At 58.1% G+C, this 56587-nt stretch carries 56 protein-coding genes and 2 tRNA genes (1 of these 58 cut by a window edge); 45 read left to right on the top strand and 13 right to left on the bottom strand.

Annotated features, from left to right (window positions below):
- Positions 1-640, top strand: the end of a protein-coding gene (locus tag C7J97_RS11570) for an ATP-binding protein (RefSeq protein ID WP_242983505.1). The gene continues 1553 nt to the left of window position 1, outside the view; only the last 640 of its 2193 coding nucleotides appear in the window; the start codon falls outside the window, past its left edge; its stop codon occupies positions 638-640.
- A gap of 154 nt (positions 641-794) precedes the next feature.
- Positions 795-2216, top strand: a complete 1422-nt coding sequence (locus C7J97_RS11565) for a glycine--tRNA ligase (protein WP_112090499.1) — start codon at positions 795-797, stop codon at positions 2214-2216.
- Positions 2217-2358: 142 nt separating this feature from the next.
- Here C7J97_RS11565 and hisS read toward each other — a convergent pair whose 3' ends face one another.
- Positions 2359-3600 carry a histidine--tRNA ligase gene (gene hisS / locus C7J97_RS11560; RefSeq protein WP_113992715.1) on the bottom strand — a complete coding sequence of 414 codons (1242 nt, stop codon included), beginning with the start codon at positions 3598-3600 and terminating at the stop codon, positions 2359-2361.
- A 162-nt stretch (positions 3601-3762) separates the two neighbouring features.
- On the opposite strand from hisS, the gene C7J97_RS11555 reads away from it, so the two are divergent.
- From C7J97_RS11555 to C7J97_RS11505, 11 genes are all read left to right on the top strand, one after another.
- A complete protein-coding gene (locus C7J97_RS11555; RefSeq protein ID WP_113992714.1) occupies positions 3763-4956 on the top strand; it encodes an MFS transporter in 1194 nt (397 codons plus the stop codon).
- A gap of 330 nt (positions 4957-5286) precedes the next feature.
- The gene (locus tag C7J97_RS11550; RefSeq protein ID WP_015537775.1) at positions 5287-5988 is read left to right on the top strand and encodes an iron-sulfur cluster assembly scaffold protein; all 702 of its coding nucleotides are present in this window, start codon (positions 5287-5289) and stop codon (positions 5986-5988) included.
- A gap of 18 nt (positions 5989-6006) precedes the next feature.
- Positions 6007-7005, top strand: a complete 999-nt coding sequence (locus tag C7J97_RS11545; RefSeq protein WP_005935035.1) for a GGGtGRT protein — start codon at positions 6007-6009, stop codon at positions 7003-7005.
- 109 nt (positions 7006-7114) lie between these two features.
- Positions 7115-9031, top strand: coding sequence for a flavocytochrome c (locus C7J97_RS11540; RefSeq protein ID WP_044959967.1), 1917 nt, complete (start codon positions 7115-7117; stop codon positions 9029-9031).
- Positions 9028-9429: a NusG domain II-containing protein gene (locus C7J97_RS11535; RefSeq protein WP_113992713.1), complete on the top strand. Its 402-nt coding sequence runs from the start codon at positions 9028-9030 to the stop codon at positions 9427-9429. The genes C7J97_RS11540 and C7J97_RS11535 overlap by 4 nt, the downstream gene beginning before the upstream one ends.
- Before the next feature lie 399 nt (positions 9430-9828).
- Positions 9829-11622: an RND family efflux transporter gene (locus C7J97_RS11530; protein ID WP_113992712.1), complete on the top strand. Its 1794-nt coding sequence runs from the start codon at positions 9829-9831 to the stop codon at positions 11620-11622.
- A gap of 14 nt (positions 11623-11636) precedes the next feature.
- The gene (locus C7J97_RS11525) at positions 11637-12386 is read left to right on the top strand and encodes an ABC transporter ATP-binding protein (RefSeq protein WP_113992711.1); all 750 of its coding nucleotides are present in this window, start codon (positions 11637-11639) and stop codon (positions 12384-12386) included.
- Positions 12383-13594 (top strand): ABC transporter permease, encoded by a 1212-nt coding sequence (locus C7J97_RS11520; protein ID WP_113992710.1) that lies wholly within the window; start codon positions 12383-12385, stop codon positions 13592-13594. The genes C7J97_RS11525 and C7J97_RS11520 overlap by 4 nt, the downstream gene beginning before the upstream one ends.
- 40 nt (positions 13595-13634) lie before the next feature.
- The gene (locus tag C7J97_RS11515; protein WP_113992709.1) at positions 13635-15776 is read left to right on the top strand and encodes an S-layer homology domain-containing protein; all 2142 of its coding nucleotides are present in this window, start codon (positions 13635-13637) and stop codon (positions 15774-15776) included.
- Positions 15776-16570, top strand: a complete 795-nt coding sequence (locus C7J97_RS11510) for a ComF family protein (protein WP_113992708.1) — start codon at positions 15776-15778, stop codon at positions 16568-16570. The genes C7J97_RS11515 and C7J97_RS11510 overlap by 1 nt, the downstream gene beginning before the upstream one ends.
- A gap of 150 nt (positions 16571-16720) precedes the next feature.
- Positions 16721-16798: transfer RNA gene (locus tag C7J97_RS11505), tRNA-Pro, on the top strand.
- Positions 16799-16932: 134 nt separating this feature from the next.
- On the opposite strand, the gene C7J97_RS11500 is transcribed toward C7J97_RS11505, so the two are convergent.
- Entirely contained in the window at positions 16933-17076 is a 144-nt protein-coding gene (locus C7J97_RS11500; RefSeq protein ID WP_015537780.1) for a tyrosine-type recombinase/integrase, read from the bottom strand.
- A gap of 247 nt (positions 17077-17323) precedes the next feature.
- Between C7J97_RS11500 and C7J97_RS11495 the strand changes: the two genes are divergently transcribed.
- The 12 genes from C7J97_RS11495 (at position 17324) to C7J97_RS11440 (ending at position 29039) form a co-directional block, all read left to right on the top strand.
- Positions 17324-17992: a tetratricopeptide repeat protein gene (locus C7J97_RS11495; protein WP_112121922.1), complete on the top strand. Its 669-nt coding sequence runs from the start codon at positions 17324-17326 to the stop codon at positions 17990-17992.
- A gap of 288 nt (positions 17993-18280) precedes the next feature.
- Positions 18281-18910, top strand: coding sequence for a transglutaminase domain-containing protein (locus tag C7J97_RS11490; RefSeq protein ID WP_113992707.1), 630 nt, complete (start codon positions 18281-18283; stop codon positions 18908-18910).
- Between the two features lie 43 nt (positions 18911-18953).
- A complete protein-coding gene (locus C7J97_RS11485) occupies positions 18954-20360 on the top strand; it encodes an MBOAT family O-acyltransferase (RefSeq protein WP_341458711.1) in 1407 nt (468 codons plus the stop codon).
- A 15-nt stretch (positions 20361-20375) separates the two neighbouring features.
- The gene (locus C7J97_RS11480; protein WP_170126668.1) at positions 20376-21725 is read left to right on the top strand and encodes an alginate O-acetyltransferase AlgX-related protein; all 1350 of its coding nucleotides are present in this window, start codon (positions 20376-20378) and stop codon (positions 21723-21725) included.
- A gap of 28 nt (positions 21726-21753) precedes the next feature.
- Positions 21754-22320, top strand: coding sequence for a hypothetical protein (locus C7J97_RS11475; protein WP_113992704.1), 567 nt, complete (start codon positions 21754-21756; stop codon positions 22318-22320).
- 60 nt (positions 22321-22380) lie between these two features.
- Positions 22381-23523 carry an N-acetylmuramoyl-L-alanine amidase family protein gene (locus C7J97_RS11470; protein ID WP_147232759.1) on the top strand — a complete coding sequence of 381 codons (1143 nt, stop codon included), beginning with the start codon at positions 22381-22383 and terminating at the stop codon, positions 23521-23523.
- Positions 23524-23558: 35 nt separating this feature from the next.
- Entirely contained in the window at positions 23559-24704 is a 1146-nt protein-coding gene (locus C7J97_RS11465; RefSeq protein ID WP_242983504.1) for a M15 family metallopeptidase, read from the top strand.
- Between the two features lie 154 nt (positions 24705-24858).
- The gene (locus tag C7J97_RS11460; protein WP_113992701.1) at positions 24859-25086 is read left to right on the top strand and encodes a hypothetical protein; all 228 of its coding nucleotides are present in this window, start codon (positions 24859-24861) and stop codon (positions 25084-25086) included.
- 77 nt (positions 25087-25163) lie between these two features.
- Positions 25164-26414, top strand: a complete 1251-nt coding sequence (locus C7J97_RS11455) for a glycerate kinase type-2 family protein (RefSeq protein ID WP_113992700.1) — start codon at positions 25164-25166, stop codon at positions 26412-26414.
- A gap of 169 nt (positions 26415-26583) precedes the next feature.
- A complete protein-coding gene (locus C7J97_RS11450; RefSeq protein WP_097783523.1) occupies positions 26584-27621 on the top strand; it encodes an SPFH domain-containing protein in 1038 nt (345 codons plus the stop codon).
- 1 nt (position 27622) lies between these two features.
- Positions 27623-27823, top strand: a complete 201-nt coding sequence (locus C7J97_RS11445) for a type II toxin-antitoxin system antitoxin (RefSeq protein ID WP_015537787.1) — start codon at positions 27623-27625, stop codon at positions 27821-27823.
- 370 nt (positions 27824-28193) lie between these two features.
- Positions 28194-29039 carry a response regulator gene (locus tag C7J97_RS11440; RefSeq protein ID WP_112121931.1) on the top strand — a complete coding sequence of 282 codons (846 nt, stop codon included), beginning with the start codon at positions 28194-28196 and terminating at the stop codon, positions 29037-29039.
- 60 nt (positions 29040-29099) lie between these two features.
- Here the strand turns inward: C7J97_RS11440 and C7J97_RS11435 are convergent, their stop codons facing one another.
- Entirely contained in the window at positions 29100-29570 is a 471-nt protein-coding gene (locus C7J97_RS11435) for a methylated-DNA--[protein]-cysteine S-methyltransferase (RefSeq protein WP_005922054.1), read from the bottom strand.
- Between the two features lie 87 nt (positions 29571-29657).
- On the opposite strand from C7J97_RS11435, the gene C7J97_RS11430 reads away from it, so the two are divergent.
- The 4 genes from C7J97_RS11430 to bilS all read left to right on the top strand — a co-directional run bounded on the left by C7J97_RS11430 (position 29658) and on the right by bilS (position 32708).
- On the top strand, positions 29658-30380 hold the full coding sequence (locus C7J97_RS11430) for an NAD-dependent protein deacylase (RefSeq protein WP_112121932.1): 723 nt from the start codon (positions 29658-29660) through the stop codon (positions 30378-30380).
- Between the two features lie 91 nt (positions 30381-30471).
- On the top strand, positions 30472-31101 hold the full coding sequence (locus C7J97_RS11425; protein ID WP_113992699.1) for a hypothetical protein: 630 nt from the start codon (positions 30472-30474) through the stop codon (positions 31099-31101).
- Between the two features lie 27 nt (positions 31102-31128).
- On the top strand, positions 31129-32091 hold the full coding sequence (locus C7J97_RS11420) for a D-2-hydroxyacid dehydrogenase (protein ID WP_113992698.1): 963 nt from the start codon (positions 31129-31131) through the stop codon (positions 32089-32091).
- Positions 32092-32216: 125 nt separating this feature from the next.
- Entirely contained in the window at positions 32217-32708 is a 492-nt protein-coding gene (bilS, locus tag C7J97_RS11415; RefSeq protein WP_113992697.1) for a flavodoxin family protein BilS, read from the top strand.
- Between the two features lie 67 nt (positions 32709-32775).
- Here bilS and C7J97_RS11410 read toward each other — a convergent pair whose 3' ends face one another.
- The 5 genes from C7J97_RS11410 to C7J97_RS11390 form a co-directional block, all read right to left on the bottom strand.
- Positions 32776-33468, bottom strand: a complete 693-nt coding sequence (locus C7J97_RS11410; protein ID WP_113992696.1) for a peptidoglycan-binding domain-containing protein — start codon at positions 33466-33468, stop codon at positions 32776-32778.
- 3 nt (positions 33469-33471) lie between these two features.
- Entirely contained in the window at positions 33472-36084 is a 2613-nt protein-coding gene (locus C7J97_RS11405) for a peptidoglycan-binding domain-containing protein (RefSeq protein WP_113992695.1), read from the bottom strand.
- 125 nt (positions 36085-36209) lie between these two features.
- Positions 36210-37085 (bottom strand): TlpA family protein disulfide reductase, encoded by an 876-nt coding sequence (locus C7J97_RS11400; protein WP_113621189.1) that lies wholly within the window; start codon positions 37083-37085, stop codon positions 36210-36212.
- Positions 37086-37089: 4 nt separating this feature from the next.
- The gene (locus C7J97_RS11395) at positions 37090-37974 is read right to left on the bottom strand and encodes a 4Fe-4S binding protein (RefSeq protein WP_005922043.1); all 885 of its coding nucleotides are present in this window, start codon (positions 37972-37974) and stop codon (positions 37090-37092) included.
- Positions 37967-38110 carry a CD1871A family CXXC motif-containing protein gene (locus tag C7J97_RS11390; RefSeq protein WP_333490614.1) on the bottom strand — a complete coding sequence of 48 codons (144 nt, stop codon included), beginning with the start codon at positions 38108-38110 and terminating at the stop codon, positions 37967-37969. The genes C7J97_RS11395 and C7J97_RS11390 overlap by 8 nt, the downstream gene beginning before the upstream one ends.
- A gap of 148 nt (positions 38111-38258) precedes the next feature.
- On the opposite strand from C7J97_RS11390, the gene C7J97_RS11385 reads away from it, so the two are divergent.
- The 3 genes from C7J97_RS11385 to C7J97_RS11375 all read left to right on the top strand — a co-directional run bounded on the left by C7J97_RS11385 (position 38259) and on the right by C7J97_RS11375 (position 41138).
- Positions 38259-38936 (top strand): response regulator transcription factor, encoded by a 678-nt coding sequence (locus C7J97_RS11385; RefSeq protein ID WP_055185824.1) that lies wholly within the window; start codon positions 38259-38261, stop codon positions 38934-38936.
- On the top strand, positions 38933-40081 hold the full coding sequence (locus C7J97_RS11380) for a sensor histidine kinase (RefSeq protein WP_113992694.1): 1149 nt from the start codon (positions 38933-38935) through the stop codon (positions 40079-40081). The genes C7J97_RS11385 and C7J97_RS11380 overlap by 4 nt, the downstream gene beginning before the upstream one ends.
- Before the next feature lie 175 nt (positions 40082-40256).
- Positions 40257-41138 carry an aldose 1-epimerase family protein gene (locus C7J97_RS11375; RefSeq protein WP_113992693.1) on the top strand — a complete coding sequence of 294 codons (882 nt, stop codon included), beginning with the start codon at positions 40257-40259 and terminating at the stop codon, positions 41136-41138.
- Between the two features lie 368 nt (positions 41139-41506).
- On the opposite strand, the gene proS is transcribed toward C7J97_RS11375, so the two are convergent.
- Entirely contained in the window at positions 41507-42946 is a 1440-nt protein-coding gene (proS, locus tag C7J97_RS11365) for a proline--tRNA ligase (RefSeq protein WP_005922033.1), read from the bottom strand.
- A 122-nt stretch (positions 42947-43068) separates the two neighbouring features.
- Positions 43069-43305 carry an acyl carrier protein gene (acpP, locus tag C7J97_RS11360; protein WP_015537798.1) on the bottom strand — a complete coding sequence of 79 codons (237 nt, stop codon included), beginning with the start codon at positions 43303-43305 and terminating at the stop codon, positions 43069-43071.
- A 277-nt stretch (positions 43306-43582) separates the two neighbouring features.
- On the opposite strand from acpP, the gene dapF reads away from it, so the two are divergent.
- The 6 genes from dapF (at position 43583) to C7J97_RS15055 (ending at position 47876) form a co-directional block, all read left to right on the top strand.
- The gene (dapF, locus tag C7J97_RS11355; protein ID WP_113992691.1) at positions 43583-44422 is read left to right on the top strand and encodes a diaminopimelate epimerase; all 840 of its coding nucleotides are present in this window, start codon (positions 43583-43585) and stop codon (positions 44420-44422) included.
- Positions 44423-44536: 114 nt separating this feature from the next.
- Positions 44537-45724 carry an LL-diaminopimelate aminotransferase gene (locus tag C7J97_RS11350; RefSeq protein ID WP_113992690.1) on the top strand — a complete coding sequence of 396 codons (1188 nt, stop codon included), beginning with the start codon at positions 44537-44539 and terminating at the stop codon, positions 45722-45724.
- A gap of 86 nt (positions 45725-45810) precedes the next feature.
- The gene (locus tag C7J97_RS11345; protein ID WP_341458544.1) at positions 45811-46230 is read left to right on the top strand and encodes a GntR family transcriptional regulator; all 420 of its coding nucleotides are present in this window, start codon (positions 45811-45813) and stop codon (positions 46228-46230) included.
- Between the two features lie 2 nt (positions 46231-46232).
- On the top strand, positions 46233-47078 hold the full coding sequence (locus C7J97_RS11340) for an ABC transporter ATP-binding protein (protein ID WP_113992689.1): 846 nt from the start codon (positions 46233-46235) through the stop codon (positions 47076-47078).
- The gene (locus C7J97_RS11335; protein ID WP_113992688.1) at positions 47075-47716 is read left to right on the top strand and encodes an ABC-2 transporter permease; all 642 of its coding nucleotides are present in this window, start codon (positions 47075-47077) and stop codon (positions 47714-47716) included. Before C7J97_RS11340 ends, C7J97_RS11335 begins: the two co-directional genes overlap by 4 nt.
- Position 47717: 1 nt before the next feature.
- The gene (locus tag C7J97_RS15055) at positions 47718-47876 is read left to right on the top strand and encodes a hypothetical protein (RefSeq protein WP_170126667.1); all 159 of its coding nucleotides are present in this window, start codon (positions 47718-47720) and stop codon (positions 47874-47876) included.
- Between the two features lie 76 nt (positions 47877-47952).
- Here C7J97_RS15055 and C7J97_RS11330 read toward each other — a convergent pair whose 3' ends face one another.
- Positions 47953-48969 (bottom strand): GDSL-type esterase/lipase family protein, encoded by a 1017-nt coding sequence (locus tag C7J97_RS11330; protein WP_242983503.1) that lies wholly within the window; start codon positions 48967-48969, stop codon positions 47953-47955.
- Between the two features lie 341 nt (positions 48970-49310).
- On the opposite strand from C7J97_RS11330, the gene C7J97_RS11325 reads away from it, so the two are divergent.
- The 4 genes from C7J97_RS11325 (at position 49311) to C7J97_RS11310 (ending at position 52536) form a co-directional block, all read left to right on the top strand.
- Complete coding sequence (locus C7J97_RS11325; RefSeq protein WP_044959951.1) at positions 49311-50534, top strand: 6-phosphofructokinase; 1224 nt, start codon at positions 49311-49313, stop codon at positions 50532-50534.
- Positions 50535-50618: 84 nt separating this feature from the next.
- Complete coding sequence (locus tag C7J97_RS11320; protein WP_005922005.1) at positions 50619-51851, top strand: 6-phosphofructokinase; 1233 nt, start codon at positions 50619-50621, stop codon at positions 51849-51851.
- A gap of 196 nt (positions 51852-52047) precedes the next feature.
- Positions 52048-52132, top strand: a tRNA-Tyr gene (locus C7J97_RS11315).
- Between the two features lie 152 nt (positions 52133-52284).
- A complete protein-coding gene (locus C7J97_RS11310; protein ID WP_113992686.1) occupies positions 52285-52536 on the top strand; it encodes a DUF6061 family protein in 252 nt (83 codons plus the stop codon).
- A gap of 98 nt (positions 52537-52634) precedes the next feature.
- Here C7J97_RS11310 and C7J97_RS11305 read toward each other — a convergent pair whose 3' ends face one another.
- Both C7J97_RS11305 and C7J97_RS11300 read right to left on the bottom strand, forming a co-directional pair.
- Positions 52635-52811 carry a hypothetical protein gene (locus tag C7J97_RS11305; RefSeq protein ID WP_223387700.1) on the bottom strand — a complete coding sequence of 59 codons (177 nt, stop codon included), beginning with the start codon at positions 52809-52811 and terminating at the stop codon, positions 52635-52637.
- A gap of 17 nt (positions 52812-52828) precedes the next feature.
- Positions 52829-54094: a plasmid recombination protein gene (locus tag C7J97_RS11300; RefSeq protein ID WP_113992685.1), complete on the bottom strand. Its 1266-nt coding sequence runs from the start codon at positions 54092-54094 to the stop codon at positions 52829-52831.
- A gap of 776 nt (positions 54095-54870) precedes the next feature.
- Here C7J97_RS11300 and C7J97_RS11290 point away from each other — a divergent pair.
- The 3 genes from C7J97_RS11290 to C7J97_RS15525 form a co-directional block, all read left to right on the top strand.
- Positions 54871-55701 carry a helix-turn-helix domain-containing protein gene (locus C7J97_RS11290; RefSeq protein WP_113992683.1) on the top strand — a complete coding sequence of 277 codons (831 nt, stop codon included), beginning with the start codon at positions 54871-54873 and terminating at the stop codon, positions 55699-55701.
- Positions 55685-56350 carry a sigma-70 family RNA polymerase sigma factor gene (locus C7J97_RS11285; RefSeq protein WP_113992682.1) on the top strand — a complete coding sequence of 222 codons (666 nt, stop codon included), beginning with the start codon at positions 55685-55687 and terminating at the stop codon, positions 56348-56350. The genes C7J97_RS11290 and C7J97_RS11285 overlap by 17 nt, the downstream gene beginning before the upstream one ends.
- Positions 56351-56414: 64 nt before the next feature.
- On the top strand, positions 56415-56587 hold a 173-nt coding region (locus tag C7J97_RS15525; RefSeq protein ID WP_341458543.1), incomplete at its 3' end, for an RNA polymerase sigma factor.

Here is a 56587-nt window from a genome sequence, read left to right as displayed (position 1 = left end):
CATGAGCGAAGAGTTCCAGAAGCGGATGTTTGAACCCTTCACGCAGGAGAATGCCGGGGCGCGTTCGGTATACGGCGGCACCGGCCTTGGTATGTCCATTACCAAAAGCCTTGTGGATAAAATGGGCGGCACCATCGGGGTGGAAAGCCGGCAGGGCGTGGGCACCACCTACACCATCACCCTGCCCTTTGTCATCGACAGCACCGAAGCCGCAGAGCCGGAGCAGCAGCAGACAGACCTTGCTGTGCTGCAGGGTCAGCGGGTGCTGCTGGCCGAGGACAATGCCCTGAACATGGAGATCATGGAGTTTTTGCTGAACGAGGTGGGCATAAAGGTGACCAAAGCCGCCGATGGACAGCAGGCGGTGGAAGCCTTTGCAGCCTCGCCGGTGGGCGGCTTTGACGCCATCCTGATGGACGTGATGATGCCGGTGCGGGACGGCCACGAGGCTACCCGCGCCATCCGCGCCATGGACCGCCCGGACGCAAAGACCATCCCCATTTTTGCCATGACGGCAAACGCCTTTACAGAGGATCGCCGCAAGGCACTGGAGTCCGGCATGAACGAGCACCTGCCCAAGCCCATCGACCCGGATGCCCTGTACCGCCTGCTGGTAAAATACCTGACAGAGCGCAGCTGAACTGTCTGCCGGGCTTTACAAGCGGGGCAAAACATGGTACAGTAAATATACTGTGCTTGTGCAAGCCGCAAGCACGCCCGGCGGTGGGAAAGCCGCCGGAACACAACACGATACGACACGGCAAACCAGCCGCGGACGGAAAGGATGTACTACAATGGAACAGAGCGAAAAGACCCTTGACATGATCGTCAATCTCTGCAAGAACCGTGGTTATGTGTTCCCCGGTTCCGAGATCTACGGCGGTCTGGCCAACAGCTGGGACTACGGCCCCCTTGGCGTGGAGTTCAAGAACAACGTCAAAAAGGCATGGCTGAAAAAGTTTGTGCAGGAAAGCCCCTATAACGTGGGCTTGGATGCTGCCATCATCATGAACCCCCAGACATGGGTGACCACCGGCCATGTGTCCAGCTTCTCGGACCCCCTGCTGGACTGCCGCGCCTGCAAGGCACGCCACCGCGCCGACAAGCTGATCGGGGAGGAGCACCCCGAGGTGAACGTTGATGCCATGAGCTTTGACGAGATGGACGCTTTCATCGCAGAGCACGAGGATATCGTCTGCCCCGTGTGCGGCAAGCACGATTTTACCCCCATCCGCAAGTTCAACCTGATGTTCAAGACCGCTATCGGCGTGACCGAGGATAGCTCCTCTACCTGCTATCTGCGTCCCGAGACCGCACAGGGCATCTTTGTCAACTTTGCCAACATCCAGCGCACCACCCGCCGCAAGCTGCCCTTCGGTGTGTGTCAGGTGGGCAAGGCCTTCCGCAACGAGATCACCCCGGGCAACTTCACCTTCCGCACCCGCGAGTTCGAGCAGATGGAGTGCGAGTTCTTCTGCAAGCCCGGCACCGATCTGGACTGGTTCGCTTACTGGAAGGACTACTGCGAGAACTGGCTGCTGAGCCTTGGCATCAAGAAGGAGCACCTGCGCCTGCGTGACCACGAGCCTGCAGAGCTGGCCTTCTACAGCCGCGCTACCACTGATATCGAGTATGCCTTCCCGTTCACCGACTGGGGCGAGCTGTGGGGCATTGCAGACCGTACCAACTACGACCTGACCCGCCATCAGGAGGCTTCCGGCAAGAGTCTGGAGTACTTCGACAGCGAGACCAACGAGCACTACATCCCCTACGTCATCGAGCCTTCTCTGGGCTGCGACCGCGTGGCGCTGGCCTTCCTGTGCGAGGCCTACGACGAGGAGCACCTGACCGACAGCAAGGGCAAGGAGGATGTCCGCACCGTGCTGCGTCTGCATCCTGCTCTGGCTCCCTACAAGTGCGCCGTGCTGCCCCTGAGCAAGAAACTGGGCGAGAAGGCCATGGAGATCCGCAACGAGCTGAGCAAGTACTTCATGGTGGACTACGACGATACCGGTTCTATCGGCAAGCGTTACCGCCGCGAGGACGAGATCGGCACTCCGTTCTGCGTCACTGTGGACTTTGACACTGTGGGCGACGAGGCCAAGGGCATTGCTGCCGACAACTGCGTCACCGTCCGTGACCGCGACACCATGGAGCAGGTGCGTATGCCCATCAGCGAGCTGAAGAGCTACATCGAGAGCAAGATCGAGTTCTAAAAAATACACTGTTACGCAAAAAGCAGCCCCGCCAGAGCACCGGCGGGGCTGCTTTTTTGCGTTGTGACGCCTGAAAAAAGTGGCCCGGAAACATCCGCAGACGTTTCTGAGCCACAAAATTTAAAATCGTCAGGCGGGCAGGTTACTGCTGGGCGAAGATCTTTACCTCGTCCTTGTCCATAAAGGCTGCGCCTGCAAAGCCTGCGGCTTCCAGCTGACCCAGCTGCTTGCCCAGCTTTTTGCCCTGCGGCAGTACGGTGACGTTGTACTGCTCGCGCAGCGCGGCAGCCTTGCGCAGCACGGCAGGGAAGTCGGTGTCCTTGCCGTACAGCAGGGCGATCTTCTGCTTTGCGCCGGGGATCTGGTAGCCCTGCTCCAGCAGAATGCCGCACACCCGCTCAAAGCCGATGGAGAAGCCAACGGCGGGCACCTGTACGCCAAGGAACTTGCCCACCATGTTATCGTAGCGTCCGCCGCCGGCCACAGCACCGCTGAACTGCGGGCAGGTCACCTCGAACACCATGCCGGTGTAGTAGCCCTGACCGCGCACCAGACTGGGGCAGTAGGCTACCTGATAACGGCCTGCAGCCAGCGTGTTGGCGGTGGCCAGCACATACTTCAGGTCATCGGCGATGGCGGGGTCGGCGCAGCGGGCAGCTACGGCGTCCAGCGTCACGTCCCCGGCGGCAATAAAGTTTGCCAGTGCTTGGATGGCGCTTTCCGGCAGCTGCTTCTCGGTCAGCTCAGCTTTCACGCCCTCGGCACCGATCTTGTCCATCTTGTCAAAGGTAATGCAGACGGAGTCCAGCGTGTCGGCGGCAAAGCCCATGCTTTCCAGCATCCCGCGCAGGATGCGGCGGTCGTTGATGTTGACGGTAAAGCCGGTAAAGCCGATGTTCAGCAGTGCGCGGGTGGTCACGTCGATCAGCTCCACCTCGGCGTTGGGGGAAGCGTCGCCCAGAATGTCGATATCGCACTGCACGAACTCGCGCAGACGGCCCTTTTGCGGGCGCTCAGCGCGGAACACCCGGTCGGTCTGGATCACCTTGAAGGGGTTGGGCAGCTTGTCCTTGTTGGCGGCGTAGTAGCGGCTCAGCGGCAGGGTGAGGTCGTAGCGCAGACCCATATCGGACAGCTGCTTGGGATCGCCGGTGTTCAGGGCAGCGGTCAGCTTATCGCCGCGCTTGAGCACCTTGAAGATCAGGTTCAGGTTGTCGCCGCCCTCGGATTTGTCCAGATTTTCCATATCCTCCAGCATGGGGGTGGAGATGCGCTCAAAACCGGCAGAGCGGTAGGTCTCCAGAATCTTGCCCTGAATGTAGTCGCGCAGGGTCTGTTCGGCGGGCAGCAGGTCGCGCATGCCCTTCAAAGCCTGTGTTTTCATAATAGTAATTCCTCTCTATCTGTAAATTGTACCCGCCCTCGATGCCTGAAAAGGGGCGGGAGCGTTTTTAACTCAGTACTTTACCATTATAAAGGATAATGCCGGATTGTCAATCCAAATGGGCACACTATCGCAAATTGCACAAATCTTTGAGGTGAAGGTATGAAACAGCAGTTTGCAGCAAAACACCCGTGGACGATTCTGGCTGCGGGGGCAGCCATTCAGGTGCTTACCGGCTTACCGGCGGCTTGGGGCGTTTTTCAGCAGCCGGTCATGGAGGAATACGGCCTTTCTGAGCAGGGGGCGGGTTACGCCTTTGCCCTGCTTATTGCCTCCTTTGGGGTGGGGTGTGTGCTGGGCGGCTTTTTGCAGGACAAAAAGGGCCCGCGCTGTGCGGCGCTGTGGGGCACCGCCCTGCTCTGCGGCGGCTTTTTTGCAGCGGCCTTTCTGCCGGGCTGGGCAGGGTGGGGGTTCTTTCTGGCCTTCAGCATCCCGGCGGGGCTGGGCACAGCCTTTTTGTACCCCTCTATCCAGTCCTGCGCTCAAAAGTGGTATGCAGGCCGCAAGGGATTGGCGACCGGGGTCATCGGCGGAGCGGTGGGACTTTCCGGCGCGTTCCTTACCCTGTTCGTCCGGGCGGCGCTGCGGGGCTTTGGCCCGGTGCAGGGAATCCGGGGCGCGTTCTGGGCGCTTGGTGCGCTCACCCTGCCAGTGTGCCTTGCGGGCAGTGCGGTACTCAGCGACCCGCCGCAGAAAAAACAGCAGCCAAGCGGCAAAAACACCCTCGATCTCTCCCCGGGGCAGATGCTGCGCACAAAGCAGTACTGGCTGTGCGCGGGCGCGGTGTGCTTTTCCACCCCGGCGGTGCTGCTGTTCAGCCCTATCATCTTAAAACTGGGCATGGAGCGCGGACTGGACGAGACCGCTGCGCTGTGGAGCATCGTACTGGGCAGTGTGGGCAGCGCCGCAGGACGGATGCTGATGCCCATGCTCAGCGACCATATCGGCCGCCGCGCCACCGACCTTGGGCTGTTTGCAGCTTCGCTTGGGCTGTCGGCGGCGTTCTGGGCGGCGCGGGGTTGGTGGGTGGTGGTGTGCTACGCCGGACTCACCTTCTGCTACTCAGCGCTGGCGGCGGTGCTGCCTGCCCTTTCCACCGACCTGTTCGGCCTGCCCCACGCGGGGGTGAACTACGGCTTTCTGGCGCTGGGGCAGAGCGTGGGCAGTCTTGCGTTCCCCTTTGCAGCCAACCTGCTGGCGCTGGAAAATGGGCGGCACCTGCTTGCTATGGCCGGTGCGGCGGCGGGTTTTGCAGCCATTTGGGCGCTGCATCCGGTGCAGAAAGACCCGCGCTGAAACGCGCAAAAAGAAAAGACTATAAAAAGTTTGCCGGTGCTTACGGCAGAATTGACAAAAACTTGACGACTGATTTGTATAAAGCGGTGGAAATGACAGTTAGCGCCGGATGACCGTAAAACCCGGCTGTACTTTTTGCAGGAAATGACTTGCAAAATTCGTCCGTTTTCTCTATAATAAAATCATGCGTGGTAGTACCGGTGCAGGCGCTGAAAGAGAGCAGCGCACCCGGTTCGGATGCAAGCAGTATGGAGCAGCAGCTGTGCCGGCAGGGCGCGGCGGCGGTTTTATGCTGCCAAAGCGACATTTTGTCAAAAGGAGAGTATGATTATGACCTATTCGCAGCAAGTACAGAATATGTGCCCGATCACCAAAGGTCCTAAGCATGGTCCGGCTCCCATCCCCGAAGAGGGCGCATGGGTCAAGGCCTATGAGATCAAGGACATCAGCGGCTACACCCATGGTGTGGGCTGGTGTGCACCCCAGCAGGGCACCTGCAAGCTGTCCCTGAACATCAAGAACGGCGTCATCGAAGAGGCTCTGGTGGAGACCATCGGCTGCTCCGGCATGACCCACTCTGCTGCTATGGCAGGCGAGATCCTGCCCGGCAAGACCATTCTGGAAGCTCTGAACACCGACCTGGTGTGCGACGCTATCAACGTGGCTATGCGCGAGCTGTTCCTGCAGATCGTCTACGGTCGCAGCCAGACCGCTTTCTCTGAGGACGGTCTGCCCATCGGCGCAGGTCTGGACGACCTGGGCAAGGGTCTGCGCTCCATGACCGGCACCATCTTCTCCACCAAGGAGAAGGGCGTGCGCTATCTGGAGCTGACCGAGGGCTACATCAACAAGCTGGCAGTGGACGCTAACGATGAGGTCATCGGCTATCAGTTCGTTAAGCTGGGCAAGATGATGGAGGATATCCGTCACGGCAAGACCCCCAACGAGGCTTACGAGAAGAACGTGGGTACTTACGGCCGCTTCAGCAAGGAGCAGGGCGCTGTGAAGTACATCGACCCGCGTGAGGAATAAGAGAGGAGGAACAACTCAATGGCAACTTTTGAATCTATGGATCGCCGTATGCCTAAAATCGAGGCATGCCTGAAGGCTAACGGTCTGGAGTCTCTGGACGCTTGCAACGAGATGCTCCTCGCTAAGGGCATCGACTGCGACAAGATCGTCCGCGGCGTGCAGCCCATCTGCTTTGATAACGCTGTCTGGGCTTACACTCTGGGCACCGCTATCGCTGTGAAGCGCGGCCTGACCGACGCTGCCGAGTGCGCAGCTGCTATCGGTGAGGGTCTGGAAGCTTTCACCATCCCCGGCTCTGTTGCTGAGCAGCGTCAGGTCGGTCTGGGTCACGGCAACCTGGGCGCTCGTCTGCTGAGCGAGGACACCACCTGCTTCGCTTTCCTGGCAGGCCACGAGTCCTTTGCTGCTGCTGAGGGTGCTATCGGCATCGCCCGCACTGCAAACAAGGTCCGCAAGACCCCCCTGCGCGTCATCCTGAACGGCCTGGGCAAGGACGCAGCTTACATCATTTCCCGTATCAACGGCTTCACCTATGTGCAGACCGAGTACGATATCCCCACCCAGACCCTGACTGTGGTCAAGGAGATCCCCTTCTCCGAGGGTGAGCGCGCAGCCGTTAAGTGCTACGGCGCTAACGACGTTATGGAAGGCGTTGCCATCATGAAGAAGGAGGACGTGCAGTGCTCCATCACCGGCAACTCCACCAACCCCGTCCGCTTCCAGCATCTGGTTGCCGGTACCTACAAGAAGTGGGCTATCGAGAACGGCAAGAAGTACTTCTCCGTTGCTTCCGGCGGCGGCACCGGCCGTACCCTGCACCCCGATAACGTGGCTGCAGGCCCCGCAAGCTACGGCCTGACCGACTCTCTGGGCCGCGTGCACGGCGATGCTCAGTTCGCAGGCTCCTCTTCTGTGCCCGCACACGTTGAGATGATGGGTCTGATCGGCATGGGCAACAACCCCATGGTCGGCGCTACCGTTGCCTGCGCTGTTGCTGCAGCTCAGGCCAACGCCTAAGTCTTTCCTAAGTTTCAGCGAGGGGGAGCTGCTTTCCGAATGAGCAGCTCCCCTTTTTTTGCTGATAGATATCCGAACACAAGCAACCCAAAATAAGAAGGATGAAACAATGAAAAAGAATCAGATCCGCAAGAGCGTGGCTGCGCTGGCCATGGCGGCTGTTGTAAGCGTCAGCCTGCTGGGCTACGGCTGCGGCAGCAAGTCTGCCTCCTCCACCGCAGGCGTGTCCGGCGAGTTCACCGGTACGGCCAAGGGCATGGGCGGCGATGTTACCGTCACTCTGACTTTGACCGACGGCAAGATCACCGGCTGTACCGCCGAGGGCAAGGATGAGACCCCCGGCATCGGCACCATGGCTCTGGAGCAGCTGCCCGGCGCGATTGCCGAGAGCGGCAGCATTGCCGTGGACGGCGTGGCCACTGCAACTATCACCTCCGACGCCATCAAGGAAGCTGCTGCTGCCGCTCTGGTCGCAGCCGGCCTGAACGCTGACGACTACAAGACCGAGGTCAAGGCCGAGGAAAACAAGGCCGAGGACTCCACCATTGATGCAGACATTGCCATCGTGGGTGCAGGCGGTGCAGGTATGACTGCTGCCATCACGGCTGCTGCCGAGGGCAAGAGCGTGGTCATTCTGGAGAGCCAGCCCATGGTGGGCGGCAACTCCGTGCGCGCTACCGGCGGCATGAACGCCGGCAAGACCGTGTATCAGGATGAGAACGAGTTCGGCGAGTCCGCAGGCGTGGAAAAGACCCTGAAGACCGCTGCTGAAAAGTACGCTGACAACGCTACCATCACCGCTCTGGCTAAGACCGTCTCTGAGCAGTGGGCAGCTTATCAGGCAGACCCCAAGGGCTACTTCGACTCTGTGGAGCTGATGGAGCTGGACACCATGATCGGCGGCAAGGGCATCAACGACCCCGCTCTGGTGGAGACTCTGTGCTCTAACAGCGCTGACGCCATCGACTGGCTGGACGAGCACGGCATCACCCTGCACAGCGTTTCCAGCTTCGGCGGCGCATCCGTCAAGCGTATCCATCGCCCCGTGGATGCTGAGGGCAAGACCCTTTCTGTGGGCTCCTACATGATCCCCCTGCTGCAGGAGAACTGCGACAAGGCCGGCGTGCAGACCCTGCTGAACACCACCGCTACCGAGCTGCTGACCGATGCAAACGGCGCTGTTGTGGGCGTGAAGGCTACCGGTTCCACCGGCGAGACCATCACCGTGAATGCCAAGGCTGTGGTGCTGACCACCGGCGGCTTCGGCGCAAATCTGGACATGGTCACCGAGTACAAGCCCGAGCTGAAGGGCTTTATGACCACCAACGCCGCAGGCGCACAGGGTCAGGGCATTGAGATGGCTACCGCTGTGGGCGCTGACACTGTGGACATGGATCAGATCCAGATCCACCCCACCGTGGAGGCTAACACCGCTGCTCTGATCACCGAGGGTCTGCGCGGCGACGGCGCTGTGCTGATCAACGCCGAGGGCAAGCGCTTCATCGACGAAGTGGGCACCCGTGACGTGGTTTCTGCCGCTGAGATCGCTCAGACCGGCAGCTACAGCTGGCTGGTGGTGGATCAGGCTATGGTCGATGCCTCCAGCGTCATTCAGGGCTACATCAAGAAGGGCTACACCGTGACCGGCCAGACCTACGAGGAACTGGCAAAGGCTATGGGCGTGGACGAGGCTGCTTTTGCCGAGACCATGAAGACCTGGAACGGCTACGTTGCCGCCAAGAACGACCCCGACTTTGGCCGTACCAGCTTTGCAAAGGCTCTGGATACCGCTCCCTACTATGCTATCAAGGTCACCGCAGGTGTGCACCACACCATGGGCGGCCTGAAGATCAACACCAACACCGAGGTGCTGAAGGCTGACGGCTCTGTGATCCCCGGCCTGTTCGCAGCAGGTGAGGTGACCGGCGGCGTGCACGGTGCAAACCGTCTGGGCGGCAACGCTGTGGCCGACTTTACCGTCTTTGGCCGCATTGCCGGTGCAGCTGCCAGCAAGTACGCTGCATGAGCATAAAGCCAAAAAACTCTGACACCGCCGCCCCCAAGGGCAGCGCGTGGAAGAAAAATGTGATCTTTGCACTGGTGGTGCTGGCACTGGCCGCAGGTATTTTTCTTGCGGTGCGGGCGCAGCACCCCGCCAAGGGCAGCGGCTTACAGGCTGTTGTGGATTTCGGTGACGGCGTTACCGAGACTTTGCCCCTTGCGCAGGATCACGATTACCTGTACGAGGTAGGGGACTACATCGTGCACCTGCAGGTGAAGGATGGTGCCATCGCGTTTTTGGACAGCCAGTGCCCGGACCATGTCTGTGAGCAATTCGGCTGGCTGGACAAGGACGGCGCATGGGCCGCCTGTGTGCCCGCAGAGGTGTATGTGGTGGTAGAGCCCATCACAGACGCAGGGTAAAAAAGAATAAATCAGCCGGGCCTTCGGGTCCGGCTGATTTTCTTTTTGAGGAAAAAACGGCAAAAGAACCCTCTCAGGCATCGCTGTGCGATGCCAGCTCCCCCGAAGGGGGAGCTTTTTAGCGTGAGCCGATAGTTGCAGAGAATCTCTTTTTTCACAGGAAGATGAGCAGGGAAGAGGCGGATTGAATCGTATTATAAAGGATATGCAGCTGCTCAGCGGCGCACAAAGAAAGCCATTCTTTGTTAAAAAAGTCTGAAACTTTGTGGAAATGCCGTGAAACGAAAAATGGACGCTTGTTTATCGGGGCAAAATGCGATACACTACAAATAAGAGTTTCTGACGGGTGCTTTTGCAAAAAGCACCTTGTCATAAAAGAACCTAGGAGGAACGGCAAGAATGATCTGGAACAAGTCTAAACAGCCCGCCGACCCGCAGCAGGACGCAGCGGCTGCACCCAAAAAAGGCGGTGCGGCAGCCTTTGCCCGAAAGAACTGGAAGTGGCTGGTGCCGGTGGCCATCGTGGTGCTGGCAGGCGGCTGGTGGCTGCTGAAGCCCAAGGGTGCAAAGCCCGCCAACGTGGATACTTCCTATACAGAAGCAGTGCCGGAGACCCGGGATGTCTCCAACACGCTCAGCGGCACTGGTACGCTGAAGCCTGCCAATACTTACAGTGTCAAATCGCTGGTGTCCGGCAAGGTGCTGACCGGCAGCTTTGAAGAGGGCGATATCGTGGAAGAGGGCACTGTGCTGTACACGGTGGATTCCTCCGACGCTACCACCAAGGTGGAGCAGGCAGCCATCACCCTGCAGCAGGCGCAGCGCAGCTACGATAAGACCGTAGACCGCCAGTATGTCCGTGCTGAGGTGGCGGGCGTCGTCAGCAGCCTGAAGGTGAACAAGGGCGATGAGGTAAAGAGCGGGCAGGAGGTGGCCGTGGTGCGGGACAGCTCCAAGATGAATCTGGTGCTGGAGTTCCCGGCTGCGGATGCTGCCAACTTCTCGGTAGGGCAGACCGCCGAGGTCACGCTGGACGGCACCTTTGAGGTGCTGCCCGGCACCATTACCGCCGTGACCGGCACCGATGCCCTGAGCACCGGCAACCTGCTTACCCGCACTGTGACCCTCTCGGTGTCCAACGCGGGCGGTCTGACCACGGCACAGGCTGCTACGGCTACTGTCAACGGGGTCAGTTCCATTGCGGCAGCCAACTTCCAGTATCAGGCCGAGCGCACCCTGACTGCGCTGACTTCCGGTACTGTCACCGCCATCAATGTGCGGGAGGGCGGCAACGTGAACAAGGACGACATCATCCTGACCCTCAGCGGTGAGGAACTGACCGAGTCCATCCAGTCTGCCTCCGAGACCCTGCGCGGTGCGGAACTGTCCATGCAGAATATGCAGGACACCATGGATAACTACACCATCACCTCGCCCATCAGCGGCACCATCATCGAGAAAAATGCCAAGGTGGGCGATGCCCTGAGCACCGGCAGCGACCTGTGCACCATCTACGACCTGAGCTATCTGGAAATGACTATCAAAGTGGACGAGCTGCAGGTCAGCAGCCTGAAGGTGGGGCAGTCCGTACAGGTGACCGCAGACGCCGTGAAGGATAAGACCTACGAGGGTCTGGTCACCCGTGTGTCCATGAAGGGTGATACCAGCGGCGGTACCACCACCTACCCGGTGACCGTGCGCATTGACGAGACCACCGGTCTGCGCCCGGGTATGAACGCCAACGCCGAGATCGTGGTGGCACAGGCCAAAAATGCGCTTACCGTGCCTAACGCCGCCATTGTGCGGGGCAGCTATGTGCTGGTGCGGCAGGATTCTCCCAGCGCCGTGAACGCTGATGCTTCCATGAGCGCACCGGAGGGTTATGTGTACGTCAAGGTCAAGACCGGCGTCAGTGATGACAACTATACGCAGGTGACCAGCGGCCTGTCCGAGAGTGATACCATCGCCTACGACCCCAGCTCTGTGAGCAGCGACAGCTACTATGACGACGGCGGCTACGACTACTCCGACGGTGAAGTGATCGGCGGTACCGAAAACGCCGCAGATGCTGCCGCGGGCGGCGAGGAAATGCTGCCGGAAGAGACGGAAAACGCCGAAGAACCCGCAGCGGACGCTGAAGAGCCGGCAGAAGGCATTGACCCCGCTGAGACCGGTGCAGTTGTGGTGAATTGACGCAGGAGGGATGAATGAGCGCTCTGATCGAGTTTGATGCGGTGTGCAAGTATTACCAGATGGGCGATACCACGGTAAAGGCTGCCGACCACATCACCATGAAAATCGAAAAAGGCGAGTTCGTGGCCATCGTGGGCCAGTCCGGTTCGGGCAAATCCACCTGCATGAACATCATCGGCTGTCTGGATGTGCCTACCTATGGCACCTACCGGCTCAACGGCCGGGATGTGGGCAAGATGAACCGCAACGAGCTGGCCGCCATCCGCAACGAGATGCTGGGCTTTATCTTCCAGCAGTACAATCTGCTGCCCAAGCTGAACCTGATGGAAAACGTGGAGGTGCCGCTGGTGTATGCGGGCATCTCCCGCGCCGACCGCCACATCCGCGCCCGGGAGGTGCTGGAGCAGGTGGGGCTTGGCGACAAGCTGAAAAACCGCCCTAACCAGCTTTCCGGCGGTCAGCAGCAGCGTGTGTCCATTGCGCGGGCACTGGTGCGCAACCCGCCGGTCATTCTGGCAGACGAGCCCACCGGCGCGCTGGACTCCCATACCGGCCGCGAGGTGCTGGGGCTTTTGCAGCAGCTGCACAAGCAGGGACACACCGTAGTGCTGATCACCCACGACAACTCCATTGCCGTGCAGGCCGACCGCATCATCCGGCTGGAGGACGGTCAGGTGGTGTATGACGGCGACTCCCACGCACCGGAGGCCATGGTGCAGCCCACCCTGCTGCCCGAAACGCCGGAAAAGGAGGAACAGGCATGATCTTTGAAACCTTCCGGCAGGCCATCCAGAACGTGTGGAGCAACAAGCTGCGCACCTTTCTGACCATGCTGGGCATCATCATCGGCGTGATGGCGGTCATCGTCATCGTGGGTCTGGGCAACGGTATGACCAAAAGTATGCGGGACAGCTTTTCCGCACTGGGCACCAACACCCTCAGCATTCAGGTGTGGGGCTATGGCTCCCGCACCGTGCCGGTGGAGGAGATGTACGATATCTGCCAGCGGCATTCCAATCTGATCAAGGCGGTGTCGCCGCAGGTCAACCTCGGCGGCAACGCCAGCGGTACGCTGAAGATCGGCACCACCAGCTACCGCTGGTCCAACATAAGCGGTGTGGACGAAAACTTTACCGAAATGAAAAACTACCAGATCGTTCAGGGACGCGGCCTGCAGTACATGGATATGCAGGACAATAAGCAGGTCTGCGTCATCGGCGATTACCTCAACCGCGTGGCCTTTGGCGGCAACGGCGTGGGACAGACCCTCAAGATCGGTGCCAACAAGTTCCGCGTTGTAGGCGTGCTGTCTGCCAAGGTCAGCGACCCTACCATGCAGCAGGGCAGCGACGATGACTGTGTTTATCTGCCCTACACCACCGTGATGCGGCTTTCCAGCCAGAGCATGGTGGACTGCTACACTGCCATGATGGCCGACGAAAGCCTTGCCAACGAGACGAAAGCGACCATGGAGGAAGAACTGCAGGCGCTTCTCAAAAGTGAAAACGGCTACTATGTGTACAGTGCCAGCGAGTGGCTGGAGGAAATGAACAAGATGATCAACATGGTCATCGTGATACTTACCGGCATCGCCAGCATCTCGCTACTGGTGGGCGGCATCGGCATTATGAACATCATGCTGGTGTCGGTCACCGAGCGCACCCGAGAGATCGGCATCCGCAAGGCGCTGGGCGCAAAGGAACGCACCATTCTGGCGCAGTTCGTGGTGGAGGCAGCTACCACCTCTGCGCTGGGCGGCGTTTTAGGCATTGCGCTGGGCTATGTAATGTCCATGGTGGCGAACAGGGTGCTGCCCATGTTCATGACTGATACCACCGTTACGGTAAGCCCCTCCTTTAACTCCATTGTGGTGGCCTTTGGCATCTCGGTGGGCATCGGCGTGCTGTTCGGTTATCTGCCGGCACGGCGCGCAGCCCGGCTGAACCCCATTGAAGCATTGCGCTACGATTGAGCGCGGCGGCGTGATAAACAAAGAACAAGAGGTACGACCAATGAAAAAACGGATTCTCGCATTTCTGCTGGCGGTCAGCATTGCGGTGTCGGTGCTGGTGCTGCCGGTCTCGGCGGCCAGCATCAACAATACGGCTCTGCAGACGGCTATCACTCTGGGCGCTGTGCCCACCGGTCAGGAGCTTGGCGCCAACGTTACCCGCGGTGCCTTTGCCAAAATGCTGGTGTCCTTTTCCACCTACCGGGAGAGTGTGGACGCGCAGGGAACTGTGGGCACATTGTACCGGGATGTGCCCGGCACCTCCCAGTGGGCACCCTACATCCGCATTGCGGTGCAGCAGGGCTGGATGAACGGCTACACCGACGGCTCCTTCCGCCCGGACAACACCGTCACGCTGGAGGAAGCCTGTGCAGCGGTGCTGAAGCTGCTGAGCTATAAGACCACCGACCTGACCGGCTCCTTCCCGCAGGCACAGCTGAACAAGGCGCAGCAGATCGGTCTGCGGGATCAGCTGACCTGTACGCAGGGTCAGGCTATGACCTACGAGCAGTGCACCCTGCTGCTGTACAACGCCCTGCGCGCCAACACCGCAAGCGGCAGCGCCTACGGCAGCTCGCTGGGCTTTACGGTGTCCAACGGTCAGGTGGATACCTCCTCGGTGCTGCTCAAGAGCCGCAAGGGTCCCTTTGTGGCGGAGGAGGGCACCCAGCTGCCCTTTACACCGGTGAGCGTCTACCGCAACGATAAGACCTCCGCTTCGGCAGAGCTGAACAAGTACGATGTGTACTATTACAGCGAAAGCCTGCAGACGGTGTGGATCTACACCCGCCGCGCCGCAGGCCGCATTACCGCGGTATCGCCCAGTGCCAGCGCACCTACAGCACTGACTGTGGCGGGCAGCACCTACAGTCTGGGCAGCTCTGCGGTGGCGTCCAAGATCTCCTCCCTGAACGGCGGCGGCGTGGGCGAAATAGTCACCCTGCTGCTGGGCATGGACAACGAGGTAGCCGATGTGATCACCGGCGAGGAAGCCGACAGCGTGTTCTACGGCGTGGTGCAGACCGCCAACCGCAGTCTTGTAGAGGATAACGGCGCAGACGTGCTGCAAAAGATCTCGGTGATGTGCACCGACGGCATCACCCGCACCGTGAACATCGACAAAAGCCTGAACTATCCCACCGGCTGGCTGGTAGAGATCAGCGTGACACCCGAAGGGGAGCAGGTGACCGCCATCGAGTCCAAATCGGTCAGCGGTACCATCAACGACACCGCCACCGCGCTGGGGGACTATGCTCTGGCCGATGACGTACAAATTTTGGAAACGACATCGGAGGGGTTGGCTGGGACGGTTCGTCCCAGCCGAATAGCGGGGACAAAGCTGAATGCCCTGACCGTGCGTTACTATACGCTGAATGAGCAGGGACAGATCGACCGCCTGATCCTGAACGATGTCACCGGCGACCTGTGGAAATACGGCGTGCTGGACGATGTGAAGAATCTGGCCGTCAACGCCGGCTCCATTCTGGGCACCCTGACCGGCAGCGGCTCCTCCGGTTCGGGGAGCAGTTCCTCCGGGAACAGCTCTTCCAGCTCCGGCAGCACCGGCAGTACCACCAACACCACGACGGTGACGGATGATCTGCGCGATGTACTGGTGCCCACCACCAGCGAGATCCTGTGGGGCGTCATTGACGGCTCGCTGCTGAGCACGGTCTGGAACCGCATCACCAGCAGCTCCGGTTCGCTGCTGAGCATCGGTCTCAAGCAGCTGGCCGATATCACTGGTCAGCCCATGAGCACCATCCTCAACTTTGTGGGCGGCGGCGCTACTTATATCTGTTACGTCAACGGCAGTCAGGCCAGCTTTTCCACCTCCGTCAAGTATCCGGTGCTGGCGGGCGGTCTGGCAGTGCGGCAGAACGTGAACGGCACGGTAAAGGCCATGATCCAGCTGATGCCCATGAAGATCGACAAGGTGGGCGCAGCATCGGTGATGAGCAACGGCACCCGCTACGAGACGGCTGACGATATGCAGGTGTACCTGTGGTACAAGGGTCAGTATTATGCCACCAAGCTTTCCGAGGTGAGCTCCGAGGGCTACTACCTGACCGGCTGGTACGATAACTTTGGCTGCGCAGCAGGCAAGCGCGTGCGGGTGATCGTGGCAGTCAAAAAGGACTGATGGACTACTATGACCCCCGGCGCAGGGCGCTGCGGGCGGTACGGCAGCTGCTCTACCCGCGTGAGTGCCCCTTCTGCGGCCGGGTGCTGGGAGATGTACGGGATTGCCCGGACTGCGCAGAGCAGCTGGAAGCGCTGCGCCGCAAGCCGGGTATCCGGCTGGACCCGGCGCAGCACTATATCAGCAATCTGGCCGGTGCAGCTGCGCCCTACCGCTACAGCGGCTGTGTGCGGCGCGGCATCCTGAACACAAAGTATCAGGGCAAGCCGTGGCGGGCTGTGGAGATGGGCAACCGTCTGGTGCAGCTGGCCTTTGGCGGAGAACTGACCGTACAGTACGGCGAGCTGCTCCCGCAGCCGGTGCCGTGGGCAGCTATCGGGTACGACCTGATCGTGCCGGTGCCGGCCTCCGGCAAAAAGCGCGGCTACAACGTGCCGGAACTGATGGCGCTGCCGCTGGCAAAAGCCATGGAGGTGCCGCTGGAACCGCAGGCGCTGGTGCGCACCCGCGCCAAACGGCATCAGGCTGGTCTGCCGCTGGAGCAGCGCATGGCCAACGTAGCAGGCGCGTTCCGGGCGGCACAGCCGCAGCAGGTGGAGGGCAAGCGCATCCTGCTGGTAGATGACGTGATCACCACCGGCACGACCGCTGCCGCCTGCGCACAGGCACTGCTCCATGCCGGGGCAGACAGCGTGTTCGCGCTGGCCTTTGCCACGGTAGAGTTTGGCGCACCGCCGGACGACACCACCCCGATCTGCGAGGATGACGAGGAAGATGCATATAGCGATTTTTGAAAATAACGCTCTTTCGCGCATCCCTTCGGCGGGCAAAGGCCGGGAAAGCAAAATGTAAAAACGGCATAAGAAATTTGGAAAAAGCGCTTGACAAAACGGGAAAAGTCGGGTATACTAATCAAGCTGTGAGCGGAAAACGCAAACAGATATCCGGGTGTAGCGCAGTTTTGGTAGCGCGCTTGAATGGGGTTCAAGAGGCCGTGAGTTCGATTCTCGCCACTCGGACCATAAATCCAACGATTTCACGTTAGAAATCGTTGGATTTTTTTGTTTATAGGCTGGCCTCATTTGGTTTTGACCACAATTTTGACCACAATGCCAAAGATTTTATCTGGTCTAATTAGTGCCGTTCCGTCCAATTTTCAGGCCGAAAATGCCTCGCTGAACAACTGGATCGCACTCTGCCGAATGGATTCCTGAACATGGAGATAATGCTCAGTCATCTCGGTGTCGGCGTGGCCTACGATGCTCTGGATGGTCTGAATATCCACGCCCAACGCCTGCATCGGCGATACAATTCCTTTTGTTTAATGGGCCTGTTTGACGGAGCATACAATCAAATTGTCAGGTTTTTGGCAATACTGTCGATTACGTCAAACAATTTTTTTCCCCTCCCAAAAAAATTGGATTTTGGAGTGTTTTTCATTGACCGATTGCGGAATTAGCTGTAAAATCTAAAAAAGAATAGTGGCTGTAGAGTGGGGTACTCTACGATCTGCTCGATCTTTAAGTATTATGATAAGGATTACGCCAATGCGGTGCTGGAACTGCAGGCGGCCGTCCGGTTACAGGGAGCAGGTACTGAAAGCTATCGGGGGTCTTGCTATTGCACTTGCCAATGATGGAAAGCTGGAAGAGGCACAGCAGGAGCTGGATACATTGCAGAAAAAAGGCGCTTCCTTCGGTGACTGTGATCTGGTTGCGGCAGAGATTCTGTCCTTGCAAAAGAACTATGATCAGGCGCTTGCGCTTTACATAAAAGTGTTCAATGAGGTGGAGGACCCGCAGCTCCTGAGCCATGCTTACCTGTCAGCCGCAAATGCAGCGCTGAATCAGGACGATATGGAAAAGGCTGTGCGCATTCTGAAACAGGGATGCCAGAATCTTCCGGAAGGTCAGGCTGTGCTTCAAAAGGAGATGCTTGCGGATCTTATGATGCAGCAGGCAGCATCTGACAAAGAAAATGCAGAAGAATACTATGCTGAAGCGCAGCAGCTGCTGGAGGAACTGGTGGACAGCGGCTACGATACTATTGCCACCCGGTTGAATCTGGCAACTGTACTGCAGGCATTGGATCAGTACAGTGAAGCTGAAAAGGTTTTGAAAGATCTGCAGGAGCAGTATCCATCGGATTATCGTTTTGATATGCAGATGGCCTATCTTCTGATCGACCAGCTCCGCACCAGCGGATGGCTCAAATAAGGAGGGAATACCTGCGTCTACCGGACAAATCTTTTGTGTGGTTGGAATCGTTGGCATGATCGTTTCGGCTGTTGCGGCAGTCATTTCAGCATGGATCCTGCGCAGGCAGGAAAAAAGCTGAAGGAACAGATCTGGAACGAGTATCAATAAAAATCAATCGATTAAGGGGTATGAAAAAATGCTGAAAAAACTTAGTGTAACGGCTGTTATTCTTGCAATGTCGGCCATGCTTCTGGTGCCGACTGCATACGCGGTGCAGTCAGTAGACGCACCGGCACAGGTGGCTTTGTGACGATTGACGGCAAGCTGTATCATGTTTCGAAGAATGGCTATGCCATCGATCGGTACGCCAAGGGTTTGCACGAGATCGACGGAGGAATGTACTATGTCAAAGAGGATGGCTCGTTCCTGACGAACAGCGCGGTAGAATACCTTACTTTTGATGCGAATGGCCGCTATACCTCTGGCAATGCAACGCTGGACAGCTATGTGGATCAGGCACTGGCTGCGTGCACAAACTCTGGCATGACGAAGGCGCAAAAGCTGCGCGCCGCCTATTTGTATGTCCGGGATTACGGCGCATACCTTGCCCGTCCGCATCAGGCAAGAGGCACAACGGCTTGGGCAGAAGAGAGCGCTTTGTTCATGTTTGAACACAAAAAGGGCAACTGCTACTGCTTTGCAGGCCAGTTCCTTTATATGGCCCGGCGGCTGGGCTACAATGCCTATGTAGTGTCTGGCGGTGTGGGCCGCAAGGACTCGGACCATGCATGGGTCATGATCTGCGAGAACGGAGTTCCCTATATCTATGATGTGGAACTGGAGTGGGGCTATCGTGCCGGCAGATACGGCCATGCAGAATATAATATGTATAAAATGCCGCTGAATAAAACGGTGTTCAGCTACCAGTTTCCGTGATTGCTGAGGTAGCCGAAAAATGGTTTTTAGTTCCGTAATTTTCTTGTTTCTGTTTTTGCCCATCGTGCTGGGATGCTATTATCTTTTGCCCGGGCGGGAAGCAAAAAATCTCTGGCTCGTCGCAGCCAGTCTGCTGTTCTATGCCTTCAGCGGGCTGTGGTATGTTCTGCTGCTGTTGTTCTCTGTGTTCTGCAATTATCTGGCCGGTCTGTTCGTCTCCGGGAGAAAGAGCGTGCTCTATGCCGCTGTGGCCGTTAATCTGGGAATCTTGGGTATTTTCAAGTATCTGACTTTTCTGGTACAGACGGTAGACCGGCTGCCGGGCGTGACGATCCCGGTGCCTTCCATCGTTCTGCCGGTGGGTATCTCGTTCTTCACCTTTCAAGGGCTGAGTTATGTGATCGATGTATACCGGAATGAACGCCTGAAGAGCACTCATTTCCGGGATGTACTGCTGTACATTGCTCTGTTTCCACAGTTGGTGGCAGGACCGATCATCCGCTATGAGGACGTGGCAGATGAGATACATAGCCGCCGAAATACGCTGGAGCAGCTGGCAAAAGGCCTGCGCCGGTTTATTGTGGGCCTGAGCAAGAAGCTGCTGATCGCCGATATCTGCGGCAATGTTGTAGCACTGATCTACAACGCCGACCGCTCTGTGCTGGACAGCCGGACGGCTTGGCTGGCCGCGGTGTGCTATCTGATGCAGATCTATTTCGACTTCAGCGGATACAGCGATATGGCCATCGGTCTGGGCTTGTGCTTTGGGTTCCACTTCAAGGAAAACTTCAATTATCCGTACGTCTCGGCCAGTATTCAGGAATTCTGGCGCAGATGGCATATCTCCCTTTCCACCTGGTTCCGGGAATACCTGTATATCCCACTGGGCGGCAACCGGAAGGGCAAGGCAAAGACTTACTGGAACAAGCTGATCGTGTTTTTCTGCACGGGGCTGTGGCATGGTGCAAACTGGACCTTTATCGTCTGGGGCCTGTGGCATGGCTTCTTTATCGTGGCAGAGGACGCCGTTAAAAAGCTGTTCGGGCTGGAAAAACATGGCAAAGGCGGGCGGAACCCTGCGTGTGTGGTGCTGAAACATTTGTACACACTGCTTGTGGTGCTGGTTGGCTTTGTGATCTTCCGTGCAGACAACATGGGGCAGGCCTTCTCAATGATAGGAGCCATGTTTTCCGGTGGCTCTGCCTCTGCGCAGACAGGGCTGCTGCTGGCGCAGTGTCTGACCCCGCTGACCCTGTTTGCACTGGCGGTTGGCCTTGTGGGCAGTACGCCGGTTTTGCCGCTGGTCTGCCGTAAAGCAGAGCAGCAGACCGGAAGCGTGTATGCATGCCTTCAGGCACTGAGTTATGCAGGGGCGCTGGCGCTTTTGCTGGTGGATATCCTGCATCTGTCGGCTGCATCCTATGTGCCTTTTATCTATTTCCAGTTCTGAGGTGGAAAAATGCAAGTGAAAAAATTAGGATATATCCTGTTTGTGGGGGTCATTGCCACAATTTGCATTTTGCCTGTGGCTGTGATGCCTTGGCAGACGGAAAAAGCGGTGGGCAATGAGCAGCTTGCATCCTTTCCTGAATTACGGAAAGAGGATGGCAGCTTCAATACCGGTATCCTGAATGAGTTTTCGGATTATTTTGCGGATCATTTCGGGCTCCGTCATGAGATGATCACCTTGAACGATCAGCTTACCGGAACCGTGCTCAAAACGCTGGACAGCAGCAGTGTGCTGTTGGGAAAAGACGATTGGCTGTTCTATAAAAGCACCCTTGCGGACTATACCGGCGCAGAACTCTTTACAGCCCGGCAGAGTTATGCGGCCGCTCATGTACTGGGTCTGATGCAGGAATACTGCGAAGAGAACGGCATTGGGTTCTGCTTTACCATCGCACCCAATAAAAATTCCCTGTATAGCGGTCAGATGCCGGCACGATATACGGCAGCCTCCGTACGGAACGCCCAACTGCTTCAGCAGCAAATGGAACAGCAGAACGTCCGGTATGTGGATCTGTTCAAAACACTGTCTGACCACGAAGAGCAGCTGTATTACCGTCGGGACAGCCACTGGAATATGCGGGGCGCACAGCTGGCAGCACAGACTTTGCTGAAAGAACTGAAAGGCTCTGAAGCGGAGTTTGATTCCTGCATCAATGGAAAAACATCCCCGCATACCGGCGACCTGTATGAGATGGTGTACCCTGCCGGAAACGAGACGGAACAGGATACGGCATACGACTTTACCTGTCAGTATGACGAAAAATTCCACTCGGCAGATGATATCACGATCCACACGGAAAATTCGGCGGCAGACGAAAGCATTTTTGTATACCGCGATTCCTTTGGCATCAATCTGCATCCTTTTCTGGCACAGAGCTACGGCAACGCCTGTTTCTCCCGGAATATGCCCTACCTTTTGACGGCTGTTACAGAAGAGCAGCCCGATGTGCTGCTGGTGGAACTGGTGGAACGCAACCTGAACTGGCTGCTGGAACGCGCCCCGGAAATGCCTGCTCCGGAACGCACGGCAGTCCCGGCAGCAGATACCGGTACAAGTGCGAAGGCACAACGGAAGGACAGCCGAATGGAGGGGACTTTCTGCCTGACAGGCAATCTGAGCGGGCAGCGTGTGGATGACGACTCTCCGATCTACATTCTGGCAGAGACCGAAACCTACGAAGCTTCCCCCTGCGGAGAGGGAACACAGCCGTTTACGGCGTATCTTCCGCAGAATGTGCGGGAGCAGCAACTAAAAGCAGCATTTCTGTCGGACGGTGAATGGGTTTTTTGCGCCCTGGCCGACTGACTGAAAGAATAGAAAGAAGGAACAAAAAATGAATGTAAACTATAAGATGATGGGTGTAGTGCTCTGCGGTGCGATGCTTCTGGCATCGGGATGCGGGGCAAAAGCAGAAACGACCGCTTCCTCGGCTGTGGAATCCGAATCGGTTTCCGTTGTGGCATTGGAGGCTGCTTCGTCGGAGGCTGTGCCGGAAAGCGAGGCGGTCTCGGAGGCAGTTTCCGAAGCTTCTTCTGCGGTAAGCGAGGCGGCATCGGAGAAACCGACAGAATCCAAGGCAGAATCCAAGGCCGAGACTGCGGCAAAATCTAAGCCTGCAAAGCAGGAGACGGCTGCTTCCTCCAAAGAAGAAAAGACGGAGCCTGTGGAAAGCAAGCCCGTTACAGAGACTGCTCCGGCAGAAACTGCCAGCCTGGAAACTGCCCTGAAGTATGTGGGCAAAGACGTTTCCAAGCTGTATGCCGCTATTGGCAAGCCGAACAGTTCGGAGTATGCTTCCAGCTGCATCGGTGATGGCGAGGATGGCCTGCTGTATTACAACGGCTTTACTGTGACGACCTACCGTGAAAACGGTAAAGAGACGGTACAGGACGCCTATTAAACATGAAATTCGGCCTCTGGCATTCCACCGGGGGCTGAATCTTTATATGGGAAGATGAGAATGAAACGCCAGAAGATCAAACGATATCGGTTTAGCGTGACGCAGAATACGCGCAGAAGAAGGGCGGCAAGGCCGCTGAAAGCCGTCGGTGTAGTACTGGTGTGCCTGTGTCTGCTCACAGGGGTCGCTTTTGGAGTTTACAAAGCGATCCAGAGTAAGACTACGGGGTGGCACGGCGAAGGACTGCATCGCTACTATATCTCGCCGACTACCGGCACCCGTGCGCAGGGGCTGTATGAGATCAACTATAAGCTCTACTATTTTGGCAGCAACAACTTTTTGAAGACCGGCTGGATCGAAGAGAACGGCTATGTCGGCTATGCCAACGCAGATGGAGAGCTCACCCAGGGCGAAGCGAAGATAGACGGAAAATACTACTATTTCCAACCGGAGACCGGCCAGTTGTACACCGGCTGGATCATGCTGGACGGAGTGCAGTACTGCTTTGACGAAACCGGACATCCGCGCACCGGTACTTATCAGGAGGACGGAAAGGTCTGGGAACTGGATAGCGATGGACGGGTCAAAAACCGACTGAACGGTTGGAAAAAAACGGACGGCGTCCTGAAATACTACAACAACAGCGGCGCACCGGCACAGGGCTGGACAGAGATCGATGGAAAGGATTATTTCTTTGTGGACGGTGTCAGTCAGGCCGGCTGGGTTGAAACGGATGCGGGCACGCGCTATTTGGACGGCAACGGAAATCAGATGACCGGATGGTGTGTGATCGACGGCCAGCCCTATGCTTTTGGGACAAATGGTGAACTGAAGCAGGGATGGGATCATTCCCATGAAAAAAGCTACTATTTTATCAACGGCGTCAGTCAGTCGGGCACATTCGGGGAGGGCGCACTTAGCAGCAACCTGAACGGCAGCGGCAGTGTTCAGCCGGTTGGGAATCAGGCACCGGAGGACGATCTTGCAGAGGATGCCGAGGGCGAACCGCCGGAGGAAGAACTGCTGGAAGCGCAGCCGACACAGACCGAAACAACGGAAGCGGGGCAGACTGCCCCGGCGGCACAACAGCCGACGCAGTCGCCGGAGGGATCGGCGGCAGAGCAGGAGACCGCATTGAAGGCACCGACAGCGCCGGAAACTCCGGCACAGGAACAGCAGGAAGAAGGGACGGAAAATACATGAAAACAACAAGACGTGATTTTCTGTGCCTTTCGGCCATGGCATGCGCATGGCTTCTGACGGGCTGCCAGAACCCCACAGTGGAAGAGCGGGCTGTCAGCTGGCAGCAGCAGGAAGTCAGTGATCCGGTCTCTGAAACCGGACCGATGTGGAATGCAGCACTGGACGACAATGCAGTTCTGCGGGATGGCATCCGCGTTCCCCAGAACTTCGAACTGCCGTTGGAAGGTTCAACAGGCTTTGCAGGGGCGGCTGTGATGCTGCTGTACGAGAGACCGGATGGGACCAGTACGGTACTGCGCAGACTTGCAGCGGGAGATATGTTTTATATCCGGCAGGAGTCTGGCGCATATTGGCAGGTCTGCCTGCTGGACGGCACCGTGGGCTGGTTGGAAAATGAACTGTGTATGATCAATCTGCCCGATGTTCTGCCTTCCATCGTATACGAAAACCCCAATGCCAAGGCATCGATCTTTAAAACCTGCGGAAAGGATATTGAAGGCATTACGGGACAGAAACTGTATGACGGCCTGTTCTACAACCAGCGCCTTGGGCGGGATGAGTATCTAATGCCTATCAATTACGCTATGGCAAAAAAGGTTGGTGCAGCGCAGAAAAACGCTTTGAAGGCGGGCGATTGTCTGAAGATCATAGAGACATTCCGGCCCTATGAGGTGCAGATGCTGGTAAAGGATGCAGTGTACGCCAAGGCAAGGATGGACAAGGAACTGATGACGGCACTGAACAAGGGCGCGTGGAATATCGGCTGGTTTATTGCAACGTCTCTTTCCAACCATCAGCGCGGTGTGGCAATGGACACGACCCTGCTGCGCATCACTGAGCAGACAGAGCACAGCATGGCGGGGTGTCCCTTTGTACAGGTGACCGGTGAGGAATACGCCATGCCCTCTGCCATGCACGAGCTGAGCAGTGCGGCGGCCTGCTTTACCGGCCCGGTAACTTCTAATTCGGCCACCGCATGGAAGCGGGCCACTGCATCGGCATCCATGACAGACGGTGCGCGGCGGCTGCAGGGGTACTGTACCAATGCAGGCATGACACCGCTGGCCTCGGAGTGGTGGCACTTTAACGATCTGGATGCACAGAATAAGGTGCGCATGACCTCTGGAAACGGAAAATTCTGGCTGGACGGCTGTGTCAGCTGGAAAATGTTTGAAGCATAACTTTGGGGTTGCGCTTTGGAGGAATACAAAATGTAGCAACTGAAAAAAGCAAAAAAGCGCTTTTCAGCCTGTTGCTATTGCTGGCAGCACTTGCGGTGCTGGCAGCCTGCTGGCACGCGGCTACCAGCTGCGCTACTACGATGCCAACGGCAAGATGCTGGCTGTCTACGCCAACGAGACCGCATGGGCAGACGTGAGCGAAGCCGAGAACGGCGCAGTCACCGCCGAAGCCCTGACTGCCGCCGCCCCCACTGCGGAAGAGATCGGTGCGGTATCCCTGAGCAAGCTCTATGTCTACTATGGCAGCCACGAAAACCGCAGCCGTGAAGGTGAGGGCGTGTGGCTCGTCCTGAACCCCGGCAAAAAAGACCTGACCGCGTAAAGCCCTGCATCACTCGGAAATTGCGCAGCAGGTCATTCGGATCGAGAATGGGCAAACTCTGTTAGGAGGACTGTATTATGAATACCACATTGCGGCGGGATGCGGATGAGATCATCTGTTCCAGCATTCAGGCGGTTCTGCCGGATAAAGCCGTGTGCCGCGCGCTGGAGGACTTTCAGCCCGGAGGCGGCAGAGTGCTGCTGGTGGCGGCAGGCAAGGCCGCTTGGCAGATGGCATACGCCGCCGTGCAGACACTGGGGCGCGTGGACGGCGGCGTGGTGGTGACTAAGTATGGCCATGTAAAAGGCAGAATCCCTGGTGTAAATTGTTATGAGGCAGGTCATCCCGTACCGGATGCCAACGGCTTTGCAGCCACCGAAAAAGCTTTGGCGCTGGTACAGGGGCTGACCGCAGAGGACACGGTGCTGTTTTTGCTTTCCGGCGGCGGCAGCGCCCTGTTTGAAAAGCCGCTTGTCCCCGGCGGGGAATTGCAGGACATCACCAATCAGCTCCTTGCCAGCGGAGCCGATATCGTGGAGATGAATACCATCCGCAAGCGGTTGTCCGCTGTCAAGGGCGGTCGGTTCGCACAGCACTGCGCGCCCGCAAGGGTGTTCAGCATCGTGCTCAGCGATATTCTGGGCGATCCGCTGGATATGATCGCCAGCGGCCCGGCGGTGCCGGATAGCTCCACCTGTGCGCAGGCTTTTGCCATTGCGGAAAAATACCACCTGGACCTGTCAGAACAGGCAAAGGCGCTGCTGGCGCAGGAAACGCCGAAAGCCCTTGACAACGTGACCGCGCAGATCACTGGCAGCGTCCGAGAGCTGTGCACCGCTGCCGCTAAAGCCTGCCGGGAGCTGGGATATGAGCCCATCCTCCTCACCGACCGGCTCTGTTGCGAAGCCAAGGAGGCAGGCAGCTTTCTGGGGGCCATCGCCCGCACCCATGCGGGACAAGGAAAAAAGCTAGCCTTTATCGCGGGCGGGGAAACCGTGGTGCACCTGACCGGCAAAGGGCTGGGCGGGCGCAATCAGGAGCTGGCGCTGGCCGCAGCCCCGGCACTGGCCGGACAAAACGCGGCGGTGTTCTCGGTGGGCAGTGACGGCACCGACGGCCCTACCGATGCCGCCGGCGGCTATGTGGACGGCGACACCGCCGCAGCACTGGCGGCAAAGGGCTGGAACGTGTTCGACACCCTGCAAAACAACGATGCCTACCACGCCTTGCAGGCGGTGGATGGGCTTATCATCACAGGCGCTACTGGTACCAACGTCAATGATGTTGCCGTGGTGCTGATCGGGGGAGAAGTGCAGGCAGACGCCTGAACCCTGCTTGCCCGGTGCGCGGTGCTCCTATAACATTTGACCCCGCTTTGCCCGCTTTACCCGGGCAGGCGGGTTTTTTTGTTGAAAATACTTGACAGTTCTTCTGCAAAATGATATGATTTTGATATCAGAAAGAAACACTTCCGACCCTGATAAGGAGGGACTTGTTATGGAAGAGAAAATTTTGAATACCCGCAAAAACGGCATGGCCGCGCTGCTGCTCACCCTGCTGGGCTATGTGGTGGCCATTGCCCTGTTCATTTACAGCATCACCCTGCTGAATGCAGACCGGATGCTTCTGGGCGTGCCGCTGCTGATTTTGTCCATTGCGTATTGGATCGCAGGCATTTTCCTGTTCTGCGGTCTTAAGGTGTTAAAGCCGCAGGAGGCGCTGGTGCTCACCCTGTTTGGTGATTACATCGGCACCCTGAAGGGACAGGGTTTTTACTGGGTGAACCCCTTCTGTACCGCCGTCAACCCCGCTGCCGGCACCCGCCTGAGCCAGAGCGGAGATGTGAACAGCAAGGAGAACAGCGTGGCTGCGCTGTTTGGCAATAACGGCCAGAATGCTCAGATGAGCGCCGAGTCCATGAGCAAAAAGATCTCGCTCAAGATGATGACCCTGAACAACTCCCGCCAGAAGATCAACGATTGTCTGGGCAACCCGGTGGAGATCGGCATTGCAGTCATCTGGCGCGTGACCGATACCGCCAAGGCTGTGTTCAACGTGGATAACTATAAGGAATACCTCTCCCTGCAGTGCGACAGCGCCCTGCGCAACGTGGTGCGGGTGTACCCCTATGATGTTTCTCCCAACGTGGACACCACCGGCGACGGCGTAGCCGATGAGGGCAGCCTGCGCGGCTCTTCTGAGGTGGTGGCTGCCCGCATCCGGGACGAGATCCAGAAGAACGTGGCAGAGGCAGGTATCGAGGTGGTGGAGGCCCGCATCACCTATCTGGCCTATGCACCGGAAATTGCAGCGGTCATGCTGCAGCGCCAGCAGGCCAGCGCCATCATTGATGCCCGCAAGATGATCGTGGACGGCGCTGTGGGCATGGTGGAAATGGCGCTGGATCGTCTGAACGAGAACAAGGTAGTGGAACTGGACGATGAGCGCAAGGCGGCAATGGTATCCAATCTGCTGGTGGTGCTGTGCGGCAACCGGGATGCCCAGCCCATCGTGAACAGCGGCAGCCTGTACTGATATGGCAGAGCCGAAAAAACAGGTGCCCCTGCGCCTGAACGCCAAGCTCTACGATGCTCTTGCCGCTTGGGCAGAGGATGACTTCCGCTCGGTGAACGGGCAGATCGAATATCTGCTTACCGAGTGTGTGCGTCAGCGCAAAAAGAACGGGAAATATGTCTCCGACCAGCTGGATGTCCCGCCGGAGCTGGATCTCCATTGAAGAACCCGTGAAAAAACGTTTGGAGCGCGCCGCAGAGCACGCCAAACGCAAATTATTCACAAGGCCGCTGCACAAGACCGGTGCAGTGGCCTTGTGTTTGTCGGGGAAAAGCCGTGCCTTCCGGCGGGAAGCAGGGACAAATGAGCGCTGATTTGATATATCAATTGAGCGCGCAATGCTCCGGTATTTCGTCGAAAAAGGCGACCGAAGCTGCGGAAATGACTTGAAGAGACAGGAGAAGATGGACAGATATCTGGGCGAAAACGTTTCTTTTTTGGGCTTTTCCGGAAAAAAACTTGCCTAAAAGTTTGCAGCGTGCTAAACTAACAGCGGGGAATTGTTTTGCGTAAGCAGATAGGGGGATGAAGCTATGAAAATACTGGTTGTGGATGACGGTCAGCTTGCGATCAATTCGCTGATCCGCATCCTGTGCCGGGTGGCACCGGACTGTGACTATATCAGTGCCATGACGACTGACGATGCCCTGACGTGGATGCGGCAGGGCCCGATGGATGCTGCCTTTTTGAACCTGGAAATGCCGGGCATGAATGGCCTTGCCCTTGCCCGCATGATTCAGAAATTGCAGCCCCGCTGCAATATCATCGTGGTCACCGAGCACCCGGAGTATGCACTGGAAGCATTGCAGATCTTCGTCAGCGGTTTTCTGCTCAAGCCCGCCAACGAGGCCGATGTGCGCAATGTGCTGGAAAATCTGCGCTACCCGCCGGAAACGGCACCTGTGGGCATCAAGATCCAGTGCTTCGGCAACTTTGAGATCTTTGTGGGCGGACGTCCGCTCTCCTTCAAGCGCAGCAAAAGCAAGGAGCTGCTGGCCTACCTTGTGGACCGCAACGGCGCCACCTGTACCAACGGCGAGATGCTGGCTGTCCTGTGGGAGGATAAGCCCGACACCGCCTCGCTGCACAGCCACCTGCGCAATTTGATCTTTGACCTCAGCCATACGCTGGAGGATGCAGGGGTCAACGGGCTGCTGGTACGCGGCCGCAGCACCTTGGCGCTGGATACCAGCAAGGTGGACTGCGATTATTATAACTTCCTGCGGGGAGACCGCTCAGCCTTCAACTCCTACCGGGGCGAGTATATGACCCAGTATTCCTGGGCAGAGGTTACCCGCTCGGCGCTGCGCCAGCAGGCCGCAGCTATGCCCAAAAGCGGGTCTATCCCAAGCTATTACGTCCCGCCCACGGGCTTTTAAAACTGCATAAAACGCCAAAGGCTGCTGCGCAAACGATGCGCAGCAGCCTTTATCATTCTCTTAAAATCGTTCCAGCTCCAGCAGATATTCCTTGATCTCCAGTCCCTCGGCGTAGCCGGTCAGGCTGCCGTCTGCGCCGATGACCCGGTGGCATGGCACCACGATGCACAGCGGGTTGCGGTGGCAGGCGCTGCCTACGGCGCGGCTTGCCTTGGGTTTGCCCAGCGCCGCCGCCAGTTGCCCGTAGGTGCGCACCTCCCCATAGGGAATCTTGCGCAGCTGCGCCCATACCGCCTGCTGAAAGGCCGTGCCCTTTGCCGCCAGCGGCAGGTCGAACTCCCGGCGCACCCCGGCAAAATATTCGTTCAGCTGCTCCTCGGCTTCCTGTAACAGGGGCGTTTCCACCACCCTGCGGGGCAGAGGTTCCAGCTCCGGCGCACCGTCCGGGCAAAAATGTACCCCGCACAGCGCGTCGTTTTCCTCCTCCAGACAGATGGCACCAAGGATGCTGTTGATGTACCAGACGTTCAAAACCGGCCTCTTCCTTTCCTGCAAGAATGTGCTATACTGGTATTATCTTAACACAAAAATTTCCGTGAGGAAAGGGGCGTTTCAACTATGGTCAAGGCACTGGAAGACATCATTGCAAAAAGCAGCAGCATCGTCTTTTTTGGCGGCGCGGGCGTTTCTACGGAGAGCGGCATCCCGGATTTCCGCAGCGTGGACGGCCTGTACCACCAGAAATACGACTACCCGCCCGAAACCATCCTCAGCCATACCTTCTGGGAGGAAAACCCGGAGGAATTTTACCGTTTTTACCGCGACAAGCTGATCGTAAAGGGTGCAAAGCCCAACGCCGCCCATCTGCGGCTGGCAAAGCTGGAGCAGCAGGGCAAGCTGCGGGCTGTGGTCACCCAGAACATTGACGGCCTGCATCAGGCGGCGGGCAGCAAAACCGTGTACGAGCTGCACGGCAGCACCCTGCGCAACTACTGCACCCGCTGCGGCAGATTCTACGATGTGGATTTCATCGCAAACAGCACCGGTGTGCCCCGCTGCACCGAGTGCGGCGGCATCGTAAAGCCGGACGTGGTGCTTTACGAGGAGGGCTTGGACGAGGAGGTGCTGTCCGGCGCGGTGGATGCCATCCGCCATGCCGATACCCTTATCATCGGCGGCACCAGTCTGGTGGTGTACCCCGCCGCCGGGCTCATCCGGTACTTCCGGGGCGATAATTTGGTGGTCATCAACATGCAGCCCACCGGGGCTGATGCTTCTGCCGACCTGTGCATCGCAAAGCCCATCGGGCAAGTGCTGAGCGAGGACATCTCGCTGGACTGATTTTTGCACTGTAAGGCGCGCTGTTTCGCGCCGGTTCGCGCGCAGTTTTCCGTATGCTGATGGAAAGAACATCAGAACGGAGGAACTGCAAATGATCCAGGTATGCGACCCGCCGCGTCAGCGGCAGGTACGGCGGCTTTCCGCCGAGGAATTTTTTACATTGGTGCGCTGTGGCGGGGCGGGGTTTTACCGCCCCTGCTCCGAGGTGCTGCGGATGCTGATCGCAGGCGAGGCGTGGGGCACAGCCGGGGCAGCGCTGCTGGTGCTGCCCCTTACCGCCGATACCGCCGCCGCAGCGGCACTGCGCAGCTGGCTGGGACGCCGGCAGCTGGAGGGCGGCTGTCTGCTCACCCCGCTGGTGCGTACCGGCGAGGAGTTGCCCGCCCGGCTGGTGGAAATTGCCGCAGCCCGGGCAGACCGGCTGCGCCGCAAGGGCACGGTATGGGCGGTGGTAGAGTGCACCGAAACGGCGGCAGCGCTGTTGCCGCTGTATTTTCGGCAGGGCTTCGGGCTGCGGGCGCTGCGCCCGCTGGAAAGCCTTGCGCCCTGCTTTTTGCTGTGCACCGGCTGCGCGCCCGTCCGCACTGCACCGGTGTGGGTGCCGCTGGAGGACAGGGTACAGCTGGCGCGGCTGCTGGCAAAGGGCTATGCCGCGCTGGACAGCCGCCCCTACGGCGGCAGCCTTGCGCTGGCACTTTATCCGCTGAAAGAAACGGAATAACGTAAACCAGAGAGGGAATGAGAAATTATGAAGGCAGTGATTCTGGAAAGCTATGTGATGGAAGAAGGGGACTTGGACTGGTCCGGGGTAAAGGCACTGGTGCCGGACACCACCAGTTATGTGCGTACCGACTACGCCGACATCGCGCCCCGCATCGGGGATGCAGAACTGGTGTTCATCAACAAGTGCCGCATTGACGAGGCAGTGCTGGCGCAGTGCCCGAACCTCAAGTGGGTGGGCATCATCGCCACCGGTACGGATAATATCGACCTTGAAGCCTGCCGCCGCCATGGGGTGGCAGTGGCCAACGTGCCGGGGTACTCTACTTACAGTGTAGCACAGATGACCTTCAGTCTGCTGCTGGCCATCTGCCAGTGCGCCCAGCGGTACGACCGGGCAGTAAAGGCCGGATACTGGCAGCTGGGCATCCCGGCAGAGTACGGTCTGCTGCCGCAGGTGGAGCTGCTGGGCAAGACTTTTGGCATCTACGGCTACGGCAGCATCGGCCGCCAAACCGCCCGCATTGCAAAGGCCTTTGGCATGGAGGTGCTGGTGTGCACCCGCACGGTGCGCCCGGAGTACGCCGCCGATGGGGTGGAATTCGTGGACTTTGACACCCTGCTTGCCCGCAGCGATGTGCTCAGCCTGCACTGCCCGGCCACCCCGGAAACCCGCGGGCTGATCAGCCGGGAAGCCCTTGCAAAAATGAAGCCCGGTGCCATTCTGCTGAACACTGCCCGGGGCGCACTGGTGGACGAGGAAGCCGTAGCCGATGCGCTGGAAAGTGGCAAGCTTGCCTTTTACGGTGCCGATGCCTTTGCCACCGAGCCACTGCCGCCCCAAAGCCGGTTGCGCAGTCTGCCGGGCGCGGTGCTCACCCCGCATATCGCATGGACCACCAAGGAAGCATTGCAGCGGCTGATGGATATCACTACCGGCAATCTGCGCAGCTTTCTGGCCGGGAAAGGCGAGAATATCGTCAACCCTTGATTTTGGCAGGGCACTGTACTATACTGTTCCATGATTTCATGCTCTCCCGGCAAAGGAACTGCCGTAAAAATAACGTATGCACAAGAGCATCCGGCAGCTTTGCCGCTGCTCTGAGGGAGGTAAAAATGAGTTACGCCATCGTATTCAGCAGCAAAACCGGCAACACCGCACTGCTGGCACAGACCCTGCAGGAGCAGCTGCCGCAGGCAGACTGCTGCTATTTCGGCGCACCGGACGCTGCCGCGCTGGCAGCGGATACTTTATATGTGGGCTTCTGGACGGACAAGGGTAAGGCGGACGCCGACACGCTGGAATTTTTGCAGCAGCTGCACGGCAAGCGGGTATTCCTGTTCGGCACCGCAGGCTTTGGTGGCAGTGCACCCTACTTTGAAAAGATCCTTGCCGCTACCCGGAAGGCGCTGGATGGCAGCAACACCGTCATTGGCAGCTTTATGTGTCAGGGCAAAATGCCGGTGTCCGTCCGGCAGCGGTACGAGGCCATGAAGGCAAAGCCTTTGCACATCCCCAATCTGGATGCCCTGATCGAAAACTTCGATAAGGCGCTCTCCCACCCGGACGTCGCAGATCTGGAACAGCTGAAACAGGCCGTAAAGTGAGAAAAAAGAGCGACCGCACATTGTTTTGTGCGGTCGCTCTTTCTGTATAAGCTATATAGGACAAACGCTAGTCAATGGTGGTTTTGGTGCGCCCGATGCCGATGACGGCGGTGGAGATCTTTTTCCAGCTGTCGCAGCCGCACACGCCGTCCACCCGCAGGCTGGTGCGCTTCTGGTAGCCGCGCAGAGCCTGCTCGGTGCGGGCACCAAAGATGCCGTCGATGCGGGTGCCGGTCTGGTAGCCAAGGGTGGAAAGTGCGTCCTGCAAGATCATGACATAGCAGCCCCGGCTGCCCCGGCGCAGGGTGGGGTAACCGGCGGTGGTGCCGCTGCAGGCCGGGGTGCCATAGCGGCGGTCAAAGTGCACCCATGTGGGGGTCTGGCTCAGCGGTTCCACATAGCCCCATGCGCCGGTAGCGCGGGCGGCGTTGTAAATGGCGGTGCGCTGACGCTGGTCAAGGCTTTGCCCCACATCGAACGACACCCCGGCGTAGTGCTGGCTGCGGGTGCCGTGGCCGCCCTCCCAGATGCGGCGGAAAGCGTACCCTACCGGGATGCCCCTGCCGTATTTGCGGCGGGTCAGGTTCCACGCTTCCATGGCGGCAATGGTGGTCCATAGGGTAGGACTGGCCGATTTGCCCCGGAACTCCCGCAGCCGCAGGGTGGTCAGGGTGCTGTAAGGCATGGGATCGTTCTCGTTCAGGTTTGCGTAGGTGTACACCTTGTTTTCGTAGGCGTCATAGATCAAAAGGCGTGCCATCCCTCATTCCTCCTTCTCGCAGCCGCAGGGGTCAGTACACTGGGCTTGCAAGGCGTGCCATGTTTCCCGGTACACGATGCCGTTTACCGGCTGCAGCCCCGCCTGCTGCTGGACAGCCCGCACGGCAGCGGCGTCTGACGCGCCAAAGCGGTTGTTATCGGCCACATATCCCTCGCCGCAGGAAAGCTGTGCCCGGCGGTTGAGCCAGCGCTCCACCTGCCCCACCTCCTGCCCGGCGCTGCCTTCGGCGATGGCGCGTCCCGGGTAAGCGATGCCGGGAGGGGTGTCTCTATCGGGGTTCGGGGCATGGGCGGCCAGCTGCAAGCTCAGCGCCTCCACCGCCGTCCATGTGTCGGCATCGGCAATGCCGGTCTGCTCCAGCACCAAAAGCTGCTGGGCGCTGCGGGTGGCTGTGGCAGTTTCGTCGGTATAACGGTCGGCAAGGGGCGGGGCTTCCACACTGGAAAAATAATAGGCGATGCGCAGCAAAAGCAGATTGTAGTACAGCACCGCCTTGCCGCTGCTGCCCACCGTCAGCGGGGTGCCGGGGTAGGGCAGACGCTTTAAGGTGACCACCGGGCCGGAAGAGCGCAGCTGGCTGGCGCGGCCATAAAGGGAGTTCCATGTGGTGCGCCCCACTACGCCGTCCACGGTAAGCCCTGCAAACCGCTGGTACGCCCGCACCGCCCGCTCGGTATCCGCGCCGAACTTGCCGTCAATGCTTACCGGCGGGATACTGCTCTCGTAGGCGCTCATGAGGTAGAGATAGAATTGCAGCTCCCGCACCGCCGTGCCGGTGGAGCCGCTGCGCAGCACGCCCGGGTACTCGCCGGGGCGCAGGGAAGAGGAGAGCAGCCGGTTGGCAATATCGTTGTACACCTCGTACAGCTTTTGCCATGTGGTGCGCCCCACCACCCCGTCTGCTGTCAGCCCGAAGTAGCGTTGGAACCGCCGCACAGCTGCCGCCGTGCCCGCGCCGAATTTTCCGTCCACGGTCACGCTTTCAAGGCTCGTGTACACGGTGCGTGCGATCTTCAGCCAGAACTGCACCAGCCGCACATTCTGCCCGGAGGCACCCTCCCGCAGCGGCGTGCCGGGGTAGGCGTTGGGGGTGCCGTTGTCGGACTGGATGCTCAAAAACTCATCGTACAGTTCTTTCCAAGTGGTCTGCCCCACTATGCCGTCCACCGTGAGGCCGTACTTGCGCTGGAAGGCGCGCACCGCATTGGCGGTGGCAGTGCCGTATACGCCGTCCACCGTTACGGAGGGGATGGCGCTGTCGTACTGCGCCAGCGTGTTCAGCCAGAACTGTACCTGCTCCACCGCGCTGCCAGAAGCACCGGTGCTCAGCACCGTGCCGTTCCATGTGCCGTTGGACAGGGTGCCGGTGGAAGTCTCACCCTCGCTGGTCAGCTCGGCGAGGTCCTTTACCGATACATAGATGTAGCTGATCTTGTACCATGTCTGCCGCCCCACCACGCCGTCGGCGGTCAGGTTGAACTGCTTCTGGAACGCCCGCACCGTTGCGGCCATCCGGCTGCCGAATACGCCGTCTACCGTCAGTTTGCCAAGGAAGGGATAGTCCTTGGTGATGCGGTTCAGCTGCCTTTGCAGAGTGAATACCGCCGCGCCGCGGCTGCCCTGCCGCAGCGGCGTGCCGGGATAGCTTTGCGGGATAGAGCGGATATTTTTGGTGCGCACGATCTCGATGCTGCTGCCGTAGTAGTAGCGTAAGATCTGCAAGGCGCTGCGTCCGTTGTTGGCCAGCGTAACCGTGCCCCACTGCTTGAGCCCCGGGCAGGTGACTGACTTGCCATCGCAGTACTCGGAATAATAGGGGTTCACCGTGCCACGCTTGCGCAGATAGGTGTTAAAGATATCGTCCGTAATGCGCACCATCACCTCAAACACCGTGCGTCCGTGGACGTAGTACTGGTCGTAGCTGGTGGAGTTGGTGATGTTGAAGGTGTAGCCCTTGCTGGGGTACCACTCGGTATAGATGCGGTTCAGCGCCAACGAGATCTGGCAGTGGATATTCGCCCGCAGTGCCTGCTCCGGCCAGGTGGGATACACCTCGCTGGAGGCTACGTTGGCAATATAATCCCGGAAGGAGACGGTCACGTTGCGGGCGGAAGCTGCCGGTTTGCCCAGATGCACCGTGATATTTTTGGGGATGATGACCTGATCCAGCACCCGGGGCGTGCAGTGCAGCGCCGGCTGCGGGCCGCTGCCGCCGCTGCCCGCAAACAAAGCGTGCGGCGGGATGATGATGGGCGCGTTCGGGATGTCCCGGCCCTCCTCGGTGTCGGGCAGCATCTGGGGCTGTGCCAGCGTTACCTGCCCGGCAAAGATCTGGATGCCCTCAATGCGCACGGTGCGGTAGCCGGGCTTTGCAGCGGTCAGGCTGACAATGGCGTAGGGGCGGGTAGTGTTGTCCTCGTCCAGAGAGAGGGCGCAGGCAGGGGCTTCAACGGGAATATCGGCGGCGCTGCCGGTGGCATCGGTGATGCGGTGCAGGGTAAAGCCGTCCCCCTGCACCGCAACGGTCACCCCCTCCACGGGGGCAGACTGGCGTGCCGCAAAGGCCTGGATGCGGAGAGTTCCGGTGTTTTTCATGGAGATACGCTCCTTTGCTGGTAAAAGTATGCTTCTGCCCCAGCGTATTCCGTCCGGTGCCCGGGCGTGCATGGCAATGCCCGTAGCAAACAAAAAAGCCGCCCGTAGGCGGCAGGGTAGAAAGCTTATTTGGCGCTGTCCTTGGCAAGGGCGGCGTCAATATTTTTTTGCAGGGCGGCAAGGTTTTCTTCCTTGTCAATGCCGCCCAGCAGGGGCTGGCCCACAACGTTGCCGTCCCGGTCAAAGACGTAGGTGGTGGGGAAAGCCATGATGTTCAGTGCGAACTTACCGGCCTCGCTGCCGGAGGCAAAGTAGATGTTGCGGTAGCTTGCGCCCTTTGCAGCCAGCAGCTTTTTGGCGGCATCAATGCCCTGCTGGTTGCTATCCAAGGTCTCGGTGTTGATGCCGACTACCTCGCCACCCTGTGCCTTGATCTTCTCGTTCAGGGCGTTCAGGTCGTCCAGTTCCTCCACGCAGGGCTTGCAGCCGTTGAACCAGAAGTTCACCACCGTAAAGGCGTTGCCCGCAAACAGGCTGTTGTCCACCGGGTTGCCCTCTAAATCGCTGCCCTCAAACTGGGGGAAGGCGGTGCCCTGTGCGGCAGCACCGGAAGCGGCATCCTCTGCGGGGGCAAGGGCGGCAATCTGCTCCTCGATGGCACGAATCTTTTCGGCATCGGTGGTCAGGGTCTTGTACTCCTCGTCCGAGAACTGGTCCTTTGCCTTTTCCACGGCACTCAGCAGAAAATCGCCGTAGTTCGTGCTGAGGGTGGTCTCAGTCACGTTTTTGTCCATGGAGGAGAACACCTTCTCCCACAGGGCATCGTTTGCGGAAAGGATCTCGTTTTCCTCGGCCAGCAGCTGCTCCTCGGTCTTGGCTTCCGCTGCCGCAGAGGAAGCGGAAGAAGAGGCAGAGGCAGAGGATGCGCCCTGCCCGCAGGCGGCAAGGCTGAAGGCCAGCACAAGGCCAAGAAAAAGTGCGGTTACACGGTTAAGCTTCATAGTTTTACTCCTTTGTTGTTTCAGTGTTTGATTTGTCTCCCAGCCCGAATTTATACTGGATGGCATCCGTAGGGCAGGCTTTCATGCACATCCCGCAGCGGATACATTCGGCGTGGTTGGGGGTCTTGGTAATGTCTACGTCCATCTTGCAAGCCTTTGCACAGGCACCGCAGGAGACGCATTTGTGAGTGTCTACGCGCATCTGGAACAGCGAGACCTTGTTCAGCAGCGCATAGAACGCGCCCAGTGGGCACAGCCACTTGCAGAAAGGACGGTAGAACACCACGCTGCCCACAATGACTGCCAACAGAATGCAGGCCTTCCATGTAAACAGCTTGCCCAGCGCGGCGCGGATACCCGCATTTGTCAGGGAGAGGGGAATGGCACCTTCCAGCACGCCCTGCGGGCAGAGATACTTGCAGAAGAACGGGTCGCCCATGCCCAGCTCGTTGACCGCCAGCAATGGCAGCAGTACCACCATGACCAGAAGCACAGCATACTTTAAATAGCGCAGCGGCTTCAGTTTCTTGGTGGAAAGCTTGGGGGAGGGAATCTTGTGCAAAAGCTCCTGAAACCAGCCGAACGGGCACAGAAAGCCGCAGATGAACCGTCCCAGCAGCACTCCGAAGAGGATGAGGATGCCGGTGATGTAGTAGGAAAAGCGGAATTTGGAAGAGCCTATCACCGCCTGAAATGCCCCCACCGGGCAGGCACCGGCAGCGCCCGGGCAGGAATAGCAGTTCAGCCCCGGTACGCAGACGTATTTGCCACTGCCCTGATACAGTGTCCCTTTGGCAAAGTTGGGCAGGTGGAGATTGGTTAAAAGGGTCGCCCCGGCCTGTATAAAGCCCCGGAACCGGGCGAGGGGATTTAATTTTTTCTTATCCAATGCCTACACACTCCATACACAGCCGGATGGCCTTTGAAAATACGGTGTCTGCCTCGCCCCGCCATACGCCGAACAGCAGCATCAGCACCCCGGCGGCAAGCAAAAGTAGCTGCGCCTGTTTTTTTGTCATGAACATCATAGCCTCCTGTTGTTTGATGGCACCAGTATACACCATGGGAGATAAAATTTCTGCTAAGAAAATCTTAACACGAATCTTAACACCGTCTGCTATAATCTGTTATAATGAAGAAAAAAGCAATAATACGGAAAGGGTGGAAAATAAGATGCGTCTTTTGGTGGTAGAGGACGAGCACTCCCTGCGGGAGGACATTGCCCGGAAGCTGCGGCTGTCCGGGTACGAGGTGGATGCCTGTGCAGATGGCGAAGCCGCGCTGGAAGCACTGGCGGCAGAGCGGTACGACCTTGTACTGCTGGACCTCAACCTGCCCAAGGTGGACGGGATGCAGGTGCTGCGCAGCTTACGGCAGCACGACCTTGAGACCTGTGTGCTGATCTTATCGGCGCGCAGCGAGATCGCGGATAAGGTGGAGGGGCTGGATGCCGGGGCAAACGATTATCTTTCCAAGCCCTTCCATCTTGCAGAGCTGGAGGCCCGGGTGCGCAGCCTGACCCGGCGCAAGTTCATCCAGCAGGATGTCTGCCTGTGCTGCGGGCGGCTCAGCTTCAACACCCGCAGCCGCGTTGCCACGGTGGACGGTCAGACTCTTGCGCTGACGCGGAAGGAGAGCGGCGTACTGGAATATTTGCTGCTGCATCAGGGACGCCCGGTCAGTCAGGAAGAGCTGATTGAGCACGTCTGGGACGGCAGCGTGGACAGCTTCAGCAACTCCATCCGGGTACATATCTCTGCCCTGCGCAAAAAGCTGCGGGCGGCGCTGGGCTACGACCCCATCCGCAACCGCATCGGGGAAGGTTACGAGATCGGAGGCGAGGCGCAATGAAGCATTTATCCCTGCAATGGCGCATCACCCTGCTGACGGCGCTGCTCATCGCCTGCGCCTGCGTGTGTATGAACCTGCTTTTATACCGCACCGGCGTTACCGGCATGGATGCCCTCAACGGCTTTATGATGCAGTATCAGCCCGGCAGTGCAGATTCGTTGACCATCGAGATCCCGCAGGAGGAAATGTCCAGCCTGCTGGCGCATTTTTCACAGGAAGTCTACGATGCAAAGGTGGTTTTTGGCCGCAAGGGCTGGTGTATCACTGCCGTGGTCACCATCCTCAGCGCAGCCATCGCTTATTTTGTCAGCGGCAGAGCGCTGAAGCCTTTGCAGCAGCTTGCGCAGCAGGCGCAGCGGGTCGATCAGGACAGCATCGCCACCGTCCGTCTGGACGAAGATACCGTGCAGGAATTCGGGCAGCTGAGCCGGTCGGTGAACCGGATGCTGGATGGTCTGGCACAGTCCTTTGAATTGCAGCGGCAGTTTGCGGGCAACGCCGCCCACGAGCTGCGCACCCCGCTGGCCATTTTGCAGACAAAGCTGGAGCTGTTTACAGAGGAGCACCCGGCCATGGATGCCGAGACCGCCGGGCTGGTCAGCTCTGTGCGGGAGCAGCTGGACCGCCTGACCGCCCTTGTGCGCACTTTGCTGGAAATGAGCAATCTGCAATCGGTCTCCCGCACCGACCAGATCGCCCTTGCACCGCTGGTAGAGGAAATCTTGACCGACCTGACCTCTCTTGCTCAGAAAAACAATATCTCCTTGCAGCAGGACTGCGCGGAGCTGGGCATGGTGGGTAGTGATGCGCTGATCTACCGGCTGGTGTTCAATCTGGTGGAAAACGGCATCAAGTATAACCGTCCCGGCGGGGCAGTGCGCGTCACCCTGCGGCAGGAAAAGCAGGCCGCTGTGCTGCGCGTTGCAGATACCGGCCCCGGCATCCCCGCAGACTGCCGGGAGAGCATCTTCCAGCCCTTTTTCCGGGTGGATAAGTCCCGCAGCCGGGAGATGGGCGGCGTGGGGCTTGGGCTTGCCCTTGTGCGGGAGATCGCCGTACTGCACGGCGGCAGCGTGACCGTGGAGAGCAGCAGCGAAAACGGTACTACATTTGCCGTCACCCTGCCGCTGGCACAGCCCTGTTGAAGCAAGCAGAGCATGGAAATCGTGCTTCCGAATAAAGGCTTCCCCCGGTCGGGGAAGCCTTTTGCCCAGTGACGATTTGTGCAAGCATGGGAAGGGGCTTTATTTTTGGCACACGGGGGAGTATACTGGAAGCAGCAGGCCCCGGAAAATAAGAAGGACAAAGGAGATACTGAAAATGCAGGCAACCATTCACAACGAATTCCTGACCCTGACCGTGGACACCCACGGTGCAGAGGCCGTCAGCCTGAAGAATGCCGCAGGCGAAGAGATGCTCTGGCAGGCCGACCCTGCCATCTGGAAGCGCCACGCACCCATCCTGTTCCCGTGGACGGGCAAGCTGGTGGACGGCACCTTTACCGCCAAGGGCAAAACATGGAAGGGCGGTCAGCACGGCTTTGCCCGGGATCTGGAGCACACCCTGCTGCGGGCAGAAGGGGATACCATCCAGCTGGAGCTGCGCGCAGACGATGCCATCAAGGCAGAGCGTTTTCCCTATGATTTTGTGCTTACCAGCACCTTCCGTCTGGAGGGCAAGACCGTGCACCATACCCTGCAGGTGACGAACCCCGGCACCGAGGAGCTGCGCTTCGGCATCGGCTTCCACCCGGCGTTCAATGTGCCGTTTGACGCCAAGCACACCACCACCGACTACGAGTTCCGTTTTGACCGGCCGGAAAGCCCGGTCATCCTCGATGCCAGCCCCAACGGCTTGCTGAGCGGCAAGAGCTATTACCAGTGGAAGAACCAGCAGGCGATCCAGCTGACCGATGACCTGTTTGCCAACGACAGCTTCTGCATGGCAGGCCTGCGCACCGGCACCATTGGCATCTGCGAAAAGGACACCGGCCGCAATATCACCTGCCGGGTGGAGGGCTACCCCTATTCGCTCATCTGGTCGGCTCCCGCAAAGCCGGTGCGCTTTGTGTGCATTGAGCCGTGGCATAGCCTGCCCGCCGCTGCCACCGACCCGCAGGACTGGGAGCAGCGCGCCGCAGCCGCCTGCCTTGCCCCCGGCGAAAGCTGGCAGACCACCCTTAGCACCACCTTTGACCGGTAAGAAAAAAGCACGCAGAAACGAAACGGCGTGCTCTTGACAGAAACCTCAAAAGTGGGTGTACTGTAAATAGAAAAGGCACTGCGACAAGCGGTCAGCCCTTTTGATGTAAGTTCTTAAAAACTAAGAACCGTCACCGGCCAGGGTGACGGTTCTTTTTTGCTGAGAGTGCCATAGCAGAGAATGTGCAGGTTGCCAGCAATAGGACAGCTGTTTCCCTCTGTGACCCCTCCTGTAAAAAGGGGACAGCGGAACGCCCGCAGGCGTTCCGCTGTTCCGAACTATAAAATATTCTTTCCACTGAAGATGGCCAAAGCGCACGCGGCGGCCATTTCAGATCGTCCCGCGCAGAGGCTCAGAAAAGCAGCTGCTTAGTAAGCAACGCCCCAGTAGACCATGGCCTTGGCGGGCTTGCCGCAGCAGGGGCACACATCGCTGAGCTGCTCCTGCTCAAAGGGCATGCAGCGGCTGGAAAGTCCGGCCTCTTCCTTCATCTTCATCTCGCAGGCAAGGTCGCCGCACCACATGGTCTTGATGTAGCCGGTGTTGGCCTTGGCCAGCTCCTTCACCTCGTCCATGGTGGTGGCAGCCCAGGTGCGCTTTTCGCGGTTTTCCAGTGCACGCTGGTACAGGTCCTTGCGCAGAGCTTCCAGCTGGGCGGGAATGGCAGTCTCCAGCTCGTCCAAGCTCACAAAGACCTTCTCGCGGGTGTCGCGGCGCACCAGCACGCACTGATTCTTTTCCAGATCCTTGGGGCCGATCTCCAGGCGCAGGGGTACGCCCTTCATCTCCCACTGGGCAAACTTCCAGCCGGGGGCGTTGTCGCTGTCGTCCAGCTTCACGCGGGCGTACTTGCTGATCTTCTCGGCCAGCTCGGCAGCCTTTTCGGAAACGCCGGGCTTGTGGGCGGCAATGGGCACCACCACCACCTGAATGGGGGCAATGGCCGGGGGCAGGATCAGGCCGTCGTCATCGCCGTGGGTCATGATGATAGCACCCACCAGACGGGTGGAAACGCCCCAGCTGGTCTGGAACGGATGATGCAGCTGGTTGTCGCGGCCGGTAAAGGTGACATCGTAAGCCTTGCTGAACTTGTCGCCAAAGTAGTGGCTGGTGCCGCTCTGCAAAGCCTTGCCGTCCTTCATCATGGCTTCGATGGTGTAGGTGGCCTCGGCACCGGCAAACTTTTCCTTGTCGGTCTTGCGGCCCTTCACCACGGGGATCGCCAGATCCTGCTCGCAGGTGTCTGCATAGCAGTTCAGCTGCTGCTGGGTCTCAGCCTCGGCCTCGGCAGCGGTCTCATGGATGGTGTGACCCTCCTGCCACCAGAACTCGCGGCTGCGCAGGAAGGGACGGGTGGTCTTTTCCCAGCGCACTACGCTGCACCACTGGTTGTACTTCATGGGAAGCTCGCGGTAGCTGTGCAGCACGCGGGACCAGTGGTCGCAGAACATGGTCTCGCTGGTGGGACGTACTGCCAGACGCTCCTCCAGCTTGTCGGAGCCGCCCATCGTGACCCACGCCACCTCCGGCGCGAAGCCATTGACGAGCTCGCCTTCCTTCTGCAGCAGGCTCTCCGGAATCAGCACCGGCATAGCCACATTCTCATGGCCGGTAGCCTTGAACCGGGCGTCCAGATCCTTCTGGATCAGTTCCCAGATGGCCTGACCATAGGGGCGCAGGATGATAAAGCCCTTCACACTGGAATACTCCACCAGCTCTGCTTTTACGCAGATGTCGGTGTACCACTGTGCAAAGTTTTCTTCCTGACTGGTGATCGCCTGCACGAGCTTCTTGTTGTCTTTTGCCATTTTGTTATATCCTCCCAAGGCCGTGCGCCAAACGCTTTACGTTCCGCACGAACCATAATAAAGCCCCGTCTGCCTGCACGGCCGTGTGCCGCACTGCAAAGGCGGGGCTTTTGCCTAAAAAATCAGTTCTGCGCGTGGCTGTCCACAAAGTTTACCACATCGCCTACGGTGCGCAGGGACTCGATGGCGTCGTCCGGCACCTCGATGCCGAACTCGTCTTCCAGCGTCATCACCATGTCTACGATATCCAGACTGTCAGCCTCAAAATCGCTCATGATATCGCTTTCCAGCGTGATTTTTGCCGGGTCAACGTCCAGCTGCTCAGCCAGCAATGCACGGATTTTTTCAAAAGTATCCATTCCTGTGGTCTCCTTTTTGCAGTTGTATTGCATACGCGTACAGCCCGCCGTGCCCCGGAAAAAGCCTCCGGTATCCGGCACAGCCTTGCCTGCTGTACAAAGCGCTCTCTTTTTTTATATCCCATGCAGTGCGTATTGTCAAGCCCTGTTTTGCAGCAACTGAAGAAAATTGTCTGAAAGCTGTTTTTTCCCTTGACATCTCGTGCCGGTTTTTTTATCATTATAAAGTAATGAGTTTACAGGGACTGACCAGTCCCTTTTATAAGGAGCGATAAGCATGAAGCTTTCATTCACCAAAATGCAGGGCTGCGCCAACGATTATATTTATCTGGACTGCCGCACCTCCGGTGTGCCGCAGGAGATCGCTGCGCTTTCAGAGCGCTTGTCCCGGCGGCACTTTTCCATCGGCGCGGACGGTATTATCTGCATCTGCGCACCGGTCACAGCCGGGGCAGACGCCATGATGCGCATCTTCAATGCGGACGGCAGCGAGGGCAAGATGTGCGGCAACGGCATCCGCTGCGTGGCCGAGTGGCTGTACACCCACGGCATGGCAAAGCCGAAGCTTGCCATCGACACCCTGAGCGGCTTAAAGACCGTTTCCCGCATGGGCGAAGGGCTGTGGCAGGTAGAGATGGGTACCTACACCGCCATGGCGGCGGCGCTGCCAGCCGTGAACATGGGTGAAGGGCCACTGGTGGATCTGCCCCTTCAGGTGGAAGAGAACCTGTGGCGGGTGACCTGCATCAGCGTGGGCAACCCCCACTGCGTGACCATTGTACCGGAGGTGGACAGCCTGAAGCTGGAGCAGATCGGCCCGGGCTTTGAGCACCACGAAAACTTCCCGGAGCGCATCAACACCGAGTTTGTGCAGGTGGTGGATGCCACCCACCTGAAGATGCGCGTGTGGGAGCGCGGCAGCGGCGAGACATGGGCCTGCGGTACCGGCACCTGTGCCACCGTGGCAGCCCTGACCGAGCTGGGCATCTGCCCCGCCGGGGAGGACGTCCATGTGCAGCTGCGCGGCGGCGAGCTGACCATCCGGGTGCTGCCCGGCAAGCAGCTGCTCATGACCGGTGCAGCCGAGACCGTGTGCGAGGGCACGACCGAAGTGTAAATAAGAAACCTCTCAGTCGCCTGACGGCGCCAGCTCTCCCTTCGGGGGAGCTGGCATCGAGCGGACGCGAGATGCCTGAGAGGGTTCCACAATATAGAAGCGAGGGAAAGTATCATGAAGATGAACAAGCATTACAACGAGCTGAAGGCCAGCTACCTGTTCGTGGACATTGCCCACAAGGTGGCTGCGTATCAGGAAGCACACCCGGAAAAGGAGATCATCCGTCTGGGCATCGGCGATGTGACCCAGCCACTGGCAAAGTGCGTGGTGCAGGCCATGCGCGACGCCGCTGCGGAGATGGGCACCAAAGAGGGCTTCCACGGCTACGGCCCGGAGCAGGGCTACCCCTTTCTCAAGCAGGCCATTCAGGGCTACTACGCCGGCCGCGGCACCCAGATCGCCGAGGACGAGATCTTTATCTCGGACGGCGCAAAGAGCGACCTTGCAAATCTGCTTGGGCTGTTCGATGTGGACAACACCGTGCTGGTACCGGACCCCGTGTACCCCACCTATGTGGACGATAACGTCACTGATGGCCGCAAGATCATTTACAGCCGTACCGGGCAGGAAAACGGCTTCCTTGGCATGCCGGACGAGAGCGTGAAGGCAGACATCATCTATATCTGCAGCCCCAACAATCCCACCGGCGCTGCCTACACCCGCGCACAGCTGAAAGCATGGGTGGATTACGCCCGCAAGAATGATGCCATCATCCTGTACGATGCCGCCTACGAGTGCTTCATCTCGGAGGGTGAGCTTGCCCGCAGCATCTTCGAGATCGAGGGTGCACGCCAGTGTGCCGTGGAGATCTGCTCCTTCTCCAAGATCGCAGGTTTTACCGGCACCCGCTGCGGCTACACCGTCGTGCCCAAGGAACTGGAGCGCGAGGGCATGAACATCAACAAGCTGTGGCTGCGCCGTCAGACCACCAAGTTCAACGGCGTGCCTTATGTGGTACAGCGCGCCGCTGCCGCCGTGTTCACCGAGAGCGGCATGGCCGAGATCCAGTCCAATCTGGACTACTACCGCCGCAACGCAAAGGTCATTGCCGATGCACTGGACGAGTGCGGCGTGTGGTACTGCGGCGGCAAGAACAGCCCCTACATCTGGCTGCGCTGCCCCGGCAACATGAAGAGCTGGGAGTTCTTTGACTGGCTGCTGGAAAACTGCGGCGTTGTGGGCACCCCCGGTGTGGGCTTCGGCGAGTGTGGCGAGGGCTACTTCCGCCTGACCGCCTTCGGCGATGCGGAAAAGACCAAGCTTGCCGCCGAGCGCATCAAGACCGCCATCAAGGCACTGTAAAACCCATAAAAATTGCACCCGCTGTCCGTTTTGGGCGGCGGGTGTATTTTTTTTGCGCACCCTCTTGACAAATCTGTATCTACTGTATATACTGTGCATATACAGACAAGACGCAATCGTTAAAGGAGCAGCCGATGGAACTGTTTATCAACAACAAAAGCGGCGCGCCTATCTATGACCAGATCTACAACCAGATCAAGCAGCAGATCATCAGCGGGGCTTTGCAGCCGGACGAGGCCATGCCATCCATCCGGGGGCTGGCACGGGATCTGCGCATCAGCGTCATTACTACCAAGCGCGCCTACGATGAACTGGAAAAAGAGGGCTTTCTTTACGCAGTACCGGCAAAGGGCTTTTTTGTAGCCCCGAAAAACACCGAGTTGCTACGGGAAGAAAACCTGAAAAAGATTGAAGAGCATCTTACCGAGGCCGTCCGCCTGTCCGCATCCTGCGGGCTGAGCAGGGAAGAACTGCGGGAGATGCTGGAACTGCTGTGGGAGGGCTGAACATGAACGCACTGGAACTGCAGGGACTTACAAAACACTATAAGGGCTTTACCCTTGGGCCGCTGGACCTGACCCTGTCCGGGGGCACCATCTGCGGCCTGATTGGTGAAAACGGAGCGGGCAAAAGCACCACCATCCGGCTGATCTTAGACATGGTGCAGCGGGACGGCGGCACCGTGACCATTCTTGGCAGGGACAGCCGCACCGCTTCTGTCCGTGCCAAGGAGGAAATCGGCGTGGTGCTGGGCAGCGAGGGCATCCCCCTGTGCCTGAACGCGGTGCAGGCGGGCAAGGTAATGGCAGGCATCTACCGCAACTGGGACGCTGCCGCCTATGCGGAGCTGTGCCAAAAGTTCGGCCTGTCGGACAAAAAGCAGTACAAGGACTACTCCACCGGCATGAAGATGAAGCTGTGCATCGCCGTGGCACTGGCGCACCACCCGAAGCTGCTGCTGTTGGACGAAGCCACCAACGGGCTGGACCCGGTGGTGCGGGACGAGGTGACCGACCTGCTGCTGGACTTTGCCCGGGATGAAAACCACTCCATTCTCATCTCCTCCCACATCGTCAGCGACTTGGAAAAGCTGTGCGATACCATCGCCTTCCTGCACAAGGGCAGGCTGCTGCTCTGTGAGGAGAAGGACGCCCTGCGGGAGGAATACGCTCTGTGGCACGGCACGGCGGCGCAGCTGGCGGCACTGGATGCACAGGTGTACGGCAAGCGGGTCACCCCCTACGGTGCCGAGGCACTTGTGCGACGGGATGCAATGCCCGCCGGAGCAGAGCTTACCCCGGTGAGCATCGAGGAATTGTTTGTACTGATGGTGAAAGGGGAGAACGTGCAATGAAAGGTCTGTTATTGAAGGATGCCTATCAGATGTGGAGCTACACCAGATGGATCATTCTGATGTCGGTGGCTATGATGCTGATGGGAACGTTTTTCATGAAGGAAGGGTCTAATTTCTTTATGCTGTACAGCGGGCTTATGCTGGGAATGTCGCCCATGACATTGTTGGCGTACGACCAGAACAGCCGGTTCAGCGCTTACAGCGCCGCCCTGCCGGTGACAAAAGAGCAGATCGTGGGCGGCAAATACCTCATCGGACTGTGCGGTATGGTGCTGGCGGAGCTGCTGAGCATGGCAGCGCTGGCAGCGGCACAGCTGCTCTGGGGTGCGGTGACGGTGCAGATCACCGTGGCGACCCTGCTTCAGGTGGCGATGCTGACCCTGCTGGGCAACATCATCCTGCTGCCGTTGACCTACCGCTTTGGCTACGAGAAGGCAAAATATGTGTATTATCTTTGCATTGGTATGCTGGGAGCCTTGATGGGCATTACGGTGTCCTCCGGTGGGATTCTGCTGAACAGCATCCTACCCGCCCATGGCTCTGCGCTGGTGGGAGTGGTCGTGCTGGCGGCGGCGCTGGCGCTGTATGCTCTCTCGTGGCGGCTGTCCGTTGCATGGTACGGAAAGGCAGAGCAGTAAGATGAAGAAAAGTCAAATCGCGGGCATCCTGTTCGGCATTGCCATGGGCGTTTTGTTCAGTGTGTCGCTGGGGACAGTGGGTTTTGTGCTGGGTGCCAGCTTTGCAAATCTGGGCATGGTGATGTTCAAAGGGCTGGATGACCCACAGGATAAAAAGTAATACAAAAAAACAGGTGCACCGCATCTTTATCAAAAGCGTTGGCTTTTGAAAAGGCGGTGCACCTGCTTTTTGTTTTTTATTCTGCGCTGTAAGCGCTGCCCATGATCCACGGGTTACTTGCGGAATATTTTGCGTGGTTGCGCAGGTAGGTGACCCATGCGCCGTAGCCGTTGCCGGCCGAGAGGTGCACGCCGTCTGGTGCGGCGATCATCTCTTTCAGGTTGCCCTCGCCGTCAGCCAGCGCCTCCCACAGGTCCAGATAGACGCAGCCCTTGCTTGCAGCCAGCTGTGCCAGCTGCTCGTTCACGCCGCGCAGCACGTCCGAGGCAAGCCCCGGCTTCTTTTCCGCTGCCGCAGGCCGTACCGGCGGGATGGACTGCACATAAATAATGCAGTCCTCGCCCAGCGTCTGGCGCAGCTCGTCCAGCATCTGGCCGTAGTAGGCCAGAAAACGGTCAGAGGCCCCCAAGGTGGTCAAGGTGTTGGTGCCCAGCAGGATATACAGCTTTTTGGGCTGCGCCGCTGCCAGCACATCCAGCGCCACCTCCTGCCCGCGAGTGGGGCTCTTGACGGCGGCGCGGTTGACGATGGCGTCCGGCCCCACACCCGTATAGCCGCAGATGAGCGCGCCGCTTAGATTGATCTGATAGTCCGAGAAGCCCACCGTCAGGCTGTCGCCCAGAAAGGCGGCGTCCGAAAAATAGCTCAGGTCTACCTGACCGCAGGCCGGCTGCCGGATAACACTGGCGTCATACGCCTTAATGGTATAAGCGCCATCGGTCTGCCGGGCCGGGCCGAAGCTTTCCAGCTGTACCGCCTGCGCTGTGCCGCTGCTATCGGCTGCACCCTCGCTGCCGCTGCCGGAAGCCGCCTCGCCCTGCATGGGCAGCGGTGCCAGAATGTTCTGTGCAATGCCGCCTGCGCCGGTCTGCGGGGTGCTTTCTTCCTCCACAGTCCCTTTTTCCAAGATGGCGGTCACCGCATAGGCGACCAGCAGGATGGCCACAATGACCCCCGCCAGCCGCAGCTTGCCGCTGATGCCCCCGCGTGTGCGCCGCCGGGGTGCCGAATGATACTCGTGTGAAATGCCCATATTTTCTGTCCAGCTTTCTGCATTTATCCCAACAGGCAGGTGCTTCTGCCCGGTAATTTTGGAGTGCGCACCCATTTTATCATATTTTTTTTGCCTGTGCAACCAATTGGGTCTTGCATACAACAGGCAAAACGGGTACAATAGAATTGCAGCTTATTTTGCACATTTTACAAAAAGCAAATACACAAGCTGCAAATATTTTTGTGTCAGTTGCGGCAGACGTCTGTTTTGCCGTCCCGGTCCGTTGGCAGTGCAGGGCCGACAGACCACTTTACTGGACGGTGCGGAAAGCCGTTTGCCCGGCAGCGGACACATTTTATTATGATCTGAAGGAGGTTTCCATGGCCAAGAATATCATCATTGGTCAGAGCGGCGGCCCTACCGCCGTGATCAACTCCAGCCTTGCAGGCGTATACAAAGCTGCCCGCAGTCTGGGTGCAGACAAGGTGTACGGCATGAAGTACGGCATCGAGGGTCTGCTCAAGGAAGAGCTGCTGGAGCTCAACGTTCTGCTGGATGACCGCATGAGCATCGAGCTGCTCAAGCGTACTCCGTCCAGCTATCTGGGCAGCTGCCGCTTCAAGCTGCCCGACCCGGACACCGATGCCACCCCGTTCGTCAAGCTGTTCACCCTGTTTGACAAGTACGACATCTGTGCCGTGTTCTACATCGGCGGCAACGACTCGATGGATACCATCGCAAAACTGTCCCGCTACGGGCAGCAGGTGGGCAGCAATGTGCGGTTTATCGGTGTGCCCAAGACTATCGACAACGATCTGTGCCTCACCGACCACACCCCCGGCTACGGCTCTGCCGCAAAGTACATTGCTACCATCTTAAAGGAAGTCATCCGCGACTCCTCGGTGTATAACATCCGCAGCGTGACGGTGGCCGAGATCATGGGCCGCCACGCAGGCTGGCTGGCCGGTGCGGCCTGTCTGGCAGGCGGCGAGGACTGCGAAGGCCCCGACCTGATCCTGCTGCCGGAAGTGCCCTTTGATCAGGACAAGTTCCTTGCCCGGGTGGACGAGCTGCAGCGGGTAAAGTCCAACGTTATCATCGCAGCCAGCGAGGGCGTAAAGACCGCAGACGGTACTTACCTGTGCGATCTGGTGTCCACCGCCGGCCAGCTGGACGCTTTTGGCCACAAGGCCATCCTCAGCGGCACCAGCCGTTACCTTTCGGAGCTCATCCACGACAAGCTGCAGTGCAAGAGCCGTGCCATTGAGTTCTCCACCCTGCAGCGCTGCGCCAGCCATTTGGCCAGCCGCACGGATGTGAACGAGGCCTACGCCGTTGGCGGTGCCGCCGCCGCTGCCGCCTTTGCCGGTGAGAGCGGCCGCATGATCGCCCTCAAGCGGGTCTCCAACTACCCGTACCAGTGCATCACCGAGTCTGTGGATGTGCAGCAGGTGGCAAATTTGGAAAAGAAGGTCCCGCTGGAATGGATCACTCCGGACGGGATGCAGGTGACCGAAGCCTTTGAGGAGTATGCCCGTCCGCTGATTTTGGATGAGGTGACCCCCGTTTATGTGAACGGTACCCCCCGCCACATCCGTTTGTGATCCGCCTTTCCCTTCCGCGTCTGTTTTCGTGCGACTGCACGTTTTTATAGCCGAAACAGAAAAAACAAAAAAGGAGAAATCATCATGGGAAAAAATGCAATCGTCGGTCAGTCCGGCGGCCCCACCTCTGTCATCAATGCCAGTCTGGCGGGTGTCTTTGAAAGCTGCAAGAACCGCGGCGCAGACATCGTGTACGGTATGTGCAACGGTGTTGCCGGTCTGCTGGAGGAGCGGGTGGTGGATCTTTCCACCCTGCTGACCGATGACTTGGACATCGAGCTGCTCAAGCGCACCCCGTCCAGCTTTCTGGGCAGCTGCCGCTATAAGCTTCCCGACTGGCGGGACGACGAGGCAGTGTACAAAAAGCTGTTCGCCATTCTGGAAAAGCTGAACATCGGTTACTTCTTCTATATCGGCGGCAACGACTCCATGGACACCATCGGTAAGCTGGCTGACTACGGTCAGCGCGTTGGCAGTGACATCCGCTTTATGGGCGTGCCCAAGACCATCGACAACGACCTGATGGTCACCGACCACACCCCCGGCTATGGCTCTGCCGCCAAGTACATTGGCGTTGTGATGAAAGAGATCATCCGCGATGCCACCGTGTACGGCACCAAGTACGTTACCGTGGTGGAGATCATGGGCCGCAATGCCGGCTGGCTGACCGCTGCCGCCGCACTGGCCAAGAGCGATGATTGCGAGGGCGTGGACATGATCTGCCTGCCCGAGGTTCCCTTCAACGTGGAGCGCTTTGTGGAAAAGGTGCGTGTGATGCAGGAAAAGAAGCCCAGCATCGTTATTGCCGTGTCCGAGGGCGTTAAGCTGGAGGATGGCCGCTATGTCTGTGAGCTGGCGGACGACGTGCACGCCGTGGATGCTTTCGGTCACAAGGCGCTGACCGGTACCGCACGGTATCTGGCCAATGTGGTGGCCCGCAATCTGGACACCAAGACCCGCTGCATCGAGCTTTCCACCCTGCAGCGCTGCGCCGGTCACCTGACCAGCCGCACCGACATCACCGAGGCCTATCAGGTGGGTGGTGCTGCCGCCAAGGCAGCCTTTGAGGGTGTTACCGGCCAGATGGTTGCCCTGAAGCGCATCTCCAACAATCCTTACCAGTGCACCACCGAGCTGCATCCCATCAGCGAGGTCGCCAACCTGGAAAAGAAGGTTCCCCTGAGCTGGATGAACAACAACCATACCCAGATGACCGAGGATTTCCTGGACTACGCCCGTCCGCTGATTCAGGCCGAGCTGACCCCGCTGTACATCGCCGGTCTGCCGCACCACATCTACATGAAGAACCAGAAGTGATTTTCTCCTGACCTGTTTTTGTCAGGCTGAAAAGCCCTCCCGCCCGGACGCTGTAAAGCGCACCCGAGCGGGAGGGCTTTTGTGATCTCTGCCTTTATTTCTTCTTTTTTTGCGCCCAGCCCAAATTATGGGTTGACAAATTGCGCTTTCAGTGGTAACATATACAGGCAGTCCAAACGACTGCAAAAATGAATATGGGCGTGTTCCCGAGTGGCCAATGGGGACAGACTGTAAATCTGCTGCTTTCAGCTTCGGTGGTTCGAATCCACCCGCGCCCACCAAACAAGAAAAATCCGAACCTATTTCCGATTGGAGAAGGGTTCGGATTTTTCGTTTTCTTCGGGTACAACAATGAAGGCTCCCGTGGACGGCGCAAAACTCTGATGCCTTGTCATAGACCGTAAGCCGATAACGAGAATTGGAGGATGCGATTATGAAGTACGATGAAAGAGCCTGCAAGTTTAATATGGACACCGGCTGCGTGGAGCTGCTGCTCCGGGATGGGAGAAAGATTTCCATCGGCTGCACCGGGGTTGAGGATGCTCTGAATGTGACTATGGAACAGCAGACGGAATTGGACTACCTTATCTATAATGATCCACTGGGCTATGCGGATTTGATTCTGAATGGCGATCCGGAGGAATATTTGAAGAATGTGGCCGGGAGCCATGGGTTAGAAGATTAAGGCCCAAAAAATAAGAGGTGTGCCCAACTGGACACACCTCGGTGAGATACATCTATGTAAGGCAGGGCGTTCCCTTTACTGGGAGCGTCCTGCTGTTTTTATGCTGCAACAGGCAAGGCTTGTAGAGCTTCCTGTTCTTTCAGCCATTCCTCATATTCACGCTGGCCTTCCTCGCTGTTGAAAAACTCAACCATGGAGGGATAAAAGCAACGTGCAAGGGTCTTGATTGCTTCATCCGGGTAGCCGGATTTGTTTGACTTCTTCTTTTTATTCAAATGGTATCCTCCGAAAATCAAAGTTCCATATCCTGCCCACGCTTACGGTTTTGCTGCGGCACATTCATGGTGTGCTCCTGCTTGGGGGCAAGAATCTTTTCCAGAAAGCCACGCACCAGTTCGGGCGCACGGTGGAGAGCATCCAGATAGGGTTTCACGTCGTACCACAGGTCGTGGTACTTGTTGCTCCAACGAACGGCCTCCTTCTTGGCGGTGGAAAGTTCTTCTTTCAAGCGGCGGTTCTCCACGTCCATCATATAGCCGTGGTCGGCTTGCTTTTTCAGCTTGGAAAATTCTTCTTCGGTCAGCGAGTAGTTGCCGAGGAAGGTGCGCTTGCCGATATAATCCAGATCACGCGCATGAATGAGGGCTTCTTTCGTGAGCGTGGTCTTTTTCTGCACAGCGGCAAGTTCCTTCTCCTTTTTGGAGAGGGTCTGACTGGTTTTGGCAAGCGACTGTGCCTTTTGGTCGGCTTGGGCGGTCAGGGCGTCCAGTCGCTCCTGCTCCCGCTGGACTTTGAACTGGGTGACGGTCAGGTGTTCTTCGGTGCTGCCGCGCTCACCGCGCTCTACATCCGTGTACCCGGCATTGCGCATATAGTGGAAGAAATCGTCTTGCAGGACACTGTACGACTTCTTCAGGACTGGCTTGCCGCTCTTTTGCAGGACAGGCTTTCCAGCATCGTCCAGCAGGGGCTTGGAAGCCCACTTCTTGCTCCGGCTGACCTGCATGACGGTCTCCTTGACGGTACCGACCAACGCCTTGTCCTTGCAGCGTTTCGACCAGAGAATCTGCTTTTCCACCACGGGCACATAGACCACATGGAGATGATAGTGGTAGACTTCACGGCCTAATGCTTCGGTCATGGCACGGTTGATCTCATCGGCGTGCATGACTGCCGAGAGGATATACTGCTCACCGCCCACGATTTGAACGGCAGCTTGGTAGGCATCCTCATAGAACTGCTTGGCGAACTCGTAGCCGCCGTGATTATCAAAGTAGGCCGAGTTGACATCAAAGACAAGCTCGCAATAATGGGTTGCATCCGGCTTTAGGCCGCGCGTTGAAATCGTGCCAGCGGTTTCCAGTTGGGAGAACAGGTCGGTGTAGCTGGCGGTTGGCTTTTTGAAGTGGATGTTCCATGCAGTGCGCTGGGGGATAATATCGGGGTTCCGATAGCTGTCCTTTTCACGCTCATTGTGCTGCTGGGTGTTGCCAACGGCCTTGTCCGAAACGGCGAGATTTCGGACACTGGTGCGGTCAACGCCATCGTTTCTTGCCAAAGGGCATCCCTCCTTTCAAGGTTCATCGAGAGGTGACGGGGAACGAAGATGCACTTCTTCGGAAGTGTAATAACCCACTATGACACTTTCATCCCTATGGGCTGCAAAGTGTAGTGGGCTCTTCGAGGACTCTCCGAGGGGGAACGTCTCCTGCGGGAGAGCTAATCGAGTTCACGTTTGCGAAGCAATGAAAGCCCCAGTGGGGCTTTTAAGTGACCGAACGGTCTTGCGCTAGCAAGATGGAGGGGCCTCGCCCCGACAAGTTCGCACAATGCGAACTTGATCGCTCCGTACGCATCTGAAAAAATTGCGTACGGACTTCAAATAACCTGTACGGTTCGTACGACGTACGGAAATTTGAAATATAAACGACAATTCGTTTTAATTTTCTTCAATTCGCCGTACAGATGCGTACAAGTACAGACCGTACAGGTTGTACGAACTTCTTCCGTGAAAAAATGCACTTTTTACGGGCAGGGGTGGACAAGCGGCTCGATGCCTACAAAACCCCGCACCCTGCGGCCACCGGGCAGGTAGATGTTATGTACTGCAACAGAGACCCCAAAGTGGGAACTCTGGTGTTTTTTGCTTCCTGCCTGAATATACGGAAAATTTTGCAGAAAGGGCGAAAAAGCGGCAGAACTGCAACGGAAAAAGAAAAAAGCCCTTACTGGTTGCAGAGTTGCAACAGCAAGGGCGGAGAGAAAACCGTATATTGAACAAAACGGCAGAGCGTATTATAATGAGGAAAAAGATCAAAAAGGAGGGCCGACCACATGGCACGGGAATATCTGCCCGCACCATCCAACATCCGTCTTGCGGACTTGATGAAAGAGCATAACATCAGCCAACCAGAACTTGCCAAGGAGATCGGCTGCTCCAAGAGCACCATCAGCCGCTTCATCAGCGGTGCGAAAGGAACCCTGACCCATGAGCAGGTGCTAAAGATCGCAAGGCTGTTCAACGTGTCTACGGATTTTTTGCTTGGAGAAACCAACATCCCCGACCGCAAGAATTACGACATTGTCGAACTGGGCTTGTCCGTAGAGGCTGCAAAGAACCTCTACACAGGGCGTGTCAATGCAGAGGTGGTCAACCTGCTGTTGGAAAACGCCCGCTTTGCAGAGCTTACATACCGCATAGCGCAGTATTTTGATGATACCTTCGCATCCGGTATCGCAGCACAGAATGCCATGTTCACGACATTGAGCACCCTGCTGCGCACAAAGGTCAAGACCCCGGAAGCAGCCAAAGCCGCAAAGGACATCAGCCTTCGGAGAAAGCCAGTATACCAAGGTGACCTTGATGATATCGAGATGTACTTCATGGCGGCGGTCAAGGAAATCAAAAAGGGCATCGGGAGCCATTACGCCGAACAGGAAGCCATGAGCAAGAAAGTGGCAGAGAAGATGTTCACCGAATTGACCAAGGGGCAGGATGTGCGGCACCCAACGATCACGGCAGAGCAGTTGACGGATGCAATGTTGAACAGCGTTTCGGGCATGGAGGGAGCCACGCCGGAAGCACTGGAACAGCTGCGGAGCGGGCTGCTGGGAATCTTGCAGTCCGCCGCAGAGCAGGAAAACGCCCATGAAGCAGACGAATGAACGGCTTTGTGCGCTGGCACAGAAAGGCGATGCTGCCGCGTTGGACAGCTTGATCGACAACAACAAGTCCTTTATTGGCAAGGTGGCAAATGACCTTTTCCGCAGCATGAATCTGGCACAGTCTGGCTTGAACCTTGACACGGATGATTTGAAACAGGCGGGCAATCTGGGCTTATGGAAGGCCGTGCCGAAGTTCGATGCAGCCCGTGGCATAAAGTTCCTGACCTACGCGGCTCCTGCCATCCGTAACGCCATGATGGACATGGCGCGGGATGCCTTTACTGCTTTTGAGCAGCGGATGGTGACAGAGGACAAGGATGGTATCTGCTACCAGCGCGTTTCGCTGGACGATGTTCTGCCGGGAGAAGAGCAGCTGCGGCGCATCGAAGCCATAGCCGACCCCTACGCCATGCAGCCGCAGACCATTATGGAGGAACAGGAATCGCGCCGGGAACTGTACGATGGCCTGAAACGGCTGACCCAGCGCGAGCAGACCTATCTGCTGTATCGTTATGGCTTTACCGATGGCGAGGAACATCCGCTGATTGGCGCGGCGATATACTTTCACCTGACGAAAGGCCGCGCCAAAAAGACGGAGGAACAAGCTATGGATAACCTGTGGCTGGAACTGCCGTGGTGGTTTATATGAATGGGCAGAGAGGAATTGTGTCAAATTGACATAATTCCTCCCGATAAGAGGGATGTGAGCGAAAATGCTGGCAATGTATCTGGCAGTTCTGGATGACCAGAGCGGTGAAGAACAATTTGTAGATGTATACAATACCTACAAGCGGCTGGTCTACCATACTGCTTACAAAATTATGGGCGATTCGTATCTGGCAGAAGATGTACTGCAAGAGGTGTTTTTGTACGTTGCCAAAAATTT

The sequence above is a fragment of the Faecalibacterium prausnitzii genome, from assembly GCF_003324185.1.
GTDB lineage: Bacteria > Bacillota > Clostridia > Oscillospirales > Ruminococcaceae > Faecalibacterium > Faecalibacterium prausnitzii.
The sequence above is the reverse complement of the archived record's forward strand: the minus strand, read 5'-3'. Positions and strand labels throughout refer to the sequence as shown.

What these genes read in the sequence shown, in the direction of transcription:
- C7J97_RS11565 (WP_112090499.1), top strand. Translation starts at nt 795, where the DNA reads ATGGAACAGAGCGAAAAGACCCTTGACATGATCGTCAATCTCTGCAAG.
- hisS (WP_113992715.1), bottom strand. Translation starts at nt 3,600, where the DNA reads ATGAAAACACAGGCTTTGAAGGGCATGCGCGACCTGCTGCCCGCCGAA.
- C7J97_RS11555 (WP_113992714.1), top strand. Translation starts at nt 3,763, where the DNA reads ATGAAACAGCAGTTTGCAGCAAAACACCCGTGGACGATTCTGGCTGCG.
- C7J97_RS11550 (WP_015537775.1), top strand. Translation starts at nt 5,287, where the DNA reads ATGACCTATTCGCAGCAAGTACAGAATATGTGCCCGATCACCAAAGGT.
- C7J97_RS11545 (WP_005935035.1), top strand. Translation starts at nt 6,007, where the DNA reads ATGGCAACTTTTGAATCTATGGATCGCCGTATGCCTAAAATCGAGGCA.
- C7J97_RS11540 (WP_044959967.1), top strand. Translation starts at nt 7,115, where the DNA reads ATGAAAAAGAATCAGATCCGCAAGAGCGTGGCTGCGCTGGCCATGGCG.
- C7J97_RS11535 (WP_113992713.1), top strand. Translation starts at nt 9,028, where the DNA reads ATGAGCATAAAGCCAAAAAACTCTGACACCGCCGCCCCCAAGGGCAGC.
- C7J97_RS11530 (WP_113992712.1), top strand. Translation starts at nt 9,829, where the DNA reads ATGATCTGGAACAAGTCTAAACAGCCCGCCGACCCGCAGCAGGACGCA.
- C7J97_RS11525 (WP_113992711.1), top strand. Translation starts at nt 11,637, where the DNA reads ATGAGCGCTCTGATCGAGTTTGATGCGGTGTGCAAGTATTACCAGATG.
- C7J97_RS11520 (WP_113992710.1), top strand. Translation starts at nt 12,383, where the DNA reads ATGATCTTTGAAACCTTCCGGCAGGCCATCCAGAACGTGTGGAGCAAC.
- C7J97_RS11515 (WP_113992709.1), top strand. Translation starts at nt 13,635, where the DNA reads ATGAAAAAACGGATTCTCGCATTTCTGCTGGCGGTCAGCATTGCGGTG.
- C7J97_RS11510 (WP_113992708.1), top strand. Translation starts at nt 15,776, where the DNA reads ATGGACTACTATGACCCCCGGCGCAGGGCGCTGCGGGCGGTACGGCAG.
- C7J97_RS11500 (WP_015537780.1), bottom strand. Translation starts at nt 17,076, where the DNA reads ATGCAGGCGTTGGGCGTGGATATTCAGACCATCCAGAGCATCGTAGGC.
- C7J97_RS11495 (WP_112121922.1), top strand. Translation starts at nt 17,324, where the DNA reads ATGCGGTGCTGGAACTGCAGGCGGCCGTCCGGTTACAGGGAGCAGGTA.
- C7J97_RS11475 (WP_113992704.1), top strand. Translation starts at nt 21,754, where the DNA reads ATGAATGTAAACTATAAGATGATGGGTGTAGTGCTCTGCGGTGCGATG.
- C7J97_RS11470 (WP_147232759.1), top strand. Translation starts at nt 22,381, where the DNA reads ATGAAACGCCAGAAGATCAAACGATATCGGTTTAGCGTGACGCAGAAT.
- C7J97_RS11465 (WP_242983504.1), top strand. Translation starts at nt 23,559, where the DNA reads ATGGCATGCGCATGGCTTCTGACGGGCTGCCAGAACCCCACAGTGGAA.
- C7J97_RS11460 (WP_113992701.1), top strand. Translation starts at nt 24,859, where the DNA reads ATGCTGGCTGTCTACGCCAACGAGACCGCATGGGCAGACGTGAGCGAA.
- C7J97_RS11455 (WP_113992700.1), top strand. Translation starts at nt 25,164, where the DNA reads ATGAATACCACATTGCGGCGGGATGCGGATGAGATCATCTGTTCCAGC.
- C7J97_RS11450 (WP_097783523.1), top strand. Translation starts at nt 26,584, where the DNA reads ATGGAAGAGAAAATTTTGAATACCCGCAAAAACGGCATGGCCGCGCTG.
- C7J97_RS11445 (WP_015537787.1), top strand. Translation starts at nt 27,623, where the DNA reads ATGGCAGAGCCGAAAAAACAGGTGCCCCTGCGCCTGAACGCCAAGCTC.
- C7J97_RS11440 (WP_112121931.1), top strand. Translation starts at nt 28,194, where the DNA reads ATGAAAATACTGGTTGTGGATGACGGTCAGCTTGCGATCAATTCGCTG.
- C7J97_RS11430 (WP_112121932.1), top strand. Translation starts at nt 29,658, where the DNA reads ATGGTCAAGGCACTGGAAGACATCATTGCAAAAAGCAGCAGCATCGTC.
- C7J97_RS11425 (WP_113992699.1), top strand. Translation starts at nt 30,472, where the DNA reads ATGATCCAGGTATGCGACCCGCCGCGTCAGCGGCAGGTACGGCGGCTT.
- C7J97_RS11420 (WP_113992698.1), top strand. Translation starts at nt 31,129, where the DNA reads ATGAAGGCAGTGATTCTGGAAAGCTATGTGATGGAAGAAGGGGACTTG.
- bilS (WP_113992697.1), top strand. Translation starts at nt 32,217, where the DNA reads ATGAGTTACGCCATCGTATTCAGCAGCAAAACCGGCAACACCGCACTG.
- C7J97_RS11410 (WP_113992696.1), bottom strand. Translation starts at nt 33,468, where the DNA reads ATGGCACGCCTTTTGATCTATGACGCCTACGAAAACAAGGTGTACACC.
- C7J97_RS11405 (WP_113992695.1), bottom strand. Translation starts at nt 36,084, where the DNA reads ATGAAAAACACCGGAACTCTCCGCATCCAGGCCTTTGCGGCACGCCAG.
- C7J97_RS11400 (WP_113621189.1), bottom strand. Translation starts at nt 37,085, where the DNA reads ATGAAGCTTAACCGTGTAACCGCACTTTTTCTTGGCCTTGTGCTGGCC.
- C7J97_RS11390 (WP_333490614.1), bottom strand. Translation starts at nt 38,110, where the DNA reads ATGTTCATGACAAAAAAACAGGCGCAGCTACTTTTGCTTGCCGCCGGG.
- C7J97_RS11385 (WP_055185824.1), top strand. Translation starts at nt 38,259, where the DNA reads ATGCGTCTTTTGGTGGTAGAGGACGAGCACTCCCTGCGGGAGGACATT.
- C7J97_RS11380 (WP_113992694.1), top strand. Translation starts at nt 38,933, where the DNA reads ATGAAGCATTTATCCCTGCAATGGCGCATCACCCTGCTGACGGCGCTG.
- C7J97_RS11375 (WP_113992693.1), top strand. Translation starts at nt 40,257, where the DNA reads ATGCAGGCAACCATTCACAACGAATTCCTGACCCTGACCGTGGACACC.
- proS (WP_005922033.1), bottom strand. Translation starts at nt 42,946, where the DNA reads ATGGCAAAAGACAACAAGAAGCTCGTGCAGGCGATCACCAGTCAGGAA.
- acpP (WP_015537798.1), bottom strand. Translation starts at nt 43,305, where the DNA reads ATGGATACTTTTGAAAAAATCCGTGCATTGCTGGCTGAGCAGCTGGAC.
- dapF (WP_113992691.1), top strand. Translation starts at nt 43,583, where the DNA reads ATGAAGCTTTCATTCACCAAAATGCAGGGCTGCGCCAACGATTATATT.
- C7J97_RS11350 (WP_113992690.1), top strand. Translation starts at nt 44,537, where the DNA reads ATGAAGATGAACAAGCATTACAACGAGCTGAAGGCCAGCTACCTGTTC.
- C7J97_RS11340 (WP_113992689.1), top strand. Translation starts at nt 46,233, where the DNA reads ATGAACGCACTGGAACTGCAGGGACTTACAAAACACTATAAGGGCTTT.
- C7J97_RS11335 (WP_113992688.1), top strand. Translation starts at nt 47,075, where the DNA reads ATGAAAGGTCTGTTATTGAAGGATGCCTATCAGATGTGGAGCTACACC.
- C7J97_RS15055 (WP_170126667.1), top strand. Translation starts at nt 47,718, where the DNA reads ATGAAGAAAAGTCAAATCGCGGGCATCCTGTTCGGCATTGCCATGGGC.
- C7J97_RS11330 (WP_242983503.1), bottom strand. Translation starts at nt 48,969, where the DNA reads ATGGGCATTTCACACGAGTATCATTCGGCACCCCGGCGGCGCACACGC.
- C7J97_RS11325 (WP_044959951.1), top strand. Translation starts at nt 49,311, where the DNA reads ATGGCCAAGAATATCATCATTGGTCAGAGCGGCGGCCCTACCGCCGTG.
- C7J97_RS11320 (WP_005922005.1), top strand. Translation starts at nt 50,619, where the DNA reads ATGGGAAAAAATGCAATCGTCGGTCAGTCCGGCGGCCCCACCTCTGTC.
- C7J97_RS11310 (WP_113992686.1), top strand. Translation starts at nt 52,285, where the DNA reads ATGAAGTACGATGAAAGAGCCTGCAAGTTTAATATGGACACCGGCTGC.
- C7J97_RS11290 (WP_113992683.1), top strand. Translation starts at nt 54,871, where the DNA reads ATGGCACGGGAATATCTGCCCGCACCATCCAACATCCGTCTTGCGGAC.
- C7J97_RS11285 (WP_113992682.1), top strand. Translation starts at nt 55,685, where the DNA reads ATGAAGCAGACGAATGAACGGCTTTGTGCGCTGGCACAGAAAGGCGAT.